We start from the raw sequence: 57,671 nt of genomic DNA, 5'->3' as shown, positions 1-57,671 counted from the left end.
CGGGAAGGATTCGGACCTGACAGACTGTTCGTGGGGCTCAATCGACCCGGTACCAGGGTCCGGCGATCCCAAGAATTCACATACTGTCACGTCTTACTTGCGGAGCGGCGGTTGCAACGCGCTGCTCCATCGGGCAAATAAGTAGTTCTCTCCGACTTGAAGATTTTCAGCCACAACGGCATCCTCTGACCGGACTGAACGAAAGTGCGCATTCGGTGCAGAGGGGGGTGGAGACGATGAGCAGCGCAACGGCAGGTTCGGCGGTCGGTGCTCCTGGGGCTACCCCTCAGGGGCATGGGTTGGAGGAGGTCCAGGCGCCGAAGCTGGCACCGGGGTTCGCGGCGAAGCTGAACCTCACGGTGGACCTGGTGTTGATGTCGGCGGTCCTGGCGGTCGACGCGTGGCTGAGGGGCCAGCACACCCCGGAGTCCGGCTGGCTGGTACCGGGGCTGGTGGTGACGGCGCTGGTGACGTGGATCATCACCGGCACGGCGGTGTGCCTGTACGACTCGCGCTTCGTGGAGCGCAGCAAGCTGGACCACGTGGCGCTCGTGTCCGTGACGACACTGGCGGTGGTGACGGTGCTGGCGCTGGTGAGCTTCGTGCTGCCGGAGCGCGTGCACATGGGAAGCGTGGCGCCGCTGCTGGTCGTCTTCTGGCCGGTGGCGCTGCTGTTGCGCCTGTTCGTCTTCCGTCCGGTGGCCGCGCAGGAGCGCCCCATGGACTCGGTGCTCATCGTCGGCACGGGCGCCATGGGCCGCTACACGGGCGAGGACCTGGTGCGCCGCGGCCGCCACCAGGTGCTGGGCTACGTGCGCCTCCACGACGACAACAGCTCCTCCGAGCTGCCGGCGCGGGTGATGGGCTCGGTGGATGACCTGGAGCACATCCTCCGCAACACGGCGGTGGACGAAGTCTATATCGCGGGCAACACCCTGAAGCAGGGCGAGGGCATGCAGGCGGCCATCAAGCTGGCCGAGCGCTTCGGCGTGCCGTTCGCGCTGCCGGCGCACAGCTTCCGCCTGGACCGCGCCCGTCCCATCGAGCGCCGCGCGGTGGCCGACGGCTTCCTGCACTTCGCGGCGGTGAGCCCCAAGCCGCACCAGATGGCGATGAAGCGCCTGTTCGACATCTGCGTGTCCTCGGTGGCGCTGTGGATGCTGCTGCCCCTGCTGGCCGCCGTGGCGCTGGCGGTGAAGCTCACCTCCAAGGGCCCCATCTTCTTCAAGCAGCTTCGCGTGGGGCAGAACGGCAAGCCCTTCTACATGCTGAAGTTCCGCTCCATGGTGGTGAACGCCGAGGAGCTGAAGGCGAAGCTGGCCGCGCAGAACGAGATGTCCGGCCCCGTCTTCAAGATGAAGAACGACCCGCGCATCACCGGCATCGGCCGCTTCATCCGCAAGTTCTCCATCGACGAGCTGCCCCAGTTCATCAACGTGCTGCGCGGGGAGATGAGCATCGTGGGCCCTCGCCCGCCGGTGCCCAGCGAGGTGGCCAAGTACGAGACGTGGCAGCGCCGCCGCCTGTCCGTGCGGCCGGGCCTCACCTGCATCTGGCAGGTCTCCGGACGCAACCAGATTTCTTTTGAAGAGTGGATGTACCTGGACATGCAGTACATCGACCACTGGAGCCTGACGAGCGACCTGACGCTGCTGCTCCAGACGGTGCCGGTGGTGCTCACCGGGCGCGGGGCGAGCTGAGCGGCTGTCTGTCTTTCCCGGGCAGAGTCAGGCCGCGCGCTGGAGCCGGCGCGCGGCCATTGGCCTTCTCGATGCATGACTCACGCCGCTTCGTGAGTCATGCGCAATTCCTGCGCATGCAAGGTTGAACGGAGTGGGTTCCCACCGCCCCACCGGCGCCCGCCTGCCCTCCGGGCCCATGGACAATCACAGCCAGGTCCCGAGGGGCTCGTAGAGACTTGGCCTTTGAGGGGCTGTATGTCAGCCTGTTCACCATGAGTGGTTCTGAAAATACCGCGAAGCTGAATTTCCTGGGGCACGCCGGCTACGTCATCGAGCGGGGTCCGCTGTACCTTGCCGTGGACCCGTGGCTGGACGGAGCCGCGTTCGACAACGGCTGGGACCAGCTGGTGCCGGCGGCGCGCTTCGACCCGCAGCGGGTGACGCACCTGTGGTTCAGCCACGAGCACCCGGACCACTTCAGCATCCCCGCCGTGAAGTCGATTCCGGCGGAGCGCCGCTCCCAGGTCACGGTCATCTTCCAGGAGACGGCGGACAAGCGCGTCGTCAGCTTCCTGCGAAACAACGGGTACACCCGCGTCATCGAGGTCACCCCGGGCCAGCGGTATGACCTGGGTGGCGGCGCGGTGCTCACGACGGTGCCGGCGCGGGACGGAGACTCGTGCCACCTGCTGGAGCTGGGGGGCCTGCGCGTCCTCAACTTCAATGACTGCTACTACACCTCCGTGGCGGAGGTGGAGGACGTCATGCGCGCCGTCGGCGTGAAGCCCGGCGAGGTGGACCTGATGGCCACCCAGTTCTCCTACGCCAACTGGGTGGGCAACCCGGGCGACACGGAGCGGCGGCGGCACGCGGCGCGGCGCAAGCTGGACCACCTGGTCATGCAGATGCGCACCGTGCGCCCGCGCTACGTCATGCCCTTCGCGTCCTTCGTGTACTTCTCTCACGAGGAGAACGCGTACCTGAACGACGGAGTGAACCTGCCATCTACCGCGGTGGCCCGCGTGCGCGAGGAGGGCTACACCGCCGTCATGATGCGCCCCGGCGACACGATGGAGCTGTCCAACGAGGGGTTCCGGGCGGCGGCGGAGGCCACCAACGAGCGCGCGAAGGAGCTGGACGGCGCCGTGGAGGCGGTCCGCCGCGCCGAGAAGCCCCTGCGCAAGAGCGCCGCGGTGCCGCTGGATGACGTGCTGACCACCGTCCGCGCCGGCCTCGGCCGCCTGCGCAACGGGGTGTCCCGGCTGGACCGGACGCTCATGCGCCTGCGCCTGCCGCGCGCCGTGTTCGAGCTGAGCGACCACCGCGTCCTCGTCGTCATCGAGCGCCTGGAGGACGTGCGGGTGGAGCCGCTGAACGGGGCGGTGAGCGCGGACGTCGTGCTGTCCAGCGAGGCGCTGCGCTTCGCCTTCGCCCAGGACTTCGGCTTCGACACGCTGCTCGTCAACGGCCGCTTCCACGAGGCCCGCGCCGGCGGCGCCGGGGTGGTGATGACGCTCTGTGGCCAGTTCGGCTACGTGCGCCGCAAGGTGTCCCTGGCCGCCTCCATCCTCCGCCGCCGCCTGGTGGAGGCTCCCCGCCTGGCCCTGGAGCGGCTGCGCAACCGCGCCCTCGCTCCGTAACCTGGAATTCACGGGCCCTCGGGCTCCTGTCCCTCCAGGCAACCAGACTCTCGCGGGGGCGGCATTGACGCGCCGCTCCCGCTCGTCTTCTATGCATCCGGGCATGACCGGCCAGGGCCGGGGAGCCCGCATCCACCGTGACCCGTCCCAGTCATTCCATTCCGCAGGAGCGAGAGCCCTCGCCCGAAGCGCTGGCCGCGGTCCCCACGCAGGACGCGCAGAAGCCCGACACCTCGCACGAGGCGGTGGGCGCGGTCCGCAACGGACTCCAGCTCGGCGGCTCGCTGCTGGTGACGTACGCCATCGCCATGGGCGTGCGCTTCCTGCTGCCCGCGCACCTGGGCCCGGAGCGGTTCGGCAGCTTCAACTGGGCCGACAGCTTCTCCGCCGTCTTCTTCATCGCCACGCACCTGGGCCTGGAGATGTACATCCGCAAGGAGGTCACCCGGCGGCCGGCCCACGCCAGCGACTTCTTCGGCACCACGCTGCTGCTGCGCCTGGGGCTCACGGTGGTGCTGATGGGCGTGCTCGCGCTCGTCATGGCGCACGACGCGCACACCCCCGAGGTGCGCAACCTCGTCTACGTGTTCGCGGTGGCGCAGTCGCTCATCGTGGTCAACGCCTCCGTGGCCGCGCTGCTGCACGCCAAGGGCAAGGTGGCGGGGCTGTCCGTCTCCAACATCGTCACCAAGCTGGTGTGGGGCGGCGGCCTCTTCGTGGTGGCGTGGGCGGGCCTGCCGCTGCCATGGCTGGCGGTGCCGCTGCTGGCGTCGGAGGCGGTGAAGCTGGCGGTGGGCTGGTACCTGGCGCGGGTGCACATGGGGCTCACCTTCAAGGTGGACCTGCCCGCCACCGGGAAGGTGCTCAAGGCGAGCCTGCCCTTCTTCCTCACCGGCGCGGCCCTGGCGACCAACGGGCGGCTGGACGTGATGATTCTGGGCATGAAGGCCAGCCATGAAGAGGTGGGCTTCTACGGCGCCGCGTGGAACATCGCGGGCCTCACCTTCTTCCTCAACCCCGTCTTCGGCTGGGTGCTGATGCCGCTGGCGTCCCGCGCGGCCGAGCGCTCCGAGGAGGAGCTCACCCGGCTCATCCGCCGCGCGATGGAGGGCACGCTGGCCGTCACGGTGCCGATGATGATGCTCATCGTCATGGGCGCGCCGCTCTGGGTGGGGCTGATGGGCGGCCAGTTCGGCCCGTCCACCCTGTCGCTGCGGCTGCTGTCGCCGCTGTTCGTGCTGGCCTTCGTGACGATGAACGCCGGCCTCTGGCTGACGATGACGAACCGCGAGTGGTGGGTGACCATCACCAACGTCACCGGCAGCCTCCTGCTGAGTCCCGTGCTCAACCTGGTGCTGGTGCCCTTCATGCACCGCACGCTGGGCGACGGCGGCGGCGCCGCGGCCACCGCGACGGCCCTGCTGCTGATGGAGGTGCTCGTCACCTTCAGCCTGATGGGCCGCATGGGCCGCGCGGCGTTCGACCCGCGCCTGCTGGCCATGGTGGGCAAGACGGCCGCGGTGTGCCTCGCCATCGTCGTGGTGGACCAGACGGTGCTCGCTCCGCTGAATCCCTGGGTGCGGCTGGCCATCGAGGCCGTGCTCTACGTGGTGGGGGTGCTGGCCATCGGCGCCGTGCGCCCGGCCGAGGTGCTCCAGGTGCTGCGGGTGGCCCGCCGCCGCGGCCGCCCCGAGCCAGAGGCCACCCCCACCGCCGCCCCCGCCTCCTGAGGAGACCTCCGTCGCCCATGCCGTCCCCGCTCCGCCATCAACAGTCCTCCTCGCGCCCGGCACCGGTCGTCCGCGCGCTCGCCTGCGCCGTGCTGCTGCTGGGCTCGGCCTGCGGCGGGCTGGGCAAGTACGTCTGGGTGGAGGAGTACCAGGAGAAGCCGCCCCCGCCGGACACGAGCTACCGCATCGCCGCGGGGGACTTGCTCAACATCCGCGTGTGGAACCAGGAGGCGCTCACCACGTCCGCCCGCGTGCGCGAGGATGGGCGCATCAGCCTGCTCTTCCTGGACGACGTGGAGGCCGCCGGCCACTCGCCGGCCCTGCTGTCGCAGCAGATCCAGACGCGGCTGAAGGACTACATCAACAACCCCGTCGTCACCGTGGCGCTGGAGCAGGCGCGCCCCATCAAGGTGACGATGGTGGGCGAGGTGGCCCGCATCGGCCCGCTGGAAATCGAGCCGAACTCCACCCTCCTCCAGGTGCTGGCGGGGGCGGGCGGCTTCACGGAGTACGCGCACAAGGACCGCATCTTCGTCATCCGCCAGGAGGACGGCGCGGCGCCGCTGCGCATCCGCTTCCGCTATGAGGACCTCGTCCACGCCGAGGGGCGCGCGTATGCCTTCCGCCTGCGCCCTGGTGACGTGGTGGTGGTGGAGTAACCGTGCTGGGGGCGGCCCTCACCGTCGCGCTGCTCGAGGTGTCCTCCGCCTCCGTCACCTATGCCGTGGCGGTGCGGGCCGACTCGCGCGTGCGCTCCAACGAGGCCGCCACCGAGGACGTCCCGTCCGTGGCCGGGGACACGGACATCGTGCCCACGCTGGGCCTGGAGGTACGCGACGGCAACACGTCCCTGCTGGTGGACTACGCCCCGCGCATCAGCGTGCGTGAAATCACCGTCCAGCCGCGCACCGAAATCCAGCACGTGGGCCGCCTGGCGGGGAGCTGGCGCCCGGAGCGCGGCCTGTCCCTGCGCCTGAGCGAGGAGCTGGTGCTGGGCAGTGTGAATCTGCTCACCACGGACGTGCTGCCGCTGCCCGACCCGGGAAGTGGGGACCCGGACGGCCCCCTCCGGCCTCCCGATGGCGGCGGCCCCCTACAGCCGCTGCCGGAGGCGGACACCGTCTACTTCCTCTCGTCCGCCACGACGCTGACGGCGGACACGACGTGGCTGGGGCGGCGCTGGCGGCTGTCCGGCTCCACGGGCTTCAACATCAGCGGCGGGCTGGACGGGCCGGCGCGCGAGGCGGTGCCCATGCAGTACGGCCCGCGCGTCGACGTGTCGCTGAGCCGCGTGCTGACGCGCCAGAGCGCCATCACCACCACCGTGTCCATGACGAACTCGCGCTTCTCCACCGGCGCCAACGCCACGGTGGTGACGCTGACGGAGGCCTGGGGCCAGCGGCTGAGCCGGCGCACCTCGCTGGAGGCGGGGGCGGGCGTGAGCGTCGTTCGCGCCGTCGAGGCCCCGGAGGAGACGGAGCCCGGAGCGGAGCCCGCGCCGGCGCCGGAGCCCACGCTGGGGCTGTTGCCCAACCTCACCTTCGGGGTGGGCCACCGCATTCCCTCGCGCACCGCGGACTTCTTCGGGCAGCTCGGCGTGCGCGTCACGCCCTTCGTGGACCGGTTGACAGGGCGGGTGTACCCGAGGGCGGACCTGACGGGGACGGGCACCTGGACGCTGGGGCCCCGGGTGCGGGTGTCCACCCACGCCGGCACCGCCTTCGCGGTGGGTGGGGCGTCAGGGGACCGCATCATCTCCGGTGGACTGTCGGCGTCCTGGGCGTTGGAGCGCTGGGTGACCCTGGACACGGACCTGCGGAGCACGTGGAGCCGCTCGCCCGACTTGCCGACGGCCCGGTTGAGCTGGGCCGCGTCGCTGGGGTTGTCCTTCCGCCAAACTGGTATCCTCTGAGGGCTGGAGACATGGCGAAGCTCATCCTGATGTCGGTCCTCATCTGCATCATCGCCCTGCCCGCCAAGGCGGCCAGGGACCCGCACCCCGTGCGAGGGTTGAAGAAGGCCATCCTCTGGTTCTTCCTCTTCAATGCGGCATACACCTACGGCGTGCTCGTCTGGGTGGTGAAGCTCGGATTCTCGAAAGGCTGACGGATGGAACCCCAACTGCAGACCGTCTTTCTGGTGGAGGACGCTCCCTTCTTCCGGAAGATGCTGGGCGACTACCTCCGGGACATGGGCTTCGAAGAGGTGGTGGAGCTGCCCAGCGGCCGCGCGGCGCTCAAGCACATGGAGAACGCCGCGTGTCCGGACCTGGTGTGCCTGGACCTGACGCTGCCGGACATCTCCGGCTATGACCTCTGCGAGCACATCCGCAAGTCGCCTTCCATGAAGGACGTGCCCGTGCTGGTGGTGAGCGCGCGGGATTTGCCCGAGGACAAGGCCCACGCCGAGGAGGCGGGCGCCAACGGCTACCTGGGCAAGCCCTTCACGCAGGAGGAGTTCGCCCGCCGCGTGCAGCAGGTCCTGAAGGACTACGGGCCTCCGAGGAGGAAGCCGTGACGCTTCCCGCGTCCGGGGCTCCCGGGCCGCGGCCGGTGCCGCCGCCCCAGCCCCTGTACGTCCCGGAGCGCCCGGAGACGAACGCGCCCGCGGACCTCATCGACTGGGGTCTGCTCATCGACGCCGTGCTCTTCGTGAAGAACGCGGTGCTGCGGCACTGGTTCCTCGCGCTGGTGGTGATGGGGGCCGTGTCCGCGCTGGCGGTGGGCGTCAGCAAAATCATGCCGCGCAAGTACCGCGTGGAGACGCGGATGCTGACGCAGCGCAACTACATCATCTCCTCGCTGGCGAACCCGGGCCGCTCCATTCCCGTGGAGGCGGACCAGCCCACGCGCGCCGCGTGGGAGATGATCATGAAGATTGAGAACCTCCGGTCCGTCGTCCAGCGGGCGAAGCTGGTCGAGTACTGGGATTTGAACCGCTCCCCGATGAGCAAGCTGAAGGAGAAGCTGACGGGGAAGCCACCGGCGCCCATGTCCGACGCGGACAAGGAAGAGGCGCTCGTCGGCATGCTGGAGCGGGCGATGATTGTCGGCGTGGAGGGAGGCTCGGGCACCGTCTCCATCGCCGTGGAGTGGGGCGACCCGCAGCTCGCGCTGAACATCGTGGAGGCGGCGCAGCAGAACTTCCTGGACATGCGCCAGATGGGTGAAATCGGCGCGGTGTCCGAGGCCATCACCATCCTCGAGAAGCAGGTGGTGGAGGAGAGCGAGGGCATCCAGAAGGCCATCGCCGACCTGAACGCCACGGTGAAGCGCGTCGAGGCGAGGATTCGCAAGGAAGAGGAGAAGGCCGGCCGCAAGAAGCCCGCGGCCAAGCCCGGCAGCCTCATCAACACCGACCACATGCTGGCGCAGATGCGCTTCATGATTCAGACGAAGCGCCGGGCCATCACGGACGTGGAGGAGTTCCGCGCGCGGCGGCTGACGGAGCTGCGCAACCAGCTCTCCGAGCAGCGCGTCATCTACTCGCCGCAGCACCCCATCATCACGGACCTGGAGCAGCGCATCGTGGCGCTCCAGGAGGACTCGCCGCAGCTCGTGGCGCTGCGCTCGGAGCTGAACGAGCTCATCAACGAGTACATGCGCAACGGCGGCAATCCGGCGGAGCTGGAGTCCGGGCTGGGGGCGACGGGGATGACGGGCGGCGCGCTGGGAGGCCCGACGGCGGCGGACAGCCCGGAGGTGTCGGTGGCGGCGGACCGGGTGCGCATGCTGGTGATGCGGCACCAGGAGAAGATGCGGCGGCTGGACCAGGCGCGCACGGAGCTGGAGATTTCGAAGGCGTCCATGAAGCACCGCTTCAGCGTGCTGGCGCCGCCCACCTTCCCGGAGAAGCCGTCCAAGCCCAAGGTGCAGCTCATCCTCGCCGGAGGCGTGGTGGGCGGCGTCTTCCTGGGCATCTTCGCGGCGCTGGCGCTGGACATCATCCGGCGGCGGATTCTGGAGAAGTGGCAGGTCGAGCGGTTGCTGAGGCTGCCGGTGCTCGCGGAGCTGGAGCGGCGCTAGAGGCGCGCTCGGGGGAGACTGTCGTGACGGTGTGGACCTGGGTCGATGTGGCGCTGTGCGTGGGCCTGCTGCCGATGGTGGTGGCGTGCGGCTATCTGCTGCTGCTGACGCTGCTGTCGTGGCGGCGGGCGGCGCCGGTGCCTCCGGCGCCCGCGCGGAAGTTCGACGTGGTGATTCCGGCGCACAACGAGGAGCTGGGCATCGCCCGCACGGTGGCCAACCTCTCCGCGGTGGACTACCCGGGCCCCCTGCGGCGCATCATCGTCGTGGCGGACAACTGCTCGGACGCGACGGCGCAGAAGGCGCGCGAGGCGGGCGCCACGGTGCTGGAGCGGCACGACACGGAGAAGCGCGGCAAGGGCTACGCCCTGGCCTACGCCTTCGAGTTCAGCCAGAAGGACGGCTTCGCGGACGCGGTGGTGGTGGTGGACGCGGACACGGTGGTGTCGCCCAACCTGCTGCACGCGTACGCGGCGCGGCTGGAGCAGGGCGCGCACGCGGTGCAGGCGCACTACGGCGTGATGAACCCGACGGCGTCCTGGCGCACGCGGCTCATCACGATTGCGCTGGGCATGTTCCACAAGGTGCGCTCGCTGGGCCGCGAGGCGCTGGGCGTGTCCTGCGGCCTGCGCGGCAACGGCATGTGCTTCACCCACGCGGTGCTGCGCGAGGTGCCGCACGACGCCTTCAGCGTGGTGGAGGACCTGGAGTACGGCATCCGCCTGGGCAAGAAGGGCCACCGCGTGTTCTACGCGTGGGAGGCGGAGGTGCTCGGGGAGATGGTGTCCGGCGAGAAGCAGAGCCGCTCGCAGCGCCAGCGCTGGGAGGGCGGGCGCCGGCAGATGCGCAAGCTGCACGGGTGGCCGCTCTTGAGCGAGGCGCTGCGCCAGCGCAGCGGGCTGCTGTTCGACTTGTCCATGGACGTGCTGGTGCCGCCGCTGAGCCAGCTGGTGCTGGCCACGGTGGGCGGCGCGGTGGCCGCGGCGGTGGTGGCGTGGCTGTCCGGCGGCACGGCGATGCTGGCCACGGGCATGTCGGGCTTCGCCCTGGCGTCGCTGGGCGCGTACGTGCTGCGCGGCTGGTGGGTGTCCGGCGTGGGGCCTCGCGGCCTGTTGGACCTGGCCTGGGCGCCCGTCTACGTGGTGTGGAAGGTGGGGCTGATGCTGCGCGGCCCCGGCGCGGAGAAGCGCGGCGAGTGGGTGCGCACCACGCGCGAGGCGGAGCGGCGCTGAGGGCCGTGGTGTCCGGTGCCTGACTTCCTGGCGGCCGTGCCGGGCGTGATGGAACCGTGATGAAGCACTGAGCCTCCCGTGCGGATGGGGGGCGGCGCTCTTCCGGATGATGGCCACCTCCTGACTCACCGAGGTGGCCCTGATGAAACGCAGCGCTCGCAGTCTGCTGTGCGGTCTCTTGATGATGGCCGCGCCCGCCCTGGCGCAGCCCGACGCCGGCCCTGAGTCCGGCATCATCATCGGTACGGTCATCGACGCCCAGAGCCGGCAGCCGGTTCCCGGCGTCGTCGTGTCCGCGGCCTCGCCCAACCTCCAGGGCGAGCAGACGGTGGTGACCGATGCCCAGGGCAACTACCGCATCCCCCAGCTTCCGCCGGGTGTGTACACGCTGCGGTTCGAGAAGGAGGCCTACAGGCCGTACGCGCGCGGCGACATCCGGCTCCGCCCGAAGCGCACCATCCGCCTCAACGTGGAGCTGCTCCCGGAGTCGCTGGGTAAGGTGGTGGAAATCACCGGCGCGCCGCCCACCCTCGACGTGGGCTCCACGAGCACGGGGGTCGCCGTGGACCAGGAGTTCATCAAGCGCATCGCGGTGGCAAGTCCGGGCGGCAGGGGCGGCGCGGCCCGCGCCTACGAATCCCTGGCCGAGTCGAAGCCCGCCGCGCAGGTGGACACGTACGGCGTGTCCATCAACGGCGCGACCTCGCCGGAGAACGGCTACGTGGTGGACGGGCTGTCCGCGCGCGACCCGGCCTTCGGCATCAACGGCGCTCCGGAAGCCGGAGCGGCCGCCGTGCACATGCCGTCCGCACCTGCTCGTGCCTCCGGGCGCACCGCGCCTCCAAAGGGCGGCTCCTTCTTCGACATGTACTTCCAGGGCTACGGGGTCAACCCGACGGTGACCACGGAGGAGGAGCGCGTCTCCACCTTCTCCGTGGACACGGACACGGCCTCGTACACGGTGACACGCGCGTTCCTGGAGCGCGGGGTCCTGCCGGACGAGCAGGCTGTCCGCGTGGAGGAGTTCGTCAACAGCTTCGACTATGGCTACGCGGCCGAGCCGGACGCGCCCTTCAGCGTCCACGTGGAGGGCTTTCCGTCCCCGGTGCGCAAGGGCTACCAGGTGGTCCACCTCGGCGTGAAGGCGCGCGAGGTGAGCCGCGCACAGCGCAAGCCGAGCCACCTCGTCTTCGTCATCGACGTGTCCGGCTCCATGGATTTGGAGAACCGGCTGGGGCTGGTGAAGCGGGCGCTGCGGCTGCTCGTGGAGGAGCTGGATGAGAGAGACCGCGTGTCCATCGTCGTGTACGGCTCCGAAGCGCGGCAGGTGCTCGGGCCCACGAGCGCCACGCGGAAGCAGGTCCTGCTGGAGGCCATCGACGGGCTCAGGAGCGAGGGCTCCACCAACGCGCAGGCGGGGCTGGAGCTGGGCTACACGCTCGCGGCGAAGCATCTCCAGAAGGGCGGCATCAACCGCGTCATCCTCTGCTCGGACGGCGTGGCGAACAACGGCATCACCGACGCGGACGGCATCTGGGCGCGGGTGAAGGACTTCGCGGCCCGGGGCATCACCCTGTCCACGGTGGGCTTCGGCATGGGCAACTACAACGACGTGCTCATGGAGCGGCTGTCCCACGTGGGCGAGGGCCACTACGCGTACGTGGACCGGCTGGAGGAGGCGCGCCGCATCTTCGTGCAGAACCTCACGGGCACGCTGCAGGTGGTGGCCAAGGACGTGAAGCTCCAGGTGGAGTTCGACCCGAAGGCCGTCGCCCGCTACCGGCTGATTGGCTACGAGAACCGGCTGCTCACGAAGGAGCAGTTCTCGGATGACAAGGTGGATGCGGGCGAGGTGGGCGCGGGCCATGCCGTCACCGCGCTGTACGAGGTGAAGCTGCGCGAGCCGGCCGCGACGTTCGGAACGCTGCGCATCCGGTACAAGGCGCCGGAGGGCGGGGACTCGAAGCTGATGGAGAAGCCGCTGCCGTCCAGCCTGCTGCGTCCCGCATATGGCCGGGCCGCGCCGCCCACGCGCCTGTCCTACGTGGCGGCCGCGTTCGCGGAGAAGCTCCGCGGCTCGTACTGGGTGCGTCCGCTCTCCTACGAGGGGCTGCTGTCCCTGTGGGAAGAGATTGGCCAGCCGCTGAAGGGCCGGGCGGACGTGGTGGAGCTGGGAGACCTCATCCGCAAGGCCCACGCCCTGGACCGGCGCGAGGACCGGTTCGAGCCCTTCGCGCCCGTGAGCGCCATGGACTTCGACCGCGTGCCCACGCTGCCGTGACGCGCCTCAGTCCGCCAGCGGCATGCCCCAGTCTGGCTGCCCGCGCTCGCCGAGCAGCCAGCGGTACACCTCCAGCACCTGCTCCGCCTTCGCCTTCCAGGTGAAGTACTTGAAGACGCGCGCCCTGGCGCGCTCGCCCATGGGGCGGATGACGGACGGGTCCGCCGCCAGCTTCGCCAGCACCTCGCGCACGCGCACCACGATTTCCTCCGGCGTGCCCATGGGAATCGCGAAGCCCGTGGCCGGGCTCACGATTTCGCCCGGCCCGCCGTAGTCCATGACGATGGGCACCAGCCCCAGCGCCATCGCCTCGCACACCACCGCGCCGCCGAACTCGCGCACGCTGGGGAAGCCGAAGACGTGGTTCTTCGCCAGCCTCCCTTGCAGCTCCTGGTGCTTCACCCACCCGGCGAACGTCACCCCGGACTCGATGCCCTCCCGCGCCGCCTGGGCCTTCAGGTTGGGCATCTCCTGCCCGTCGCCGATGTACTCCAGCACCACCTTGCCCTCGCGGATGAGCGGCGCCGCCGCCTCCATCAGCATGGCCATGCCCTTGTACGGCACGAAGCGCCCCACGAAGGCCACCCGCAGCGGCAGCTCCACCGGGCCCTCCGACTTCGCCGAGCCGAAGCGCTTCGGGTCGATGGCGTTCTCCGGGATGTAGACCGTCTTCGACTGCCACGGCTCCGCAATCTGCCCGCGCGTGGCGCGAGAGCCGGTGAGGATGGCGGACGCGTTCTCCCGCGTGGACTTGTAGAAGGGCATCAGCTTGTACGCCTCGCGCACGTAGCTGAGCCACTCCTTCTCCCGGCGCCGCGCTCCGCCGAAGCCCTTGGGCCACGGCAGGCCGCCGTTCAGCGGTCCCATCAGGAAGGGCACCCCCGCCGCCTTGCAGCGCGCCGCCAGCGTGCTGGGCGTGGTGGGGCTGATGGGCGTGTAGCGGTGCACCAGGTCGAACTCACGCGCCTTGATGCGCGCCCCGAAGCGCTGCCAGAGCACCTCCTCGAAGTAGTAGTACGGCAGCGCGCTCAGCGCGGTGGCCGTCGTCCAGCCCACGCCGGCGCTGCCGCGCAGGAGCGCCCCCACCTTGTCCAGCGGCTTCTCCACCGGGGAGGAGTCCAGCGCGGTGAACTGGGAGCCCTCCTGCACCCCCTGCTTGAGGATGTTCTCCCGGTTGCGCACGTGGGTGACGAGGTGCACGTCCGCCACCTCGGTCAGCGCGCGGTAGAGCGACCAGCCTTCCAGCGGGACACTCACCCAGTCGGGGTTGCACAGCTCGGCAATCAGGAGGACACGGGGACGGGAGGCAGGCATGCGTGCCGCATCATCTATCGCAACCGGACCTCCGGATGTAGCCTCCCCCGCGTCACGATGTACGCCCCTTATCGTCCCTCCTACCTGCGCTTCGCCGCCCTGTTGGGCATCCTGGCGCTCGCCGTCGTGGGAGGGGCCATCCTGCACCCCGTGGTCGCCGTGGCCCCCGTCCTGGCCTTCGGCGTGGTGTGGGTCGTCCTCAAGGTGCCCGTCCGCTACCCCGTCATCATCCTGACGTGGCTGGTGCTGGCGGTGGACTACGGGCCCGACCGCCCCCAGTCCGGCTTCTGGCCCTCGCCCCTGGCTCCAATAGGTGAGTTGCTGTTCACCCAGCTCAACTCACTCACCAAGATTCCGGTACTGCGCTTCCCGCTCATCGACGCCCTCATCTTCGGGCTGCTGGGCCTGGCGCTGTACCGGCGGGTGGTGAAGTCCCCGCTGGAGCCGGACCTCCCGCCAATGCCCCGGCCGCTCGCGGTGATAACGGCGCTGACGCTCTTCTCCATCCTGGCCATGGAGTTCCGCGGCCTGGCCCGGGGCGGGGACTTCAAGAACTCGCTGTGGCAGTGGCACCAGGGCGCGGTGCTGCCGTTCATCGTGGCCATGTACCACTACGCGCTGAGGGGGCCGCAGGACTGGCCCATCATCGCGAAGACGGTCATCCTCGCCGGCATCACCAAGGCGCTGGTGGGCAGCTACTTCGCGCTGGTCGTCGTCCCGGCCATGGGCGTCGAGGTCGAGTACACCACGTCCCACTCGGACTCGATGACGTTCATCTTCTGCGTCCTGGTGGTGCTGACGCGCTTCATCGAGAAACCCAAGCCCGCCCACATCCTCCGCGGGCTCGGCGTCCTGGCCTTCATCGTCCCCGGGATGATTTTCAACGACCGGCGCCTGGCCTACGTCAGCCTCGGGGGCTGCCTGCTGGCCGCCTACCTCATCAACCCGTGGACGCCGCTCAAGCGCTTCCTGACGCGCGTGGTTCCGTTCTTCGCGCCGGTGATGGCGGTCTACATCGCCATTGGATGGAACCGCTCCGGGGGCGTCTGGGGGCCGGTGGAGACCATCCGCTCGCTGATTGATGGCCAGGGCGGCGAGGGCAACCTGGACTACCGGGACCTCGAGAACCTGAACATGATTGCCACCTGGGACCAGTTCCCCATCCTGGGCACGGGCTACGGGCACGAGTTCCTGGAACCGTACCCTCTGCCGGACATCTCCTTCGTCTTCCCGACGTACCGCTTCCACCCGCACAACTCACTGCTGGGGCTGCTCGCCTTCGGGGGAATGCTGGGCTTCACGGGCGTGTGGATGTACATCGTGGTCACCGTGTACCTCGCGGTGCGCGCGTACCACCGCTCCCCCGTCTCCGAGTACCGCTCCGCCGCCCTCGTCATCGTCGGCGTGCTGGCGTCGTACGTGAATCAGGTGTTCGGGGACATGGGCATCATCTCGTACATCTGCACGTTCCTGGTGGCCATCGCCGTGGCCATGACCGGCAAGCTGGCCACGGCCACCGGCGCGTGGCCCGTGCCCAACAGCGCGCTGCTACCGCCCGCGCCGAGCGCGCCGGTTCCACCTCCGGGCGCCATCATCTACACCAACCTGGAAGACGGTCCGCCGCCCTCGGTGGCGAAGGGAGGGGGAGGCGCCACCTCCGGAGATGCGGAGGCACCACCGCCCGCGGCGACACGGGGCGGAAGCGCCACGGGTTGAAGCCCCGCGCGGGGCGAGGACCCGCGCCCATCCCGAGCAACGGCGGTCCCCGCCTCGCCGCGCGGTGAGGAGGTCCGCCCGCGCGGCCGCGCGACGTGGGGCCGCGCCCGCCGGCCGCGCGCGGGGGCCCGCGGCCTCACATCGCGGCGCGCTGGAGCATCTGCGCGAGCATCTCCGCGCTGCGCTCGCTGCTGAACTGCGTCTCCACCTTGCGCCGGCCCGCCTCGCCCAGACGCGCGGCCTCCTTCGCGTCTCGCGCCACGGCCTCCAGCTTCTCCGCCAGCACCTGCGGCTGCTGCGGGGGCACGAGGATGCCGTCCACGCCGCACCCGCCGGAGTGCCATCACCCACCCGGCATATGAGTGACGCGGTGCTCGGACCGAGGAGGCGCAGGGGGCCGTTGAGGTGAGTTACCCAGCCGCCATACACTGCCGCAAGGCGATGCTCCGCTCTCCGGGAAAGCGCATGAGGTGCTGGCTGCTCTTGTCCGCCCTCGCAGGCTGTGCGCCCACCGTGGCCCCGCCCGGGGTCGAGCGTTTCGATCCGAATCACTTCCCGGAGCGTGTCAGGGGCCCGATGCCGGGGTTTGGCCCCTTCGACTCCTACCGGGACGCGCTCGTCGCGGCCTGCCCGCTCATCCTCTCCCAGCGGGGCGGGAACGCAGGACATCGAGACGACATGAGCTTCCGCACCCGGTGGCAGGTCTCCACCGAATATTGCGCCTGGCTGTACTACACGCCTGACGGGAAGTACGAGATGAGCAGGCTGGTGGAGAGCACACGTCCCATTGCGCCTGACGACCAGCACGAGCGCGGATGCACACTCCCCACGTTCGTGGAGGACTCGCGTTACCCACCCCACTCGCTCAAGCACCTCTACATCCTCCACAACCACCCGGGTGTTCCCACCAACATCTCGGGACGGGACATCCGTGCCGTCATCAATGCGGCTCGGGTCCACGGAGAGACCATCGAGACGCGGGACGGAAGGATTCCCATCAGCATCGTCGCGTTCTTCTCGAACCACTACGACCCGGCCCCCAGGACGTGTGATGGATTCTTCGAGTACAGCAAGGGCAGCACCGAAGTGGTGAAATGGACGCCCGACCCACGAGGACATTGGCGCAGGGAAAAGGCCGGCACCGTCCAATGGAAGAGCAGGACAGAATTTGAATTCGTCCCGACCCCATAGCCCCCAGGCAAGGGAGGTGCCTTCTTGAGAATGAAGGGCCTGTTGCTAGGACTGGCCGTCACACTCGTGGGATGCGCGCGCACCCACCGCGCCCCCGCGCGCGAAGACGACCCGTCAATCCGCTTCCCCAACTTCCATGAGCACGCCGCCGTCACCCTCGGCGCGCGGAATCAGCCTTATGAACTGGACGGAGTCACCCTTCAGGCCCTCCTGGTCGCCGTCAATGACTTCCTGCCCCCCAGCGGCAAGGAGCAACCGTGCCGGGACCGACTGGAAGCGCATCGGTATCGCGTCATCCGTCAGGGAGACATCGTCTTCGTCCAGATTGAAGACGACGACGAGTTCTGCGGTTTGAAGTACCTGTCACTGGATACGGGCGCCCGGTACGCCATCAGCACCGACGGCCGCATCCTGCGGCGCAGCGTCGGCGCCGACCCCGACGAACGCCCGGGACTTCAAGCACCCGACGCAGGAACTCCGGCGCCCCAGGAGACAGGCCTCACACCTCCTGACGTGCCGCCACCCGGGCCGGATGCGGAGTCGAGGGACGGGGGCATGGGCCCCGTGAGCCCGGCGGTGCCGCCCACTCCGCCAAGCCACGAGGAAGGCACTCCGAACGGGCCCCGTTGAAACCGAGGATGCCCTGGAGCGCCCCGGGTCAGCTACTCACGGCGTCGGCGCCGAGGCGGCGCGCTGGAGCATCTGCGCGAGCATCTCCGCGCTGCGCTCGCTGCTGAACTGCGTCTCCACCTTGCGCCGGCCCGCCTCGCCCAGACGCGCGGCCTCCTTCGCGTCTCGCGCCACGGCCTCCAGCTTCTCCGCCAGCACCTGGGGCTGCTGCGGGGGCACGAGGATGCCGTCCACGCCGTCGTCCACCAGCTCCGGCACACCGCCCGCGCCCGTCACCACCACGGGCACGCGCATGGCCATGGCCTCCATGATGGCCACGCCCAGCGGCTCCTGGAGGCTGGCCAGCGAGAAGATGTGCGCGCGCTCGATTTCGCCGCGCACCTTGTCCTCGCTCACCGCGCCCAGCAGCGTCACCGCGTCACCGAGCTTCGTCTCCGCCAGCTTCGCCTCCAGCACCTTGCGGTACGTGGTGCCACCCGCCTCGTCCTCGCCGGCGATGGCCAGCCGCGCGTCGATGCCCTTCGCGCGCAGCAGGCCCACCGCGTCGATGAGGTCCGCGTGCCCCTTGCAGGGGTTGAGGCGGCCGCACGAGAAGATGCGCAGCGGGCCCTCGCCCGTCCAGGCCGAGTACGGCACGGAGCGGTTGAACTTGTGGAGCTCCACGCCCATGGGCGCCAGGCCGATGTCCTTCGGCAGGGCGCCGGCCAGCTCCTGGTTCACCTCGCCGAGGAGCTTCTTCGTAATCACGAAGGCGAACTTCGCGTGGCGCCACTTCTCCTTCTGGTTGGGGCCGTAGTCATGCAGCGGCCCGTGCAGCGTCAGGCTGTAGGGCAGGCCCGACAGGAGGTTGGCGAAGAGCGCCACATGCGCCGCGTTGGCGCACGAGTGCACGTGCACGTGCGTCCAGCCGCGCTCCCGCGCCAGCGACGCCAGCCGCCCGCCCATGACGGCGAAGGCGAGGAGCTGCGCGCGGCCCTTCGCGTCCAGCCCCTCCGCGCGGGCGATGGACGCGAGGCAGCGGGCCCAGCCCGCGGGCATGGCGCGGGCCACCTCGGCCGCGCCCCTGGCGGCGCCGAGCGCGCCCTCGGCGCCCGGGGGCGCGAGGTACTCGGTGCGCGCCATGGCCTCCTTCGCCCAGCTATGGCTGATGATGCGCGCGGGCGGCGGGCGGGTGGACACCAGCTCCGGCGTGACACCCTTCCCCGGCAGCGCCTGCAGCTCGCGCCAGAAGAAGATGTGCGTCTGTCCGGGGAACTCGGGAATCAGGTAGCCAATCTTCTGCACGGACATCCCATAACACGGCTGGCCGTCAGCGCATGCCTGCCTGCCCGGAGTCGCCGGGGACCCTGATTCATCACGGTTTGAGAGCGGCCCGCTGTCGGGCCCGGGAGACCCGAGCAACTTCCTGGCATGCACCTTGCCCTCCATGCGGTGCGAGCCCGCGGGCCCCGGAGTTGACCTCCCGCGCGCCTGCCAGAAGGACAATCCGATGAACGCGCGCTGTCAGACTGTCAGCCATTCCGGCCTCTGCGCCCTCCTGCTGCTCACCCTGGCCCTCGCTGGCTGCGAAGGCAGGGAGGAGCGCCCGCAGAAGTCTCCCCTTCCCTCTCCTGACGGGGCCTACGTGGCCCGGGTGGACATCCTGGAGAAGCCCTGCGTTCCGGGCTTCCGTCACTGCTGGGTGGTGAGTTTCCAGGGGCGCTCGGGAGTGGAGGTCTTCCGGGACACGGAAGGCTTCCCCGCGCGCTTCAACGTCTACTGGGCCTGGGACGCGCACGGGCGCTTCTGGCTCTACAACAGCGACAACGGGGATGTGTTCATCTACGCGGCGCAGGGGGATGGGTGGACGCGCCTCCCCGCCCCGGAGCGTGGCCGCTCGGAGTGCGTGGACACGGCCACGCCGGACCGGGGCTGTCCGCCGCCAGCGCTCGCCTCCGTCATCTGGCGCCTCGGAAGGGCACGCTGAGCGGAGCGGCTCCGGCGGGGCACCACGCGTCCGGCCTCGATTCCGGGCCGCCGCGCCACACCCGGGTTCCTCGCTTTCTGAGCGCCGGAGGATGCGGGCTCTCCGCCAGAAGTCCGCGAAATCCCAGGGAGCAGGGCGACCGGCACCCGCTTCCCTGCCCGTCCGGGCAGGTCGTTGGGCGCCGCCACGCGTTGCGCTATATCGGGCATCTCCCCATATGGCCGCCGACTCCAGCGCACCTCCCAGTCCCGTGGATGCCGCTCCGCCCGACAGCCCCGTGCCGTCGCCGGAGCTGCAGCGGCTGTGGTTCGCGCTCGAGCGCCGCGCGTGGAACTTCCTCACCGTCGTGCCCGCCCATCCTGGCGCCCCCGCCCTGGAGGCCGCCGCCGCCGTCCTCGAGGCCGGCGCGCCCTACGCGTACTCGCAGAAGTTCCACCTCCAGGACGCCACCGGCATCTCTCCCACCGGCGCTTCGCGCCTCGTCCTGGAGCTGCGCGAGCGCGTCGCCCGCGGCGAGCGCGTCGTCGTCGTCCTCGACTCCCTCATCACCCGCCCCGCCAGCCTGCCCCTGGCGCTCGCCGCCGACGGCTGCCTGCTGTGCGTGACGCTCGGCGAGACGGACTTCGGCACCGCCCGCAAGACGATTGAGTTCGTGGGCCACGAGCGCTTCGTGGGCAGCGTCACCTTCCCCCGGCAGAAGAAGAAGGGCCGGGCCAGGCAGGACAAGAAGAAGAAGCCATGAGCACCGCCCCCACGCCCCGCCTCAGCGTCGTCATCGCCACCTACAACCGGCTGCCCCTCATCACCCGGCTGCTGTGGCAGCTCGCCGGGCAGACGCTGCCCGCCGACCAGTTCGAGGTCGTCGTGGTGGACGACGGCTCGAAGGAGCCCGTGCGCGAGCCGCTGCTCGCCCAGAAGCTGCCGTACACCCTGCGCGTGGAGGTGCAACAGAACGCCGGCGCCGCCGCCGCCCGCCACCGGGGCGTGCTCGCCGCCCGGGGTGAAGTCGTGCTCGTCACCGATGACGACATGCAGGTGGCCCCGGACTTCCTGGAGCGCCACCTGGCGCACCACCCGCCCGGCTCGCGCAACGTGGTGCTCGGCCGCATCCGCCCGGACCCGTCCATTGGCGACATGCCCCTGTTCGAGCGCTGGTACGCGTACCTCAACAACCGCATGGCCGAGGAGCTGTCCACCCCCGGCGCCCGCGCCCGCGGCAACCACCTCTACACCGGCAACGTGTCCTTCCCCCGCGCCGACTACGTGGGCGTGGGCGGCTTCGACAAGTCCCTGGGCCAGTCCGAGGACGTCGAGCTGGGCGTCCGCCTGGAGAAGGCCGGCTGCACCTTCCTCTTCGCCCGCGACGCGTACGTGCTGCACGGCAGCGACCACGTGTCCTTCGAGCGCTGGCTGAAGCGCGCCAACCGCTACGGCATGTTCGACACGCAGATGGCGCGCAAGCACCCGGACCGGCGCAGCCTCAACCCCTGGCGCCTCCTCTTCGAGACGAACCCGCTGGCGCGCCCGCTGCTGGCCGCCACCGTCGTCGCTCCGGACGCCACGAAGGTGCTCACCCGCACGGTGATGAACGTGGCGAAGACGGCCGACAAGCTGGGCCTGGAGAAGGCCGCCTTCGCGGGCACCTCCGTGGTGTACGGCATGGAGTACCTGCGCGGCGCCCGCGACGAGGCCGGCGGCTGGACGGGCATCGCCCGCGAGGTCGCCCGCTACCTGCAAGGGCGGGAGGAATAGTTGGACACCCTGAAGCGGAGGAACTCGATGATTGGCTCGCTCGTCACGGACGCGCTGGAATTGGCGAAGGCGGCCAATGGCACCTCGGACGCGAAGTCCATCGCCAAGGTGGTGCTGACCAGCGACTCGTACCGCATCACCGCCCTCAACCGCGCTCGCGAGGCGGCGCTCACGTACCGCATCCCCCTGCTCAACCACGTGCTGCGCGTGGCCCAGACGGCGGTGATGGGCATCGAGATTGGCAAGGACGTCACGCTCGGCAAGGGCGTGTACTTCGTCCACAGCCTGGGCATCGTCATCGGCGGCGACGCGAAGATTGGCGACCGCGTGCGCTTCTACGGCAACAACACCGTGGGCACCGCCAAGGACAACGGCTACCCCGTCATCGAGGATGACGTGTGGATTGGCGCCGGCGCGCGCATCCTCGGGCCGGTGCGCATCGGCGCGCGCTCGCGGATTGGAGCCAACGCGGTGGTGCTCCAGGACGTCCCTCCGGACAGCGTGGCCGTGGGCATCCCCGCCCGCATCTTCCCGCGCAAGGACAAGGACGACGTGGTGCTCTGAGGCCCACGCGCTGGCGTGAGGTCCCCGGGGGAGATGAGGCTCATGGAGGATGGCGTGAAGCGTGCTCGGAGGAAGGCTGGCGCGGCCGTGCTGTCATGCGCCCTGCTCGCGGGCGGGACGGTGGCGGTGGCACGGGCGGCCGGCGCGGGGCAGGACGCGGCGGCGGAGAAGGCTCCCTCGACGGCTGGCGCGGCGGCGGCTCCGGGCGCACAGGCCTCGACGGCGCCGATGATGATCTACGACGGGGGCCTGGCCTCCGGGTGGAATGACATCGGCTGGGCGCCTCGCGAGCTGCCGAAGGGCGCTCCGGCGCGCATGCGCCTGTTCAACTACGGCGGGTGGATTCTCTACCGGCCGAAGCTGGAGGGCTCCTTCGGCGCGCTCTCGTTCCGCTTCAGCGCGCCGGACTCCTTCGGCGAGTTCCTGGAAGCGCGCCTGGACGCGCACGGCGCCACCGCCTTCCCGCGCATCCCGATTACTCCCGAGCTGCAGGTCCGCAAGGACGGCGAGTGGACGGAGGTGCTCATCCCCATGGAGCAGCTCAACCCGAGCGGCCGGCCGTTCGACCGCGTGGTGCTGCGCGCCTCCAAGGACGTGGGCCGCGACCAGGTGCTCTTCGACAAGGTGGCGCTCGTCCCGCTGCCGCCCGAGGTCGCCGCCGCCATGGCCGCGGGCGGCGGACGCGCCGGCAAGGGCAGCGGCCGCGAGGCGCGCATGTCCATCGACTGCACGGCGCCCGGCCACCGCATCAGCCCGCTCATCTACGGCATCGCCCTGGACGGCAACCGCGAGAAGCAGGACACGCACCAGTACCGCCTGGGCGCCACCACGCGCCGCTGGGGCGGCAACCCCGCGTCCCGCTACAACTGGAAGCTGGGCGGCACGTGGAACACCGCCAACGACTGGTTCTACAAGAACGTCGACATCGGCTTCAGCTACGAGGACTTCCTCGAGGCCAACCGGAAGCACGGCATGCAGTCCGCGCTCACGCTGCCCATGCTGGGCTGGGTGGCCAGGGACAAGACGTCCGCCGGTTTCCCCGTGTCCCAGTTCGGCCCGCAGCAGGCGGATGACGGCGGGGCCGGCAACGGCAAGTCGCGCGACGGCACCCCGCTGAAGCCCGGCTCGCCCACGCTCACCAGCGTGGAGGCCCCGCCCGGGTTCATCGCCGAGTGGGTCACCGCCATCCGCGAGAAGGACAAGGCCCGCGGCTCGCGCAGCGTCCAGATGTACATCCTGGACAACGAGCCCATGCTCTGGAACTCCACGCACCGCGACGTGTTCCCGGAGCCGCTCACCTACGACGAGCTGCTCAAGCGCACGATTGCCTACGGCACCGCGGTGCGGAAGGCGGACCCGGAGGCCGTCATCGCCGGCCCGGCGGAGTGGGGCTGGACGAACTACCTCTGGTCCGCCGCGGACTTCGCGCCGGGCAAGCTGCCGCACTCGGACCGGCGCGCGCACGACAACCTGCCGCTCATGGCCTGGTACCTGCGGCAGCTGCGCGAGCACGAGAAGAAGACGGGCGTGCGCATCCTCGACGTGGTGGACCTGCACTTCTACCCGCAGAGCAACGTGGGCGTGGGCACGGACGGCGCCACGGACCCGGAGACCAACGCGCGCCGCATCCGCTCCGTGCGCGGGCTGTGGGACCCGGCCTACAAGGACGAGTCCTGGATTGGCGAGCCCGTGCGCCTGATTCCGCGCATGAAGGAGTGGATTGCCGAGAACTACCCCGGCCGGGGCATCTCCATCGGCGAGTACAACTTCGGCGCCTTCCGGCACATGAGCGGCGGACTGGCGCAGGCCGAGGCGCTGGGCCGCTTCGCGCAGGAGAACATCCTCTCCGCCTTCTTCTGGCAGTACCCCACCGAGGGCTCGCCGGTGTTCTGGGCGTTCCGCGCGTACCGGGACTTCGACGGCAGGGGGGGCCGCTTCCAGGACAACTGGGTGCCTGCGAAGGCGGCCGAGGGCACCAGCCTCTTCGCGTCCCGGGACGACTCGGGGAAGAAGCTGGTGGCCATCGTCCTCAACCTGGACCCGGACCAGGCCGCGCAGGCGCAGATTGAGCTGAAGGGCTGCGGGACGCTCGACAGCGTGCGCGTGCTGGGCTACTCGGGCGCGCCTGGGGGGTTCACCGAGCAGACTCCCGGCGCGAAGGCGGCTGGCTCGCTGAGTCAGCGCCTGCCGCCCTATTCCATGACAGTGCTCGACCTGACGGTGAAGAAGCCATGAGCGCCGCCTCTCCCTCGACGTCCACGTTCTCCACGGGCCGCCCGCGCCTGCGCATCGGGCAGCTCACCATCGACCAGCTCACCTTCGAGGACGCCATCCAGCAGATTGGCCGCCTCGTGGACCTGCGCCAGGGCGGCTACGTCTTCACCGCCAACGTGGACCACGTGGTGCTGGCCGAGGACAACGCGCAGTTCCGCGACGCGTACTCGCGCGCCACGATTTCGGTGGTGGATGGGATGCCGATTGTGTGGGCGTCGAAGGCGATGGACGTGCCGCTGCCGGAGCGCATCGCCGGCTCGGACCTCATCCTCCCGCTGATGAAGATGGGCGCCGAGCGCAAGTGGCGCGTGTTCCTCCTGGGTGCCGGCCCGGGCGTGGCGGAGAAGGTGGCGGGCATCGTCCGCGAGAAGTACGGCGTGGAGGTGGTGGGCTGGGACTCGCCCATGGTGCGCACGGACGCGGGGGACGCGCAGAACGACCCGATTGTGGCGACGATTCGCGAGAAGGACCCGCACCTGCTCTTCGTGGCGCTGGGCAGCCCGAAGCAGGAGGTGTGGATTTCGCAGGTGGCCCACAAGCTGGGGCCCACCGTGGCGATTGGCGTGGGCGCGGGGTTCGACTTCATCGCCGGTACGGCGAAGCGCGCGCCCCAGTGGATTGCCCGCGCGGGCTTCGAGTGGCTGTACCGGCTGGCGAACGAGCCGAAGCGGCTGTGGCGGCGGTACATCCTGAATGACTCGCGCTTCGCCACGATTCTGCTGCGCGAGTTCTGGCAGCGAACGGGCGGGAAGGCGGAGTAGGGCCGGTCAGACGCGTCACCACTCGCTCGTGAGCACTCCCACACATGCCTCGCGAGCCCCCCATCGTCCTGCCCGTCACCCTTCCGCTGCTCGGGCATGCCAACCCGTGGGCGCTGCTCCTCGCGAAGGAGGAAGGCTTTTCGCTCGCCACCGCCTCGCTGCTGTCCGAGCGCTATGCGCTGAAGAGCGATGAGAAGCCCTTCGTGCGGGAGCTGCTGAGCCGCACGCGGAACCTGTGGGTCTTCCGCTGCGACCAGCGCCGCTTCGCGGGCGACTTCGTGGTGGTGGACATGTCGGAGCCGCGCCCCGAGCGGCGCCGGGTGGTGGTGCTGGACCTCAAGATGGGTGCGCCGCTCGTGCTCGGCGGAGGTGGGGCCGGCGTCCAGCTCACCCACGCCCAGCTCGCCGTGGACGGCGTCGCGGCACGGCAGGGACTCATCTCGCCCGGAACTCCGTACGTGCTGGCCACGGGCGACAAGGCCGTCATGCTCGACTTCCTGCGCTCGGGACGGCGCCACGCGCGTCCCGAGTAGTCATCGCTGTTGCTCAGTGCGCCGGAGCAGACGCTGACTCCGCGGACAGCACCTGGCGGAGCTCTTCGATGGAAACCGAGAGCACCACGGTGTCACTCACCGACTGCACGATGCGCGTGGGCAGCTCTATCCGCCCGGCGTGGAAGAGATTCCAGAACGCACCGAGCTTGTCGGCGGTCTCCGAGTGCAGCTTCACCTGCAGCGCCTCGACCTTCCAGGTCTCGCCATCGATGAACACGGCATCCACGGTGCCGAGCTCCTCCCCTCCTGAGGCAACGACCGTGCGGCCGGGATGAATGCGTTCCGAGAATCGCATGTGCCAACTCCTCCCCCACTCGCAACGTTGGGGATGCCGAGCTGGGAATGCAGCCGTCCTCACGACAGTCGAACTGGCGATACCTCGAGCGCCCGCCCCATCGCACACGGACGCTGGCTCCTGCACCCGCCGGGCGGGCCTCGGCTCGATGCTCGCATCCCCACACGTAGGCGAGGGCGCCCGTCTGCCACCATGGACTCCCTGTTTCCTGGAGCGCCGTCGCCGCGGAGCCGAAGCGCCTTCGCTACTTCCGGGGCCGCCTGAAGAGGTCTCCGAGGCCCTTGCGCGCCTGGTTCACCGGGTTCTCGAGCGACTTCGGCCCCGGCACCGCTGGCGACAGGCCCTTGGCGATGTCCATCGGGCTGCCAGGCTTCACCTCGGGCGCGTTCAGCGTGCCCGTGATGGTGAGTGGGAGCGTCACAGGCGCCTTCACTGCAATCGCGCCGTGGGTGATGGCCGAGACGAACTGCTCGGAAGCCTTGAATGTGCCCTCGAGCTCCAGGCGCTGGTCCAGGCCTACCCGGCCATCCAGCGTCCCGGCACCGATGTCCGACTGGAACGCCATGGGCTGCGTGAACTCGACCCATCCGTCCTGGACCCGGAACCGCGCGTTCAGGTCCTTCAGCCTCGTGCCCTCCCCCGCCTTCTGGACCGTCCCCGCCGCGCCCCGGTAGCCCAGCATCGCCAGCCCCTGCCCCAGGACCGGAGCCACCTCCGCCCCGAGGTCCGCCGTCGTGAGGACACCGTCGCGAAGCCGCACGTGCCCGCCTCCGGTGACGCGGCTTCGCGCCTCGGCCCAATCCGAGCCGGCGCCGTTGAGCTGGAGCTCGCCACTGGCCAGGCCTCGCAGCGGCTGGTGTCCCGACAGGGCCTGGAAGGCCTGCGCGGTGTCCATTCCGGCGAGGACCGCCTTCAGTAACCACACCGGCCGCGCCTGCGTGAGGTCCACCCGCGTTCCACTGATGTCCACGTGCCCGCCGTAGACCCTCGCGCCACCGCGCTGGACGAGGAGCACGCCGTCATCCAGCTTCGCCTGTGCCTCCACGTCCGTCGCCACGAGCGCGCCGTGACGCAGCTTCGCGAGCTCGAGCGTGCCACCCACCTCGACCTTCCCGAGCTGCGCGCGCACCGAGGCGGGCAGCCCGGTGGACGAATCTTCACCCTCCGGTTGCGGTGGCAGCGCGCTGAGCAGGTGCTTCAGGTCGAGCTCCTGCCCTTGCAGCGCGAACCGCACGCGCGTGGGCGCCAGCTGGGCCGAGGCCGTACCACCGAGGTCGATGCCCGGTCCCTCGAGCGCGACCCGCGTGAAGTCCACCTTCGCCGCCTTCACGTTGGCCGGGTCGATGTTCGAGTTGAATTCGAACGAGCCGCTCGCCGAGTCTCCGCGAAGCTTCAGCTCCCTCGCCGAGCCGCGGCCCGCGAGCGCGTACCGGCCATGGCCGGTCTTCACGTCCGCGTCGAGGTCCACCAGTCCGCCGGTGAAGAACCCTGTCGCCTTCGGAGGAAGGAAGTTCCGGAACGCTCGCACGGAGAGGTCCTTGCCGCGCAGGTGCATGGTCACCTCGGGCCACGGCTGACCCGGCTGGGGCTTCCCGATGGGGAACGGGTCGACCTTGAAGTCCATCGTCACGTTCTGCGCCGGTGCGGCGAACGCTGCTTTCATTTCGCCCTCGAGCGCCATGCCCGGCCCCAGGTTCTTCAGGGTCGCGTCGATGTCCCGGAGCGCCACCGCGGCGGTACCACCGGCCGCCCGCAGGTCCGTCACGTTCACGACGCCATTTCGAATCCGAAGCTCCTCGACGAACGTATCCCGCTCGGACTCCGGACGGGTACTCTCGAACGACTCGTAATTCCACGTCCCGTCCTCGCGCCGTACCAGGTTCAGCTTCGTGTCATCGAGCTCCATCGCACCCACGCGCACGTCCCTGCCGAGGCTGCGAATCAGCGGCCAGAGCTGGACGGTCACGGTCGCACGTGGGGCCTCGAGGAATGGCGGCTCGTTGCCTTCGCCCTCGACCCGCAGATTCGTGAGCGTGGCGCCGGGCCTCGGCAGCCAGTGGGCCTCGAGCTCCTGGAGGGTCACAGGGCGGCCAAGGGACCGGGTGCCAATGGCCTCGACCTGTCCGCGCAGACGCTCGGCGATCCACGACGGCTTCAGGGCCAGCGCACCGACAAGCAGCACCAGCGCGACGGCCACGACACCGAGCGCGACCTTCCAGACGCGGCGAGCGGAGTGCCCTGTCCCCATGCGCTTGAAACATGCGCGGCCCGTGACACCGCGACGACCCCGGGAAGCCAGGCCCCCATCGGGCCGCACCTGCGGAATCCTGCCACTCCGCCGCCCGCGCGCATGGCCCCTGCCCCCACTTGAGACACCTCTCCGGAGACGGCCCAGGTGTCGTACCCGCGAAAATGATTCGTCCATTTCCACGGCCCCGAGCGTTGAGGGGCTGATGCGGTGGTGGATGAGACGATGGGTGAACCCGGAAGCCTCTCAGAGCGTGGGTGCATGAGCGACGACGCCTCGGCCGACGAGCGCTCGTGGCTGGCCCGCTTCCATGCGGGCGAGGCCCGTGTGCTCAACGCCTGCTACCGCGAGCACTTCGACACCGTGTACCGCGCCGCGTCCCGCGTCCTGTCCGGCGTGGACGCGGAGACCGTCGTCCACGACGTCTTCCTGCGCCTCGTCTCCGACGAGGCCGTGCGCCGCTCCTTCCAGGGAGGCTCCCTGGCCGCGTGGCTGCACACCCTCGCGCGCAACCTCGCGGTGGATACCGTGCGCCGCCGGCAGCGCGAGCAGACCGCCCTTGCCCACCTCGCCGAGGAGCCCCGGTGGAACGAGGAGCCCGCCCCTCCCGAGCCCTCGCTCGACGCCAGCCACCTGCTGGACCGCTTCCGCCGCGAACACCTGCCCCCCAAGTGGGCCCCCGTCTTCGAGGCCCGCTTCGTGCGCCAGCTCAGCCAGCGCGAGGCCGCCGCCGCCCTCGGCATGCGCCGCACCACCCTCGCCTACCAGGAGCTGCGCGTGCGCTCACTCCTCAAGAAGTTCCTCCTCCCCCCGGAGGCACGATGACCCCCGTCTGCTCCGTGCATCCCCTCGTCGACCGCCACTTCTCCGGCCGCATCCACCCGCGCGACGAGCAGCGCCTGCGCGCGCACCTCCCGGACTGCGCCGCCTGTCGCGAGCGCTACGAGCGGCACCTGCTGCTGGCCCGGCTCGACCCTCGCGCCCTCGATGCGCGCACCCGGCTCGCTCGCGGCCTGGGCCTGGATGCCCGTGAGCCGGCGTCGCCCTGGCGCCTCGCGCTCGTGCCCGTCGCCGTCGCCTGCCTGGCGCTGCTCATGGTCCGCATCCCGTGGAATGGAACCTCCATTCCGGAGGACGGTTTCACCGCCCGGGGCGTCACCAACGCCGTGGCCGAGGCGCGGCTGCTCGCCTATGCCGTGGAGCCCGGCGGGCACACCTCGCTGCTCGGTCCGACGATGCGCGCGGACCAGGAGCTCGCCTTCGCCTTCCGCAACCCCGACGCCCACCGCTTCCTCATGGTCTTCGCCCGCGACGCCGCCGGACAGGTCTACTGGTATCACCCGAGCTGGACCGACCCGGCGAGCAACCCCACGGCCATCTCCATCTCTCCAGGCGACACACCTCGCGAGCTGCCCGAGGCCATCTCCCATTCCCTGTCCCCCGGGCCGCTCACCCTTCACGCCGTGTTCCTGGATGCGCCGCTCACCGTGCGGCAGATGGAGGCCCTGCTGGCGGACGCGGGCACCCTCGACGACGTCCTCCCGCCCGGCGCGGACTCCACCTCGCTCCAGCTCCAGGTCGTTCCATGAGCGCTCCCCTCTTGCTGCTGGCCCTGCTCACCTCAGGCGCCGCGAGCACTTCCGCTCGGCCTCCAGGCCCCGCCATCGCGGACCTGTCCATTCCGGGCGCCGCGCACGCCTCGGGCAGCATGCGCGCGCCCGCGCCCGACGCGGTGCTCACCTCGGGCGCCGCGAGCACGGCCACCGCGCTCACGTCGACTGCCGCGGGCACCACGCCCCCCACGTCGCGCACCGCGTCCTTCGCGCTCATCATCGGCGTCAACCGCGGCCACGAGCCGGACCAGCCCGTGCTGCGCTACGCGGATGACGATGCCGCGCGCTACCTCGACCTGTTCCGCCTGCTCGGCGCGCGCACGTACCTGCTCGCGCGCCTGGACGACAACACCCGCCGCCTGCACCCGCAGGCCGCCGCCGAGGCCCTGGACCCGAAGCAGGCCGAGCTGGCCACCGCCGTGAAGCGCCTCTCCGAGGACATCGCCCTCGCGCGAAGCCGTGGCGTCGAGACCGTGGCCTACGTCGTCTACGCGGGCCACGGCAACGTGCGCAACGGCGAGGGCTACGTCAGCCTCGAGGACGGCCCCCTCACCGCGCCCATGCTCTCCGAGCAGGTGGTGGGCGCGCTCGCCGCGGACCGCGTCCACCTCATCGTCGACGCGTGCTACTCGTACTTCCTCGCCTACAGCCGGGGCCCCGGCGGACAGCGCCGCCCCCTGCCCGAGGGCTTCACCCGCGCGGTGGGCCTGGCCCAGGCGGACAACGTGGGCCTGCTGCTGTCCACGTCCTCCGCTCGCGAGAGCCACGAGTGGGAGGCCTTCCAGGCCGGCGTCTTCAACCACGAGGTCCGCTCGGGCCTGTTCGGCGCGGCGGACGCGGACGGCGACGGACAGGTGAGCTACCGCGAAATCGCCGCCTTCGTGGAGCGCGCCAACGCCGCCATTCCCAATGACCGCTTCCGCCCCCAGGTCCACGCGCGTCCTCCCAAGGACTCCGAGTTGCTCGTGGACCTGCGGCCCGGCCTGGAGCGCCGCCTCGAAGTCGAAGGCGCCAAGGGCGCGCACTACGTGCTGGAGGACGCCAACGGCGTGCGCCTGGCCGAGTTCCACAACGCCCCCGGCCAGTCGCTGCGGCTGCTGCGGCCTCCGCCTCGCGGCCCCGTGTACCTGTGGCGCGTGGGGGACTCGACGGAGTTCCCCGTGCCCACCACGCCGGACGTGGTGAGCCTGGAGTCCCTCTCCGCCGAGCCGGTGCGCGTGGCCTCACGAGGCGCGGCGCACGCGGCTTTCCAGCACATCTTCACGCTGCCCTTCAGCCAGGAGTCCGTCTCCGGCTTCCAGTTCCCTCCCCTCATGCCGCTCACGCCACCGGGGCTGAACTCGCGAGGACTCTGGGGCGCGCGCAGGCCGCTGGGTTGGGGCGCGCTGGCCCTGGGCGGAGCCGCCGGCGTCGCGGGCCTGTGGACCACGCTGGAGGCGAAGGACCTCCGGCGCGGCATCACCCCGGACATGTCCCAGGCGGAAGCCGCCTCGCGCAACCGCCGCATCCGGAGCCTCAACACCCGCGGCGGGCTCCTCTACGGGCTCGGTGGCGCGGCGGCGCTCGGCGGGGCGCTGCTGCTGCTGTGGCCGCAGGGGGAAACCGTGCCGCTGGCCACCGCGAGCCCGGACGGCGCCGCGCTCGGCGTGGCGGGAGCATTCTGATGCGCCGCGCTCGCAGCCGCATTCGTCCAGCAACCCCCGCCCCGGCGTTGAAGCAGCGGAGGCGGAAATCCATGACACCGACGAAGCTCTCTTCCCGCGCCCTGCTCCTGCTGCTGGGCGCCTGGCTGACCACCGGCTGCATCAACCCCGTGAGCGAGGGTGAGCGGCCCTGTCCCTGCGCCGAGGGCTGGACGTGCTGCCCCGACGAGCAGGTCTGCGTGGCGGACGCCACCCGGTGCCGGCTGCCGCGCCCGCCCGCCGCGAGCACGCCCTCCGCGCCGCGCTCGGTGGAAGTCACCCCGTCGGTCCGCGCCGTCTCGCTCGGCTGGTCCGCGCCGGAGAAGGACGGCGGCAGTCCCATCACCGGCTACCAGGTGGACGTCGAGCCCCTCGAGCTGGGCATGGTGGTGACGGTGGACGGGCTCACCGCCCAGGTGACGGGGCTTCGCGCGGGCGCCACGTATCGCTTCATCGTGGCCGCGCGCAACGAGGCGGGTGTCGGAGCGTCCGTGAGCACCGCGGACGTGCGGCTGCCCGATGTGCCCCAGCCTCCCGAGAGCCTCGCCGTGGAGCGCGGTGACGGTCAGGTGCGCGTCACCTGGGAGCGCCCTCCGTCCGACGGCGGCCTCGGCCTCCTCGGCTACGTGGTGACGGCGCACCCGCGCGGGCTGACGGTGGAGGCGGGCCCCTCGGAGAAGGCCGCGGTCGTCGGCGGACTCACCAACGGCGAGGCCGCCACCTTCACCGTGCGCGCCCTCAACCCCGTGGGCGCCAGCGCCGAGTCCGAGCCCTCCGCGCCCGTGGTGCCGGCCCGCGCCCCCGACGCGCCCGCGTCCGTGTCCGCCGTGCCCGGCGTGCGCTCGGCGTCCGTCTCGTGGAAAGCCCCCGCGGACACCGGTGGGCTTCCCGTCTCCGGCTACGTGGTGACGGCCATGCCGGGCGGCGCCAGCCAGCAGGTGGATGGCGCCGCCACCTCGGCGTCCTTCACCGGCCTCGAGGACGACACGGCCTACACCTTCACCGTGGCCGCGCGGAACGAGGTGGGCCCGGGCGGAAGCGCGGGCACCGAGCCCATCCTCACGCCCACGCGTCCGGGGGCTCCCGCCCTCGTGGAAGCGAAGCCCGGGGTGCGCTCCATCACCGTGAGCTGGGAGCCGCCAGCCTCCGACGGGCGCGCGCCGCTCACCGGCTTCACCGTGACGGCCTCGCCGTCGAACGTCCGCGTGGACGTGGGCCCGCAGGCGCGCGAAGTCACGCTCGAGGAGGTGCCCAGCACGAAGGAGCAGACCGTCACCGTCGTCGCGCGCAACGCGGTGGGCGAGGGCGCCGGTGGGAGCATCCGCCGGGTGAAGGCGCGGCCCGCGCCCGTGGAGGTGACACGGCTGGAGGTCCCCTCGGAGGATGGCGACTGCCGCTCCGTGTCCTATGACTTGCGCCAGGTGGATGGCGAGCGGGCCGACGTGGTGGTGGCGGTGGACGTGAAGGGAGACGGCACCTTCACCCGCGCCGTCCAGGCCGGAAGCACCACGCACTCCGGACTGGTGGCCCTGGCCACCTCCGCCGACGGAGCCGAGCACTCCTTCCGCTGGAACCGCGCGCGGGACGTGCCCGGCGCCACCGAGACGACCCGGGTGCGTGTCACCGCCACCGTGCCCGGCACCACGCCCTCGACGCGCATGGTGACGGTTGCCCTGCCGGCAGCGACGCGGCGCTGCGAGGTGGACCTCGACTCCGGTCCTTTGCAGTGGGTGCCCGAGGAGACGTCATGGACCGCATATGACATGACGCAAGGGGACTTCGACAGGGACGGCAAGCTGGACCTCGTCGTCATCCACTCCGGGGGCCAGGGGGCCAGCCTCCTGCGCGGCCTGGGCAACGGCGGTTTCGACCGCATGCGGTCCGCCGGCAGCTCGCTATCGGGCTACAGCGTATCCTCCGGGGACCTGGACCAGGACGGCCTGCTGGACCTCGTCATCCTCGCCCCCTTCGCCAGCACGGGCCTCAAGGTGGCCCGCGGCTCGGGCGGCGGGTTCTTCGATGCGCCGGTGACCACCCAACTCCTCGGTGGCACGGCCCAGAACGAGCCCACCGCGCCCCTGGTGCGTGACCTGGATGGAGATGGCGCACCGGAGGTCGTGGTGTCCCAGGACCGAATCCTGTTCGTGCTGCGCCATACGGGTGGTGGCGCGCTCGCCGTGGCCGAGAGGCATTCCTTCACCCCCAGCGGCCCCGTCGTCGGCGGTGACTTCGACCAGGACGGGCGGGAGGACCTGTTGGTCGTCGGCGAGTTCCTCGAGGCTTTCTACGGCAAGGGCCTGCTCTCCTTCACACCCGAGCACCTCGGGAACATGGCGAGCAAGGTCACCTCCGCCGTGTCCGCGGACTTCAACCGCGACGGCTATCCGGACCTCGCGGCCATCGTGATGGAGTCGGAAGAGATGGTCATCCAGCTTCGCCTCAACGACGGTGAAGGCCGCTTCGAGGCGCCAGTGGTGCTCCTCCGTCACGACCGGGTGAGCTGGGACAAGGAGAGCCGCCTCGCCGTGGGCGACCTGGATGGGAATGGGACACAGGACCTCGCCTATGCGCACATGGGGCGGGAGGTCGTGAGCCTCCTGCGCGGTCAGGGTGACGGCACTTTCGAGCTCCAGGACCTGCCCAGCGGGCGGTATCCCAAGCACATCGCGGCGGCGGACTTCGACGGCAGTGGTGGACTCGACCTGGTGCTGCTCTCCATGTCCCAGAACGTGCGCGTGCTCCGGGACCTCCAGGTACCCACCCAGGCGGAGCCGGGCAAGGGCTTCATCACCGCGGACTTCGATGGTGATGGCTGGGACGACGTGGCCTCGCTGGTGGGCAACACCGGCGTCCAGGTGCACCTCACCCGGGCCACGGGCGACATGGTGGCGCGGGGACCGTTCCCCACCCGCGAGGGCCCATGGAAGCTGCTGGCGGGGCGCTTCGACGCGGGCCCGACGATGGACCTGCTCGTGCTCACCTCCGATGGGAGCCGGCCGGTGGTCCGAACCCTCATGCTGATGCGGGGCAACGGAGATGGCACCTTCGCCACCGGCGAAGACCTGGCGCCCGGCATGAGCCCCACCCTCATGGCGGCGGGCGATATCGACGGCGACGGAGACCTGGACGTGGTCATCACCGACTGGCGGCAGGTGGACGGAGTCTCCTCTCTTGACGTGCGGCTGCTGCGCGGCACGGGAGATGGCACCTTCACGCCCGGCGGAGTGCTCGCCAATCACTCCTCGGTGAACGAGCTGGCCATGGGAGACCTGAACAAGGACGGCCGCGCGGATCTGGTGGTGAACCGGAACGTGTACCCGGCTTTCGAGTTGGGCATCTTCCAGGGCCGGGCGGACGGCACGCTGACCAAGGTGCGCGACTACTCTCCCGTCATTTCCAACTGTGCGGCTTCACGGATGCTGTTCCAGGACCTCGACGCGGACGGGCACATGGATGTGACTGTCTCCTGCGCGGGAGCCACGGCGGGCGTGCTCCCCCTCTGGGGGCAGAGCCAGTTCTGGTTCTACACGCGGGACTTCCACTCCACCACGGGCAATGCGTCCGGGCTCGCCGCGAGGGACATCGACGGGGATGGGTCGCTGGACCTGCTGGTGGCCTCCCCGGGCCATGAGGCCGTGTGCGTCATCCCGTCGCCGCGGGATGGTGCCTTCAGGGCACACTCCTGCTTCGGAGCGCTCCCCTACGCGCACGACGTGGTGCTGTTGGACATGGAGCACGACGGAGTTCCCGAGCTGCTCGTCGGCGGCGCGTTCGGCGTTTCCACGCTGCTGCACCTGAAGTGAGCCTCGGCGCTCCGCCGGGAGGAGGGCAGGGGGCCCTCTTCCCGGCGAGGTGCCCCCTCCCGGGGACATGAAGCCTGGGTGCTATCCTGGGCGCCACCGAGGCATGACCCAGGAGCCCCCCACCCCGCCGGTGAAGGCACGACGCGGCGAGCCGCCGGACGACGCCGCCGTGTCGTTCCCGACGCTCGTCGTCATCCGCGTGTACGCCGCGCTCCTCGAGCTGCTCACGCGGCTGGGAGACCTGGCGGTGGTGGTGTGGCGGCCCCGGCTGCTCGCGCCGTACCTGGGGCTGTGGCTGCGGGAGGTGCTCGTCTCTCCCTACCGGCTGCGGCGCTCCTTCGAGCTGACCCGCCTGCTCCATGCCAGCGGGCAATCCTTCAACGAGCTGATGTACGGAGAGACGCCGCTGCACACCGCCGTGTGGCTCTTCCGGAAGGCAGGGCTCGGCAGGGGTGGGCGGCTGGTGGACCTGGGCGCGGGGCGCGGGCGGACGCTGCTCGCCGCGCGGTGGCTGGGTGCCGAGGCCCGCGGGGTGGAGTTGCTGCAAGGCCATGTCGCGCTCGCGGCGGGTCCGCTGAAGCAGGCGGGCGCGGAGCTGGTCCAGGGCGACGCCGTCCACGCGGACCTCCAGGACGCCACCCACGTCTTCACCAACTGGCCCGCCCTCTCCCCGGAGACGCGAACCCGGCTCATCGAGCGCTTCCGCACCTGCCGCCCCGGCACCCGCATCCTCACCGTGACACGGCCCGTGGAGGCGGAGGGCTTCACCGTCCTCTCCCGCCACCGGATGCTGTTCACCTGGGGGTGCGAACACGTGTGGGTTCAGGAGTACCGGGGCTGAGCGCCCCCGGGGGTGTTGCGGAATACGGGAAGGGGTGCGTTCATCCGGGGTGGCTCGCCAAGGGGGGACACCACGTGGGTCAAGGCTTCATGGTGTGGGCGGTGGATGCGAACAAGCCGCGGCAGGTGGCCGGCTCGAAGGACGAGAGGCCGCGCCGCATGATTGGCGGGCGCTTCAAGCGCGACATCGACAGGCTGGACGAGCTGTTCGAGGGCAGTGAGCCGAACACCCACGAGGCGCCGTGGCGAATCACTTCGAGGGCGCGAAGTACACGGGCAGGGACGCGCGGATGCGCTCCGTCGTGGAGTGCGTCCGAGGCGGGTTCCGCGACGCCGCCGCGCAGGGCCGGGGGCTCGTCAGCTATTATCACTGAGTGACAAGAGTTTCCGGGCTCACGACTCCGCGGGCCCGTGATGAACAGGAGCAGCAACACATGAAGGCATGGCTGGCCGTGGTGGCGCTGACGGTGGTCCCGCTGGTGGGGTGTGGTTCCTCGCGCGAGCTGAACAAGGCGCGCATCGCGGCGAACACGGCGAAGAAGGACGCGGACACGCTGCGCGCGGAGAACAACGCGCTCAAGGCGAAGGTGTCCGAGCTGGAGCTCGAGCTCACGGCGGTGACCAAGGAGCGGGACGAGCTGAAGGCCGCCGCCGAGCAGCCGGCCCCCGCGGCAGTCCCTGCCTCCGGCAAGAAGCGCTCCGGGAAGCGCTAGGCACTCGGCAATCCCTTCAAGCCCGGCGGGGTGCGCACGCCGGGCGCCGTACCGCGCGCCTGCTTCGCCAAGAGCGCGGTGCAGGCGGCGCTGCGACGGCTCAAGCGGCGCACGCTGGGTGAAGGCCGAGCGCGCGAGCCTCACCGCCATCCCCATCTACGAGGTCCTCCGCCCCTGGGTCCGCGGGTAGCCGGCCTCCTGGCGGACCGCGCCGGGGCGCTCCGCGTGGGAGAGGCGCTCGCTGGACCGCCGGAGCTGTCTTCCCCCGGATTCATCTCCGGGCGGCGACGAGCCTGTCCCCCCACTGGAGTAGAGTGCGGCACCTGGCCACCCGGCTGCACCGCCAGAGGACCCCATGTCCCGCACGCTCGCCGATGTCTCCACCGCCGCCATCCCGCACCGGAGTGGCGATTCGAAGGGGCCTCGCTCCGTCCCGGCGCTGACCGTCATCTCCCATCCCCTGCCCCGGCGCGCGGGCGAGCGGCTGTTGCTCGACGCCGTCAGCGCCGGCAGGGAGGTGGCCCTGTCCCGCAACGGCCCGGACTTCACGCGCCCGGGTTCCGCGCTGGGGCAGCCCCTGTCGGACCCGTTCATCAGCCGCAAGCCGCTGCTCATCGCCCCGGGCACCCGGCCCGGCCACGTGCGGCTGATCAACAGCGACGGGGGCACGCAGGTGAGCATCGCCGGCACGCCCATGCAGGGCACCTGGGAGCTGTCCTCCGAGGAACTCTCCGACGGCGTCCCGCTGGAGCTGGGCGGACGCGTGGTGGTGCTGCTGCACCTCTCGGAGACCGGCGACGAGGCGCCCGCTTCCGACACGTTCGGCATGGTGGGAGAGAGCGCGGGCGTGCGGCGCCTGCGCCGGCACATCGAGCGCGTGGCGGACCTGGACGTGCCGGTGCTCATCCGCGGCGAGACGGGCACGGGCAAGGAGCGCGTGGCCCAGGCCATCCACCAGCGCAGCCGGCGCCGCGACGGGAAGTTCCTCAGCGTCAACCTGGGCGCCATCCCCAGGGAGCTGGCCGCCGCCGAGCTGTTCGGCTCGCACAAGGGCGCCTTCACCGGCGCCACCCAGAGCCGCGAGGGCTTCTTCCGCGCGGCCGACGGCGGAACCCTCTTCCTGGACGAGGTGGGCGAGGCCCCGCCCGAAGTGCAGGTGATGCTGCTGCGCGTGCTGGAGACGGGCGAGCTATACCCCGTGGGCGGCAGCACCCCCGTCACCGTGGACGTGCGCCTGCTGGCCGCCACCGACGCCAACCTGGAGGAGCAGATTCGCGACGGCCGCTTCAAGGCCCCGCTGATGCACCGGCTCGCCGGCTACGACATCCACGTGCCCCCGCTGCGCGAGCGGCGCGAGGACATCGGCCGCCTCTTCCTCCACTTCGCCCGCGAGGAGTTGGAGGCGATTGGCGAGGCGCACCGGCTGGACAACGACGACGCCTACGCGGAGCCGTGGCTGCCCGCGTCGCTCGCGGTGCGCCTGGTGCGCTTCTCGTGGCCGGGCAACATCCGCCAGCTCCGCAACCTCGCGCGGCAGCTCGTCATCGGCAGCCGGGGCCAGCCGCGTCTGCTCGCGGACCCGAGGCTGGAGCAGGAGCTGACCGCCGCGGCCGGGAAGGCTCCGGCCAACGTCGTGACGTCCCCCGAGCCGCCGCCCGAGGCGAAGGCGGCGCCACGGAGGAAGGCGTCACAGCTCACGGAGCAGGAGCTGCTCGCCGCGCTGCGGGAGAACGACTGGGACCTCAAGGCCACGGCGGAGGCGCTCGGCATCGCGCGGCCGTCGCTCTATGACCTCATCGACAAGAGCCCCAACATCCGCACCGCGGGCGACCTGAGCGCGGAGGAGATCACCCGCTGCTTCCACGAGTGCGACGGGGACCTGGACGCCATGGTGCGCAAGCTGGAGGTGTCCCGGCGCGCGCTGGGCCGGCGCTTGAAGGAGCTGGGCCTGGAGCCCCGGAACGGCCCGGCCTGAGCGGCACCGCGCCACCTCACGAGTTTCCCGCATGTCACGCCGTGCTCTGTAGGCTGGTCTCCCTGATGCGAAGGACCGGAGGTGCCTGCGTGAGGAAGCAATTCGTCGTGGTGGTACTGGTCGCGGCCGGCTGGGTGGCCTGCATGACGCGGACGAGCGGGCCCCAGGGCTCCGAGCCTCGGGCCGCCGAGCCCCTGGCGCTGGCCACGCCCGAAACAAGGCAGCAGACGGATGGAGGCTGTGCTGTCGACGCCTGTCCGGATGGCGGCACCGGGTGCCTGGACCTCGCCATCAAGCTGTCGGACACGGGGAGCAGGAAGTTCGACCCACCTCCCCAGGGCGGCTGGTCGATGTGCACGGGCCAGGGCCTCGCCTTGGACTCGACCTTGAGCGAGGAGCTCTGCGTCGACCTCCGCTACACTGACGGCACGCCCGTCCTCCAGACGAGCCTCGGCGGCATGAGCGGGCTCACGGACTCGCTGGATGGGGGCCAGTACTGCCTCTCCGTCTGCAAGCCCAAGAGCAATCGACCGTGCGATGCGGGCTGCGCCCAGAGCGCCTGCTCCGGGCCCGAGTTGCCGGACACCATCCGGGGCAACCTGGACGTCATCTCCAAGGACCCCGGCCCCATCGGGAAGTAGCGCGCCCCGGCGTGCCGCTATGGCGGGGTGGCACTCACTCGCCCGGGCACGAGCCACCGCGTCCAGGCGGAGCTGCCGCGCGGGAGCCTCGACCGCTCCTGCTCGGCGGCGCGCCGTCGCTCGGAGACGGCTTCGGCGGGGCCCGGCAGCTCCGCCAGCCGCATCAGCAACCCCACGCGCAGGGCCCGCGCCCGCGGCCACCCGGCCCGAGCGGCCAGCGCCGCGTCCACGAGGGCCAGGCCCCGCTCCAGCACCGGGGCACCGTCCCCTCTCGCCCGCACGAGCCAGAGGCCCCACTCCAGACAGAAGCGCCCGAAGGCGAAGTGATGCTCGGGCTGCCCGGGCTCCAGGTCCACGGCCCGCTGGAAGGAAGCCATCGCCTCCTCGAAGTCCGCGACGTGCGAGAGCCCTCGTCGCGCCGCCCACCGCGCCCTCACGGCCTGCGTCTCTCCCAGCGCGCGCCAGGCCGCGGCGAGCTTCGGGTTGAGCTCCAGCGCGCGGCGCAGGGCCTTCGTGGCCTCGTCCAGCGCCTCACGCGGCTCCCGCCCCTGCTCCAGCGCGGCGGCCGCCTCCACCTGGAGCGCTGTGCCCAGGTGCAGCCACGGCTGCGGAAGGTCCGGCACGCGGGCGAGGGCCTCCTGGAGGGCAGCCCGGGCCGCGCGCGTGGCGGGCTCCGTCGCCCCGTCTTCCAGCAGGAGCACGCTGGCATGCCACGCGTGCACCTCACCGACGTTGTTCTGCCCATAGCCCTGGGCGGGCGCCAGGGCGATGGCGGCCTCGAAGGACTTCAGCGCCTCGCCCAGCAGGGGCGCCGGGTCCTCTCCGCGCTCCCACGCCTCCTTCGCCTGCTCGAAGAGGACGGTGCCCACGCCGTTGTGGAGCGCCGGCAGCTTCGGGTTGATGGCCACGCCCCGCTGGTAGGACTCCAGCGCGCGGCTCAACGCGGGCAGGGCATCCCCGCCAGAATCCCGGAGCCGCCCCGCCCGGGCCAGGTGCACCTCGCCCGAGTAGAACCAGGGGACGACGTGGCCGGGGTTGAGGGCCCGCGCGCTGTCCAGCGCCGCCGCGGCCGCCTCCAGGTCCGCCTCCGGATTCTCCGCGCGCGGATGCGAGGACCGGGCGAGCAGGCCGGTCCCGAGGTTGATCCACGCCTCTGGACGACGCGCGTCCAGCGAAGCGGCCGTCCGGTGCGCCGCGATGGCCCGCTCACGGTGGGGGAGCGAATCGCCGCCCACCCCGTCCTCATGGTCCGCCCACACGCGGAACACCTGTCCCAGGTCGGCATGGAAGCCGTAGTCGCGGTCCTCGGCGGGGATGCGCTCGTAGGTGGCGGCGGCCTCGCGGAGCGACTCGCGCGGGTCCAGGCCCTTCTCCTGGCGGTAGCGCGCGAGCTGCCAGTGGCCGAGCGCCAGCTCGTGGAGGCTCCTGCTCCGCCGTGGCTCCAGCGCGAGGGCCCGGAGGGCCGCGGCCCGGGAGCGCTCCAGCAGGGGCTCCACCTCGCCCCCCTGGCGCGCGTGATGCTCGGCGAGGCGGCGGTGGAAGGCGGCCTCCTGCTCGTGCGCCTGGGCGGAGTCGGGTGCCACCGCGAGCGCCCGGGCCACCAGCTCCAGGCCCCGGGCGTAGTGGGGCCGCACGTCGCCTTTTCCATAGAGCTCCGTGAGGAGCACCCACCCTTCCAGGCGCGCCCACGCCTGGTAGACGGCGGGCACGCTCCGGCCGATGTCGGCGGCGCGCGCGTAGGCCTCGCGGCCGGCGTCGAAGTCAGCCCGCGCGCCCTGTGCGTCCCCGGTGTTCCAGCGCCGCGCGGCTCGCACCAGGTGGATGTCCCCGCGCAGCAGGGGCGCCTCGTGGAACCAGGGCAACCGGGCACCGAGCGCATCCAGCTTCACCAGCGCCTCATCGTGCCGGTCTTCATGGAAGGCGAGCAGTGCCGCCACGTACTCGGGAGCGGGGACCTCCGCGCCCTCGCTCCGGCGCAGGAAGTCCAGGGCCGGGTCCCGGTAGCGCGTGGCCACTTCGCGGAGCTTCGACTCGCGAGCCCCCGGGTCCTGGAGCCGCTCCGCCTCCAGGCGCCGCTCCTGGTAGAGGTGGCCCAGCACCAGGGCCAGCGCGTACGCCACGCGGGGCTCCTGGTAGCCCTGCTTCCACGCGGCTTCCAGGTGCTCGCGGGCGCGGGCCTCATCGCCCAGCGCGAGGAAGCCACGTCCCAGCGCGTAGTGTCCCGGGCCCTCGGCCACGGGGCCCGCGTCGCGCATGGTGGACTCGATGTCGCGCATCCTCGCGCGCAGGGCCTCGCGGTCGGCGCGAGTGTCGTGCAGGGGGGCGGTGCCGGAGTAGCGGGCCTGGGCCTCGATGCGCTCCACGCCCTCGGCGAAGCGGCGGGCCAGGGCTTCTCGCTGCGTGACTTCACGGCGGGCCAGTACGGCCTGCCCCAGCGCGAAGGTCACCGCGAGCAGCGCGACGGAGGCCACGGCCACGGCGCGCCGGTGCTTGCGCAGCCACTTGCGCGCGCGGTAGCCCGGGCCGGTGCGCGCGAGCACGGGCTCGCCGTCGAGGAAGCGGCCGAGGTCCTCGGCCAATTCGCGCGCGGAGCCGTACCGGGCGGAGCGGTCCTTCTCCAGGCACTTGAGGGTGATGGCCTCCAGGTCCGCGGGGATGTCCCGGTCCAGGGCGCGCGGCGGGCGCGGCTCCACGGTGGCGATGCGGCTGAGCACCTCCAATCCGTTGTCACCGGGGATGGGGGGTTGGCCGGTGAGCAGGGCGTAGAGGGTGGCGCCGAGGCTGTAGACGTCCGCGCGGCGGTCCAGGCGGGCCACCTCGCCCCGGGCCTGCTCGGGGGACATGTAGTGCGGCGTGCCGAGCACCGTGCCGGTGGCGGTGACGCCCTCCTTCCAGTCGCGCGCCAGGCCGAAGTCCATGACGTAGGGCCGGAGGCCGCCGTCAGGGGTGCGCTCCACGAGCACGTTGGAGGGCTTGATGTCGCGGTGGACGAGCCCCGCGCGGTGGGCGGCGTGGACGCCCTCGGCGGCCTCGCGGAGGAGCATGGCCTTCTGCTCGACGGTGAGTCCGTCCACGAGCGCGTTGAGTGGCTGTCCGTCCACGTACTGCATGGCGATGAAGACGCGGCCCTGGACCTCGCCGACTTCGTACACCCCGCACACGCGCTCGTGGTCGACGCGGGCCTGGGCGCGGGCCTCGGAGACGAAGCGGCGGGCGAGCTCGGCGTCGTCATCGCGGACGAACTTGAGGGCCACGTGGCGGCGAAGCCGGGGGTCCCACGCGAGGAACACGCGCCCCATGCCGCCCTGCCCGAGGAAGCGCACGGGCTGGTAGCGGTCCCAGCCGGGGACGGGGAACGCGGGGTCGTCGTTGCGCTGCGTGGCTTCGGGTGTCCGTCCAGCGTCAGGGTCTCCACCGGTCGGGTGTAGCGGGCGTGGCGCTGGAGGAGTAGCGGCGATGCCCGGCTGGAGCGTGTCGTCCGGGCGAGGCTTCGCGGAGCTCACGGTGTCATCCGAGGTTGGCCCCGCCGTGAGTGTCTCAGTGGAGCGTGGTCCGGCGAGTCCGGGCTCATGCGCATCGGCCCCGGGCATGAGCGAGCCATCCCCGACCTCGCGGCGAATCGAAGCGAGCGTGTCGTCCGAGAGCCGGCCCCGCTCGCGCAGCAACTCCAGCGGGGCACGTCCGAGGCGAGCAGCCTCCGCGCGCAGGGCCTCCGCCTCGTCGCGGGAGAGTAGCCCCTCGGCCAGCGCATGGCGCAGCTCGGCTTCGTATCGCTCGCTCATGGCAGGGTGCTCCTCGTCTCCACGCCAGCGGAGCCAGCCGCTGGCATGTCGGGTGGATGGCGCCTCCAGGCGCGAGCGTACCGGAGCGCCTAGGTTCCGTCGAAGGACGCGCACCAGCACCGCGCGTCATCCGGTTGCTAGTCTGCCGCCCATGACAACCGCGAAGCTTCCGCCTGTCGTTCTCGGGCTCGCCGTGCTGTGGGGGCTGCTCGCTTCGGGCTGTTCCACCGGAGCGCCCGCGCGAGCCGAGCGCCCCACGTACCTGGCCCAGTCGTTGGCGGTGGACTGCAAGCCCGGGCAGTCCTCCATGGTGTGCTGCATCAAGAAGTTCCCGACGACAGCCGCGGAGAGCTGCGGAGCCAGTGCCACGGAAGTGGCGGAGGTTCTCAATGGCGCGCGGGTGCTCAACGAAGCCGCGCAGGCAGCGGAGGATGCGGAGGAGAGCACGGACGACTTCGCCAACAATGCAAACCTTCCCGAGTGGAAGCAGAAGTGCATCCAGAACTACGTGGCCTGCCAGAACGAGGGCTGGACTGGCAATTGTTACGCCTGCATCCGCCGGTGTGAGGGACAGCGGGACTGGCCGCTCGACATGTGCCACGAGCGGAAACGCAGGAGACGCGATGAGTGACGAAGTGAATTGGGATGAAATCCGGGCACTCGCACAGCAGGTGCTCGAGAGGGGTGTCCCCCTGGAGCTATCAGAAGCCACCCGCGCGCTCCTGCTGCGCACGGCTTCGGAGGTCGCCATCCCTCGGGAAGATGCCGAGGACGCGCTGCGAAGCGTGGCCACCGCCACGACGCTCCTCCAGGAAATGCGTCGGCGCATTCGCGACGGCTCCAACCGGCTGACTGATGCCCTCCACGAGCTGTACCGCCTCCGGGACACGGGACGCCTGGAGGAAGCACGCCAGAAGATGCATGACATCCTCGCGGTGGAGGTGGTTCCCCTCTACCGCGAAATCGCGGAGACCGCGCTCGAGAACCTGGACCTGCGAGGCCCGGCTCCCCGCTCACGCAAGCACCGGCCCTGAGCCACTCCGAGTCCCGCGCCAGACGAACAGCGGTGACGTGTCTCGTTACGCCTGTCCCCGCCATCACGCGGTGCGACAAAACCGGCCACGTAGGGCACCGAGACCAGGCAGCAGCCCTCCGCCGGAACAGCCCTATAGTCAGCTCCTCTCCGCGTCACCCACCACTCGTCCAGGAGCACCGCATGTTCCACCCCGCTGGTTTCCCTCGTCGTGCCACCCGCTGGTCGGGCCTGGCCCTGCTGCTCGCTGGCGCACTGGCCGGCTGTGCTCCGCCGGAGCCGGAGTCGCCGCCCGTGGAGCCCGAGGCGGCCCTGGACTCACAACCCCAGGCCCTGTCCTATCCCAACGGGAGCAGCCGCACGGTGGTGTCACGGCGCGTCGTCTACAAGGACTCCGCCGGCAACTACCAGGCGGCACCGGGCTTCGAGCAGTTCCGCGCGGCTGGCGCCTCCGACAGCACGCTCCACGCCATCCGCATCGCGCAGGTGGAGGCCCCGAGCATGCGCGAGGCCATCGTCCTGATGTCGGCCGGGCAGAAAATCTCCAGCAGCGGCCACTCCAGCGGTGTGACGGGCCAGGCCTCCGACTGGGACGCGTCCTGTGACGGCGTCTCCTGCCCCAACGTGCTCCTGGATGGCCGCTCCCTGGCCATGAAGCTGAATGCGCTGGGCTGGTTTCCTCCCGGGAAGACCCACCTGTCCGTGGTCAACGACAACAACTTCGACCACCTGTTCGACAGCGACACGAAGCAGCGAATCGTCAACGGGTTCGTCCGCTGGCTCGAAGCCCAGGTCCGCCCCGAGACGCGGGCCATCTACCTCGCGGGAAGCTCACGCGGCGGCTGCCTCGTGATGCGCATCGCCCAGGCGCTGCGCGCCAACACGGCACTGGATGGCATCAACATCTACGTGTCGTCGTTCGATGGCGTGTGCAGGAACAGCCAGGGCGAGCTGGGCACGTTCGACACGAAGATCAACAACCCCGTGCGCCCCTGGGGCACGTTCTACGGCGGCTGGGCCACGAACCTGTCCGCCCAGTTCCCCCGCCGCCAGGGGCTCTACATGTATCAGGTGGTGGGGGGCCAGGAGGTGGCGCCGGCCACCGGCATCCGCGCCTTCTCGGGGTACGCGGGCACCACGCCTCCCTCGACGGGCACCCACCTGGACTGGGGCTGGTACAAGCAGACCTGGGTGCGGTGGGCGCACAAGGAGATTGGCAACCCCTACACCGAGCCGAGCACGTCGGACCAGCCGCGTGTCATCTCGGAGACCATCGACGCGCAGCTCACCTGGCTCGACGGCCTGCTGTGAACCGGCGCCAGCAGCGGCACATGCGCACGCACGCTATATAGCGCCGCCATGCCCACCCTCATTCTCAGCGCGAAGGACCTGCGCGCCCTCTACACCGTCGAGCTCGGCCTCAATGCCGTCGAGCGGGCCTTCCGCGCCCACGGCCTCGGCGAGGCCCTCATGCCCCCGAAGGTGTACCTCTCCCTCCCCAGGTACGACGGCGACTTCCGCGCCATGCCGGCCTTCCTCGACGGCTCCGCGGGCGTGAAGTGGGTCAACGCCCATCCCCGCAACCCGGAGAAGCACGGCCTGCCCACCGTCCGTGCCCTCTACATCCTCAGCGACCCGGACACCGCGTCCCCCCTGGCCATCCTCGACGGCACCCTGCTCACCGCGTGGCGCACCGGCTGCGCGGGCGGCGTCGCGTCCAAGTACCTCGCGAAGAAGCAGCCGCGCACCCTCGGCCTCGTGGGTTGCGGCGTGCAGGCGCGAGTCCTCATCGACGCGCACCGCGCCATCTACGGAGAGCTGGAGCTGCTGCTCGCGGACGTCTCTGACGCCGCGGCCAGGGCGCTCCAGGCGGAGAAGGGCGGCCGTGTCGTCAGCATGCAGGAGGCCTGCGGCGCCGACATCGTCTGCACCTCCACGCCCGTGCGCTCCCCGGTGGTGAAGCGCGAGTGGATTCGCCCGGGCACCCACATCAACGCCATGGGCGCGGACGCCCCCGGCAAGCAGGAGCTGGACGCGCGCATCCTCACCGACGGCCGCGTCTTCATCGACGACACCGAGCAGGCCACCCACTCCGGTGAGGTCAACGTGCCGCTGCACGACGGCCTCCTCAAGGAGGAGCAGCTCGCCGGAACCCTGGGCGAGGTCGTCGCCGGGAAGAAGTCCGGACGCTCCGGGGACGAAATCACCATCTTCGACTCCACCGGCCTCGCGCTGCAGGACGTCGCCCTGGCCCGCGCGCTCTACGACGTGGCCCTCGCCCGGGGCGTCGGGCAGTCGCTCGACATCGTCGGCGGCTGACGCCTCCCCCTCAGGCGGCACCCTCCAGGTCACGGAAACGTGTCGAAACCAGGGGTCATCTGTAACCCCGCGTATACAGGGAAGTGTCCGAAAGTCGGCTACTGGACATTTCTAGCATGACTACAGTATTCCAGTTTCACGCGCTGCCTGAGGGGGTATCCTTTCCGTTCGCATGACGCTCCCTCGGGGCTGGAGCCCTCTCCGTTCCAGCCTCGAGGGAGCGTCCTACGTCTCGAAGGCGCCCCGGAGGACGGCGCGCGGTGCCAATCCCGGCACCTGCCCCGCACTTCGGAGTGTCATGCATCCCCCATCTTCCCCGCATTCCACGCGGCGCCTTCCGGCCTGGTCCTGGCTGGTGGCGCTGGTGGTTTCCGTCTTCGCCCTGCCCGCGTCCGCCCAGACGCAGACCAACACCCAGGCCACACAGCGGGCCATCAACTTCCTCAGCGCGGACGTGGCCACGTGGACCACGACCAACAACTGCGTGGCCTGCCACCGCCAGGGCGCGGTGGTGTACGGCATGGCGAGCGCCAGGGCCAACGGCTACGACATGAACGTCGTCGCGGCGAACGGGGCCACCAACCAGCAGAACCTGGACTTCCTCGCCACGCGCATCCGCACGGACCAGCTCGCCAACGGCTCGTGGATTCACTCCGGCACGTCGTTCCGCAACGAGAAGACGTCCTTCTCCACGTTCGGCCTGGCCGGGTACGACCAGAACGTCTCCACGCAGTACAGCTCCGCGCTCGTCGCCGCGGCCAACTGGGCGCTGTCCACGCAGGAGGCCAGCGGCCGGTGGGCGTCCGACCACGCCAACTTCCCGGTGGACCACGGCAGCGTGCCCACCACCGCGCGCATCATGACGGGCATCGCCCAGGCGAAGCAGCGCGTGGACCCGGCGAGGGCCGCGTCGTACCAGGCCGCGCTGGACCGCGCCGCCGCCTACCTGCGCGCCAACCTCAACAACGGCGACACCTCCGCCGCCGGCAACGGCATGCCCTACACCTTCCAGGTGGCCTGGGCCATGGTGGGCCTGAAGGCCGCGGGCCCGGGCCCCAACGGGGAGAACACCGCCGCCCTCGACACGCTGGCCGAGCGCCTCATCAACCGCGCCTCCACCGCGGGCGTCCCGGGCTGGGGCAACCTGGCCAACGAGGCGGCCAACGACTTCGCCACCGGCAGCGCCATCTACGGCCTGTGCCTCGCGGGCCGCGAGCCCGCCACGGACCCGCGCCTGCGCAGCGCGATTGAGTGGATGAAGACGCGCCAGTCCGCGGACGGCAGCTGGCGCACCGGCTCGGCCACCTTCGACATCCCCACCACCTTCGCGGCCCTGGGCCTGTCCTGCTTCGGCGACTTCAGCGTGAAGGTCTCCGTGGTGGGCTCGGACCGGCAGGAGCTGCTCATCGACCACGCCGCCCCGCAGACGGCCACCTTCACCTTCCGCGTGAAGAACCACGGCTACCAGGCGGACACGTACACGCTGACCACCCAGGGCGGCCTGCCCGGGTGGACGGCGGTGGTGAGCCAGCCCACGCTGTTCCTGGCCGCGGGTGACGAGGGCACCGTCACCGTCACCGTCACCGCGCCGCCCTCGCTGTTCCCCGCGCTCACCTCGGAGTTCACGCTCATCGCCGCCTCGGGCGGCGCGCAGGGCGTGTCCGGCTCCGCGCGCGCCACCGCGTACACGCCGCCCCTGCCTCCCGTGACGGGCCGTCCCACCGTCACCGCCATCCAGACGCCCGCCGCCAACGCGCACATCGTCGTCGGCCAGGGCGGCACGCTGTCGGCTCGCGTGACGGACGGCGGCGCGCCGGTGGTGGGCCCGGGCCGCGGCGTCGTCACCTTCTTCGTCGCGGGCGTGCCCGTGGGCGCGGACGTGGACGCGGACGGCGACGGCCTCTTCACCACCCCGTGGGTGCCCGCCGTGGACAGCTGGACGGTGACGGGCGCGCAGGACTACCGCGCGGTGTACTCCGGCGTGGAGCTGGCGGCGCCGCTGGCCAACCTGCTGGGCAGCACCGACTCGCGCACCCTCATCATCGACCCGGTCCCGTACAACACGCCGAGCGTCACCATCGGCAACCCGCCGGCCTTCACCCGCGAGACGAACCTGGACATCTGGGGTTACGCCACGCCGCGCGCCAGCGGCGCCGTCATCACCTACGCGGCCTTCATCGTCAACGGCGGCGCGCCCATCGTCCTGACGCCGGGCAACGGCGGCCTCGTCTTCACCAACATCACCCTGGCGGAGGGCCCGAACATCATCCAGCTCACCGCGCGTGACAGCTTCGGCGGCGTCACCACGAAGCAGGTGAACCTCACGGTGGACCGCGTGCCCCCCATCCTCACCATCCAGTCGCCGGTGAATGGCGCGTCGCTCGGCACGCAGGTGGTGGCGGTGACGTCGTCGGTGCAGGACCAGACGCCGGTGCGCGTGGAGACGCAGTGGGCCAACGTGGCGCTGCTGCAGTTCGGCAACGGCACCGTCACCGCCAACGTCAACATGCCCAACTACGGCGAGCAGGGCATCCTGGTGCGCGCCACGGACAGCGCGGGCAACGTCACCGACCAGGTCGTCACCGTGTGGGTGGACTACGGCACGCCGACGGTGAGCACCAACTTCACGGACGGCCAGGTCTACGGCCCGATGCAGAACCACACGTTCAGCTACGCCATCAACGTGCAGACCGTCTCCGCCACCACCGTGCGCGTCAACGGCGGGCCGGCCATGCCCCTGCCCCGCGGCGGCGGCCAGGTGCAGACCACGGCCACGCTGGTGCCGGGCCTCAACACCTTCAACATCACCGTCACGAGCGAGACGGGCGCCGTCACCACCCTCACCCGCCGGGTGAACTACGACACGCAGGCGCCCGTCGCCACGCTGCTCAGCCCCACCGCGGGCAGCACCGTCAGCGGCATCATCACCCTGCGCGCGCGTGTCACCGACAACTACGGGCCGGTGAACAACGTGGGCGTCAGCCGCGACATGTCCAGCATCCGCGCCGCCACGCTGCAGGCGGACGGAACGTGGACCGCGGAGCTCGACACCCGCGAGCTCATCGACGGCTCGCACACCGTGGACTTCTGGATGAACGACGGCGTGGGCAACTTCACCATCCAGAGCTTCACCCTCAACGTCGACAACTGACGTCGAGGCCGAGGTAGCGCGCCCACGGCGCGCGTGACAGACGGGACGCCGCGGCCGGAAGCAGGGGCTCGCGGCGTCCCGTTCGCTTTTGGGGGCGGCCTGACGCAGCGCACCTGCACCAGCGGAAGCCGTGATGGCGGTGGGTCCGGATGCACCGCATCCTGTCGCTGAAAGCAGGGGCAGGCAGCGAAGCCTTGCAGGGTGGAAGGACATCACTTCCACGGATGCCCGCCCCGGACCTCTGGATGAACACAGACATCCGGGTCCACACATGGCGTGACGCGAGCGCTCACGCGCGGAGCATCGAGCAGTCACTCACGCCTGTTCCGCGGCTCGCGGCGCGGGGGCGTTCTCGCGTCTGTGTCCGGAGTGCCTCGGGTGGACATCGACCCGCGAGGCTCGCCTGGGTGGCAGGTGCTCAATCCAGCGGGCGTGAGTATTGGATTGGGAGCGCTTTCTTGCGCCTGCGACGACGGCGCTATCCTCTCATCCAGGCAATCCGTCTCATGAGCGCGGGGGCGCCGCGCGGGACGGCCCCGCCCCCTGAGCCGCCATGCCCATCCGCGCCGCGCCACCCGTGTCCCATCGCGCCTCCTCCCCGAGGGGCTGGCTCGTCGTCTCCACCCTGCTGGTGGCGCTCTTCGCGCCGGCGGCGCGCGCGGCCACCAACGCGGAGGCCGCGCAGCGCGCCATCAACTTCCTCAGCGCGGACGCCGCGAACTGGACGGTGCGCTTCGGCTGCACGTCGTGCCACCGCCATGGCGCGACGCTGTTCGGCCTCGCCACGGCGCGCGCCAACGGCTACGACCTGGATGCGCTGACGTACAACGGGCGCACCAACCGGCAGAACCTGGAGTTCATCGCCGAGCGCCTCCAGTCCGAGCAGCGCGCGGACGGCTCCTGGATTCACCAGGGCAACTGGTATCCCTTCTCGAAGTCGAGCTACTCCGCCTTCGGGCTCGCGGGCTACGACGCGAACGTGGGCACGCGGTACTCGGATGCGCTGGTGCGCGCCGCGGACTGGGCGGTGAGCACGCAGGACGCCGCCGGCCGCTGGCGGGAGGACTTCCCCTTCTACCCGGTGGGCTACGGCAACATCGGCGTCACCGCGCGGCTGATGACGGCCATCTCCCAGGCACGGCAGCGCGTGGACCCGGCGAAGGCGGCGCAGTACCAGGCCGCGCTGGACAGGGCCGCCGCGTACGTGCGCGCGAACATGAACAACTCCACCGACGGGGCCCTGTCGGACGGGCAGCGCTACACGCACCAGGTGGCGTGGGCCCTCGTCGGGTTGAAGGCCGCGGGCCCCGGCGCGGCGAGCGAGAACACCACCGCCATGAACACGCTGGCCGCGCGGCTGCTCTCCACGCCCACGCTCGCGGATGCGCCCGGCTGGGGGACGCTCGCCAACGAGGCGCCGGACGAGTACTCCACGAGCCTCACCCTCTACGCGCTGTGCGTCGCGGGACGGAAGCCCGGCGCGGACGGGCGCATGTCCGGGGCGCTCGACTGGCTCAAGTCGCGCCAGGCGCCGGACGGGAGCTGGGGCACGGGCACGCGCTATCCGGACATCCCCACCACCTTCGCCGCACTCGGGCTGGCGTGCTTCGGCGACTACAGCGTCGGCGTCTCCGTGGGAGGGCCGGTGCGCAGGCCGCTCGAGCACGACCTGCCGAGCCAGCAGACCGCCACGTACATGTTCACCGTGCGCAACCACGGGTACCAGCCGGACACCTATACGCTGAGCACCCAGGGCGGGCTGCCCGGGTGGACGGCGACGCTGGACCGGACGATGCTGGAGCTCGGGCCGGACGCGTCCGGCACCGTCACCCTCACCGTCACCGCGCCACCGGGGCTGGAGGCGTCGCTGTCCTCGGACGTCATGGTGGTGGCGGCGTCGCACAGCGCGGCCAGCGTGAAGGGCTCCGCGCGCGTCACCACGTACACCACTCCGCCGCCGCCCACCGAGGGAGTGCCCACCACCACCACGCTGCTGTCCCCCACGGATGGCCAGCTCACGGTGGCGCTGAACAACACGCTGTCCGCGCGCGTGGTGGACGACCGGGGCTGGGAGGCGCGAGGCCCGGGCATGGGCGTGGTGACCTTCATGGTGGCGGGCGTCACGGTGGGCGCGGACAACGACGCGGATGGGGACGGCGTGTACTCGTTCGCCTGGAGGCCGCGCACCGCGACGTGGGACTCGCTGGGGAGCCAGGATTTGCGCGCCGTGTACTCGGGCGTGACGCTCCAGCCCGAGCGGGAGAACCGGCTCGGCAGCACGGCATCACAAACGGTGGAGGTGCTCCCCTCGCCCTTCCCGAATCCCTCGGTGACGCTGTGCGGGCTGCCGGACTTCACCGACCTGGCCTCGCTGGAGGTGTGCGGCTACGTCACGCCCCTGGCCGAAGGAGCCACCATCGAGTCCGCGGCGTTCATCCTCCACGGCCAGAGCTACCCCGTCGTGCCGGATGAAAGCGGAGGGCTCGTGAGCGCGGAGCTGCCGCTGAGGGACGGGCCCAACGTCATCCGGCTGGTGGCCACGGACACGTTCGGCGGCATCGCCAGCGAGGAGGCGACGGTGATGGTGGACAACACCGCGCCGGAAATCATCATCCAGTCACCCGCGGAGGGTGCCGCGCTGAGCGTCTACAGCGTGGACGTGCGGATGATGGTGCGCGACTGGTCGCCCGTGCGCGTGGAGACGAACTGGGTGCACGTCACCGACGTGCCCGCCGGTGGCGGCACCGTCACGCACACGGTGGGGCTGAGCCCCGGAGAGAACGACCTGCTGATTCGGGCGACGGACTCGGTGGGCCACGTCACGGAGCGGGTGGTGCGGGTGTGGGTGGATGCCCAGCCGCCCTGGGTGGGGACGGGCCTGCCGGATGGGTGGCTCGTGGGGCCTCAGCCGGACAACGCGATGGCGTACGACATTGGCGTGTACTGCGAGTCCGCGACGCAGGTGGTGCTGTCCACGGGCGGGACGTACGCCCTGCCACGCGGGGGCGGAGGCGTGCAGGCGACGCTGAACCTGGTGCCGGGGGACAACACGTTCACGATTGACGTGACGAGCGAGACGGGGCTGCGGACCTCGCTGACGCGCACGGTGCGCTACGACAACACGGCGCCGGAAGCGGAGCTGCGGGTGCCGGTGCCGGGTGGGACGTACAGCGGGCCCATCGTGCTCACGGCGCGGGTGACGGACACGCTGAGCGGAGTGCGCGGTGTCGCGTTCACCCGGGATGGCTCGGGCATCCGGGGTGCCACGCTCCAGCCGGACGGCACCTGGACGGCCGAGCTCGACACGCGCGAGCTGGTGGACGGAGCGCACACGGTGGAGGTGTGGATGGAGGATTGGGCGGGGAACTTCGTCATCCGCACGTTCCCCTTCTCCACGCTGAACCGGCCGTAGTGGACGGAGTCAGGCCTCTTCGAACTTCGTGCCGGTGAGGCCTGCTTCCTCCATGGCGTCCTTGAGGTCCTCGGAGACGACGAGGGCCACGGTCCACCCCCACGGGCGGAAGATGCGGGCGTCGCCGACCTTCGCCGGGTCGATTCGCATGCCGGAGACGACCCGGTACTGGCCTGACTTATCGGGTCGTTCGTCCTCAGGTTTCCAGTACTGCACCTCCAAACAACGGGCGTCGTCGATGCAGCGGATGGTCCGGAGTGTGTTGAGGATGAAGTAGGGACCTTCGTGTCCCGCCACCTTCACGGGGATGAACTGCACCTCCTCGATGCCAAGTCGCTCGAAGAGCTGGACGACACGTTCGTGAACGACCGGAATCGCAGAGGAGGCCAGAGTGAACTCGAGTGTCGTTCCGTCGGGCTTCACTGGAAACAAGATGGTCCCTTGAGGCTCGACCCTCTGCCCCTTGCGGAACAGCCATGGATTGTTGAGGGGGTGCCCTTCTCCATCCACCGGGCTTCTCAAGTGCCAGCGGTGACGAATACGCATGTCGTCCATCAAATCGAAATAGCGGGGCATGACACGCGCTCTACATGGTTTTCAGGGGTGGGTTGCCCATTGATGGAGTCGTGTCCCTGGAGTGCAGACATCGCTCATGAGCTTCTGAAGTTCCTGCACAAGTCTGGGCCTGCATCTTGGAACCGCGTCACACTCTCCAAGCGCATCCTCGAGCCGCTTGAAGACCTCCGAGTGGTACGCCTCGGGATGCGGCCCCTGGTGGCCCAACAAGTAGACGAGATTCGCCGGGTCCTCCAGGCTCATCCCGGCCCTCGCGAAGAGGTCCTCGAAGCGGGGCGTCCACGGCCCGCCCCGTATTTCGGAAGCGTTGTTCTTGTTCGTGGCGAGGTGATGCCACTGGTAACCGTCCTTCTTCACCGAGCCATCGGTGCAGGCACTGCCCACCCCACCTGACGCGGAGCCGGCCGCCGTGCCCACCGCCACGCCGCTGACCACCAGCGTGCCGTCCGCCACCATCTGCACCGACGTCGCGCTCTGCCACGTCAGCCCTGATGCCCGGGCCCATGTAGCGCGTCGACCTCCGCAGCGCGTGGAAGAGGCGGCTGTGCTCCACGGAGTCGGGCAACGGCAGCCGTGACGGCCCGTACCTCGCGAGGAACTCCCGCCGGAGCTGAAGCTCCCACGCGGCCGGCGCGCCCGAGGCCCCCGCCATCACGAGTGCCCGCTGAAGGCGAGGCGCGGGAGCCTGCCGCAAGGCCTGGTGGAAACCGGCGAGCACCGCGCGGACCTCCTCCGGGCTCAGCGCCTCCAGCACCGGGGCAGGCGCCCGCGGACTGAAGTCGAGCCGCACGCGGTCTCCGGACAACCGCGTGGTCCGCACCACTTCGGGCCGGGCCGACGCTCCGTCTTCACCCGGGCCTCCGTCCGGTGACGTGGCACACGACGTGGGCAGAGCGAAGCAGCAGGCCAGGGCCATGCGCAGCAGCAGGGGCGCTGTCCTCATGCGTGGGCAGCTTGCATGACGCTCCGCTCACACGCACCTCAGCGGCAGTGCCTCACGGCACACCGGCACAGCACCTCCGGAAATTTCGAGCCCGGCCGCCAAGCTTCAGCCCTTCGCGAGCTGCCGCATCACCTCGGCATATTCCGGGTACATCGCCACGAGCGACTCCGCGGACGGCATCTCCCAGTCCGCGAAGTCGAAGCCCGGAGACACGGTGCAACCGACCAGCGTGAACTCCCCTCGAGGCACCGCCGCCTGCAACACCCCCGCACGCACCACCACCTGCGGCTGCTCGCCCTTCGTCACGTCCCGCCCCATCACCACCTTCTCCAGCCGGCCGTCCTCTCCCACCAGGAGCAGCTCCAGCGGGTGCCCGTCGTAGAAATGCCACACCTCATCCGAGGTCACCCGGTGCCACGCGGCGAACGCGCCGCGGGGCAGCAGGTAGTAGATGGCCGTGCCCGCCGAGCGCGTGCCACGCGGCGTCTCCACCGCCAGCGCCGCGCGGTACGTCTCCTTGTAGAAGCCACCCTCGGGATGGGGCACCAGGCCCAGCCTGCGCACGAGCTCGTCGACCATGGCCGCGCAGTGTACGCGCCCCGGCGCGCGGTGGCCGCGTCTCACTCCGGCAGCGGCGTGGCCATGGAGTCCCGTCCGTTGTCCTCATGACAGCCATGGCACGTCAGGCGCATGAACGGGTCCTCGAAGAAGGTCCGAACTCCGCCCTCGACACCGTCCCCGCGGCCCCAGCGGCCTGCCTACCCCTTGGGTCTTCACATGTCGTCCCTCCCTGCTAGGGTCAGAACCCAGGAGGTCGTCAGCGCTTGCTCCAACCACTTTCTCGGGTCATGCTCGTTCTTACCACCTTGGCAGGTATGGCGGCGGTTGCGGGAGACACGGGTGCGGAGCGGCAGATGCGGCAGCGGCACATCACCCTTTCGGCGGAGGCCCCGGCGACGCCTCACGTCGTGCATGTGGCCGTGGGGATGGCCACCGTGCTGCTGTTCGACTCACCCGTGCTGCCCGCCAGCCTGGAGCTGGGCGCGTCGCGCGAGCGGTTCGAGCGCATCGACCTCACCGAGCGCGCCCTCATCCTCCTGCCCCGCATGGAGCTCACGCCCCAGGAGCGCATCCCCCTCACGCTGCGCTTCGCCGACGGCCACATCCCCAACCGGGTGACGTTCGCCCTCATGGCGCACCCCGGGGAGGTGGACCTCCAGGTCCGCGTCTTCCGCACCGCGCTCGCACCCGAGGCGCTCGTGGAACACCTCGGTGCCGTGCAGGCCCGCTGCGAGGACTCGGGGCGCTTCTCCAACCTCCTCTTCTCCCGGGACCTGGGGGACGGCATCGTCGCGGAGGGGCTGCGCTACCGTATCCGGGGGGCCGCCGGCCCGCTGATGGTCCACCGGGCCGGGATGCGCGCGTTCATCGCGCCCGGCCTCCTGGCCTTCGAGCTCCCCCTCTTTCTCATGGAGGGGCATGCACCCTGGCGGCCCGGCCGGGTGGAGGTTCATGTCGAGCAGACAGGAGAAGCCGTTCCCGTCCGCTCGAAGGACCTGGATGTGCAGGCACTCCAGCCTGGGGCCATGGGACGGCTCGTCCTCGAGTTCCGGGCCCGCCCGTCCTTCACGTCCGAGTCGCTGCGAATCGACCTCCATGAACAGGGCGGGCCGCGAGTCCTGGAACTTCAGGGGGTACGCCTCATGCGGCCTTCCTCCGGGGAGGGGCCTTGACGATGACACACCCACTGGCGCTCCACCCCGGCATGTCGGTGGGCCCCTGGCGCATCCTGGCGCAGCTCGGCTCGGGCTCCTTCGGCATCGTGTTCCAGGTGGAACACGAGGGGCGGCTCCACGCCCTCAAGTTCGCCCTGCGAAGCCCGGGCAGTGACGACCTCAATCACACCGACGCGCGGGCCATGAAGGAGCTGGCCTGTCTGCTCCAGGCCATCCACCCGAACGTGGTCCGAGTCTGGTCCCACGGCCGGTGGCCCGATGCACGGACCGGCTACCACTACGTGGTCATGGACTTCGTGGAGGGCACCACCCTGTCCGGATGGGTGAGGCAGGTGCGCCCGTCGGCACGCGGGGTGGCACGTCTCTTCGCCCGGCTCGCGAGGACGCTGGGGGAGCTCCATGCGCGTGATGTCTTCCACCGCGACCTCAAGCCATCCAACATCCTCGTGCGCGCCGTGGACGAGGAGCCCATCCTGGTGGACTTCGGCAGCGCGGACCACGCAGAGGCGCCTCCACTCACCGAGAGCGTGCTTCCTCCTGGCACACCGCACTACCGCGCCCCGGAGGCCCTGCGCTTCCACCGCGAGCACTACACGCGGCCCGACGCACGCTATCCCTTCCGGGCGACGGATGACCTGTACGCCCTGGGGGTGACGTTCTACGAAGTGTTGGCGGGTGTGCCGGCCTTCTCGCCCACCCTCCCACGGGAGGTGCTCATCGAGCACATCGAGGAGCGCCTGCCGCCTCTTCCTTCGACGGTGAACCCGCGGGTGCCCACCCCGCTGGAAGCCATCGTGCTGCGGCTGCTCCAGAAGCGAGCCAGGGACCGGTTCCCGCATGGCGAGGCACTGCACGCCGCCATCGAGGAAGCGCTACGCGCCGCCGGTCCCGAGTGGGACAAGCCCTTGTTCCCCCCGCAGTCCACGGAAGAGCCCGCTCCATCATCCCCCACGCGGTTGGCTCCCGCGGGCGCCGCGCCGCACCTGCTTCCTACCCGCCGACGCCCCCCGGCCGCTCCGGCCCAGGCCCGCCACCCCGCGCGTTCTTCCACCCCATCTGCGTCCCCATTCACTCCCGTGCTCCGCTCCCGCCGTTTCGCCTCGTGGCACCTGATGGGCGCGGGGGTGCTCCTCGGTCTGCTGGCCGTGCTCGGGTGGAAGAGCGCGGGCCCGCCCTCGCTCCATGAAACCTTCCTGGCCCGGGCCCCTGCCTCGCACGCCGCTCCAGAGCCCACTGCCTCCATGGCGGCACCACCCCTCTCGGCTTCGGGTATGGATGCGGAACCTTCGGAGCCCTCCCCCACCACGAGAGAAGAGACCGTGACGAACCCGACGACTCCTGGAACCTCCAAGCTGACGCGCTCACTGCCGGTCTGCATCGCGGGCTTCGCGGCCGCCGCCAGCCTCCACTGCGCGAGCACGCCCTATGCGACTCCGGTGGGAGCGCAACCTCGCAGGGACCAGCCCTGTCCCCCCACTGCGCTGCGGCTCATGAAGGAGGAGTTGCGGAAGTACGGAGAGCCGTACGAGCTGCCCCTGGTAGGCGCCGTCCAGCTCGACTACCACCAGGACTACGTCGACGGTGACATCCTCGTTGG

At 70.7% G+C, this 57,671-nt stretch carries 46 protein-coding genes (1 of these 46 running past the window's edge); 37 read left to right on the top strand and 9 right to left on the bottom strand.

Features of this window, described 5'->3' with window-relative positions:
- Positions 1 to 227: 227 nt before the first annotated feature.
- The 10 genes from epsZ to K8638_RS22050 all read left to right on the top strand — a co-directional run bounded on the left by epsZ (position 228) and on the right by K8638_RS22050 (position 12,590).
- The gene (gene epsZ / locus K8638_RS22100; RefSeq protein ID WP_223756560.1) at positions 228 to 1,700 is read left to right on the top strand and encodes an exopolysaccharide biosynthesis polyisoprenyl-phosphate hexose-1-phosphate transferase EpsZ; all 1,473 of its coding nucleotides are present in this window, start codon (positions 228 to 230) and stop codon (positions 1,698 to 1,700) included.
- Between the two features lie 254 nt (positions 1,701 to 1,954).
- Positions 1,955 to 3,322: an MBL fold metallo-hydrolase gene (locus tag K8638_RS44925; RefSeq protein WP_305071181.1), complete on the top strand. Its 1,368-nt coding sequence runs from the start codon at positions 1,955 to 1,957 to the stop codon at positions 3,320 to 3,322.
- Between the two features lie 137 nt (positions 3,323 to 3,459).
- On the top strand, positions 3,460 to 5,052 hold the full coding sequence (wzx, locus tag K8638_RS22085; RefSeq protein WP_223756558.1) for an exopolysaccharide biosynthesis flippase: 1,593 nt from the start codon (positions 3,460 to 3,462) through the stop codon (positions 5,050 to 5,052).
- Between the two features lie 17 nt (positions 5,053 to 5,069).
- On the top strand, positions 5,070 to 5,711 hold the full coding sequence (gene epsY / locus K8638_RS22080; RefSeq protein WP_223756557.1) for an exopolysaccharide export protein EpsY: 642 nt from the start codon (positions 5,070 to 5,072) through the stop codon (positions 5,709 to 5,711).
- Between the two features lie 2 nt (positions 5,712 to 5,713).
- Positions 5,714 to 6,964, top strand: coding sequence for an exopolysaccharide export protein EpsX (epsX, locus tag K8638_RS22075; RefSeq protein WP_223756556.1), 1,251 nt, complete (start codon positions 5,714 to 5,716; stop codon positions 6,962 to 6,964).
- An 11-nt stretch (positions 6,965 to 6,975) separates the two neighbouring features.
- Positions 6,976 to 7,158, top strand: coding sequence for a hypothetical protein (locus tag K8638_RS22070; protein WP_223756555.1), 183 nt, complete (start codon positions 6,976 to 6,978; stop codon positions 7,156 to 7,158).
- Between the two features lie 3 nt (positions 7,159 to 7,161).
- The gene (epsW, locus tag K8638_RS22065; RefSeq protein ID WP_223756554.1) at positions 7,162 to 7,569 is read left to right on the top strand and encodes an exopolysaccharide biosynthesis response regulator EpsW; all 408 of its coding nucleotides are present in this window, start codon (positions 7,162 to 7,164) and stop codon (positions 7,567 to 7,569) included.
- Positions 7,566 to 9,077 carry a PCP family exopolysaccharide biosynthesis protein EpsV gene (epsV, locus tag K8638_RS22060; protein ID WP_223756553.1) on the top strand — a complete coding sequence of 504 codons (1,512 nt, stop codon included), beginning with the start codon at positions 7,566 to 7,568 and terminating at the stop codon, positions 9,075 to 9,077. Before epsW ends, epsV begins: the two co-directional genes overlap by 4 nt.
- 23 nt (positions 9,078 to 9,100) lie before the next feature.
- Positions 9,101 to 10,309 carry an exopolysaccharide biosynthesis GT2 family glycosyltransferase EpsU gene (gene epsU / locus K8638_RS22055; protein ID WP_370644076.1) on the top strand — a complete coding sequence of 403 codons (1,209 nt, stop codon included), beginning with the start codon at positions 9,101 to 9,103 and terminating at the stop codon, positions 10,307 to 10,309.
- A 142-nt stretch (positions 10,310 to 10,451) separates the two neighbouring features.
- Positions 10,452 to 12,590 carry a von Willebrand factor type A domain-containing protein gene (locus tag K8638_RS22050; protein ID WP_223756552.1) on the top strand — a complete coding sequence of 713 codons (2,139 nt, stop codon included), beginning with the start codon at positions 10,452 to 10,454 and terminating at the stop codon, positions 12,588 to 12,590.
- A gap of 6 nt (positions 12,591 to 12,596) precedes the next feature.
- Here the strand turns inward: K8638_RS22050 and epsH are convergent, their stop codons facing one another.
- Positions 12,597 to 13,904, bottom strand: coding sequence for an exopolysaccharide biosynthesis glycosyltransferase EpsH (epsH, locus tag K8638_RS22045; RefSeq protein ID WP_223756551.1), 1,308 nt, complete (start codon positions 13,902 to 13,904; stop codon positions 12,597 to 12,599).
- A 57-nt stretch (positions 13,905 to 13,961) separates the two neighbouring features.
- Here epsH and wzy point away from each other — a divergent pair, with 57 nt between their 5' ends.
- Positions 13,962 to 15,620, top strand: coding sequence for an exopolysaccharide repeat unit polymerase (wzy, locus tag K8638_RS22040; protein WP_223756550.1), 1,659 nt, complete (start codon positions 13,962 to 13,964; stop codon positions 15,618 to 15,620).
- A 136-nt stretch (positions 15,621 to 15,756) separates the two neighbouring features.
- On the opposite strand, the gene K8638_RS22035 is transcribed toward wzy, so the two are convergent.
- Complete coding sequence (locus K8638_RS22035) at positions 15,757 to 15,942, bottom strand: glycosyltransferase (RefSeq protein WP_223756549.1); 186 nt, start codon at positions 15,940 to 15,942, stop codon at positions 15,757 to 15,759.
- A 254-nt stretch (positions 15,943 to 16,196) separates the two neighbouring features.
- Between K8638_RS22035 and K8638_RS22030 the strand changes: the two genes are divergently transcribed.
- Positions 16,197 to 16,811, top strand: coding sequence for a hypothetical protein (locus tag K8638_RS22030; protein WP_223756548.1), 615 nt, complete (start codon positions 16,197 to 16,199; stop codon positions 16,809 to 16,811).
- A 24-nt stretch (positions 16,812 to 16,835) separates the two neighbouring features.
- Positions 16,836 to 17,441, top strand: a complete 606-nt coding sequence (locus K8638_RS22025) for a hypothetical protein (RefSeq protein ID WP_223756547.1) — start codon at positions 16,836 to 16,838, stop codon at positions 17,439 to 17,441.
- Positions 17,442 to 17,477: 36 nt separating this feature from the next.
- On the opposite strand, the gene epsE is transcribed toward K8638_RS22025, so the two are convergent.
- Entirely contained in the window at positions 17,478 to 18,731 is a 1,254-nt protein-coding gene (epsE, locus tag K8638_RS22020; protein WP_223756546.1) for an exopolysaccharide biosynthesis GT4 family glycosyltransferase EpsE, read from the bottom strand.
- A gap of 199 nt (positions 18,732 to 18,930) precedes the next feature.
- Between epsE and K8638_RS22015 the strand changes: the two genes are divergently transcribed.
- The 7 genes from K8638_RS22015 (at position 18,931) to K8638_RS21985 (ending at position 25,291) form a co-directional block, all read left to right on the top strand.
- On the top strand, positions 18,931 to 19,407 hold the full coding sequence (locus K8638_RS22015) for a hypothetical protein (RefSeq protein ID WP_223756545.1): 477 nt from the start codon (positions 18,931 to 18,933) through the stop codon (positions 19,405 to 19,407).
- A gap of 217 nt (positions 19,408 to 19,624) precedes the next feature.
- Positions 19,625 to 20,149, top strand: coding sequence for a hypothetical protein (locus K8638_RS22010; protein WP_223756544.1), 525 nt, complete (start codon positions 19,625 to 19,627; stop codon positions 20,147 to 20,149).
- Positions 20,146 to 21,159: an exopolysaccharide biosynthesis glycosyltransferase EpsD gene (gene epsD, locus K8638_RS22005; protein ID WP_223756543.1), complete on the top strand. Its 1,014-nt coding sequence runs from the start codon at positions 20,146 to 20,148 to the stop codon at positions 21,157 to 21,159. Before K8638_RS22010 ends, epsD begins: the two co-directional genes overlap by 4 nt.
- Positions 21,160 to 21,186: 27 nt before the next feature.
- The gene (gene epsC / locus K8638_RS22000) at positions 21,187 to 21,723 is read left to right on the top strand and encodes a serine O-acetyltransferase EpsC (RefSeq protein WP_223756674.1); all 537 of its coding nucleotides are present in this window, start codon (positions 21,187 to 21,189) and stop codon (positions 21,721 to 21,723) included.
- Between the two features lie 42 nt (positions 21,724 to 21,765).
- Positions 21,766 to 23,958: a GH44 family glycoside hydrolase EpsB gene (gene epsB / locus K8638_RS21995; RefSeq protein WP_223756542.1), complete on the top strand. Its 2,193-nt coding sequence runs from the start codon at positions 21,766 to 21,768 to the stop codon at positions 23,956 to 23,958.
- A complete protein-coding gene (gene epsA, locus K8638_RS21990; protein WP_223756541.1) occupies positions 23,955 to 24,758 on the top strand; it encodes an exopolysaccharide biosynthesis glycosyltransferase EpsA in 804 nt (267 codons plus the stop codon). Before epsB ends, epsA begins: the two co-directional genes overlap by 4 nt.
- Before the next feature lie 44 nt (positions 24,759 to 24,802).
- Entirely contained in the window at positions 24,803 to 25,291 is a 489-nt protein-coding gene (locus K8638_RS21985; protein ID WP_223756540.1) for a hypothetical protein, read from the top strand.
- A gap of 13 nt (positions 25,292 to 25,304) precedes the next feature.
- Here the strand turns inward: K8638_RS21985 and K8638_RS21980 are convergent, their stop codons facing one another.
- Both K8638_RS21980 and K8638_RS21975 read right to left on the bottom strand, forming a co-directional pair.
- Positions 25,305 to 25,607 carry a PRC-barrel domain-containing protein gene (locus K8638_RS21980; protein ID WP_223756539.1) on the bottom strand — a complete coding sequence of 101 codons (303 nt, stop codon included), beginning with the start codon at positions 25,605 to 25,607 and terminating at the stop codon, positions 25,305 to 25,307.
- A 244-nt stretch (positions 25,608 to 25,851) separates the two neighbouring features.
- Positions 25,852 to 27,855 (bottom strand): AsmA-like C-terminal region-containing protein, encoded by a 2,004-nt coding sequence (locus K8638_RS21975; protein WP_223756538.1) that lies wholly within the window; start codon positions 27,853 to 27,855, stop codon positions 25,852 to 25,854.
- A gap of 261 nt (positions 27,856 to 28,116) precedes the next feature.
- On the opposite strand from K8638_RS21975, the gene K8638_RS21970 reads away from it, so the two are divergent.
- The 9 genes from K8638_RS21970 to K8638_RS21935 all read left to right on the top strand — a co-directional run bounded on the left by K8638_RS21970 (position 28,117) and on the right by K8638_RS21935 (position 39,122).
- Positions 28,117 to 28,680 carry an RNA polymerase sigma factor gene (locus K8638_RS21970; protein WP_223756537.1) on the top strand — a complete coding sequence of 188 codons (564 nt, stop codon included), beginning with the start codon at positions 28,117 to 28,119 and terminating at the stop codon, positions 28,678 to 28,680.
- Positions 28,677 to 29,444, top strand: coding sequence for a hypothetical protein (locus K8638_RS21965; RefSeq protein WP_223756536.1), 768 nt, complete (start codon positions 28,677 to 28,679; stop codon positions 29,442 to 29,444). The genes K8638_RS21970 and K8638_RS21965 overlap by 4 nt, the downstream gene beginning before the upstream one ends.
- Entirely contained in the window at positions 29,441 to 31,132 is a 1,692-nt protein-coding gene (locus tag K8638_RS21960) for a caspase family protein (protein ID WP_223756535.1), read from the top strand. Before K8638_RS21965 ends, K8638_RS21960 begins: the two co-directional genes overlap by 4 nt.
- A 71-nt stretch (positions 31,133 to 31,203) precedes the next feature.
- The gene (locus K8638_RS21955) at positions 31,204 to 34,953 is read left to right on the top strand and encodes an FG-GAP-like repeat-containing protein (RefSeq protein ID WP_223756534.1); all 3,750 of its coding nucleotides are present in this window, start codon (positions 31,204 to 31,206) and stop codon (positions 34,951 to 34,953) included.
- A gap of 103 nt (positions 34,954 to 35,056) precedes the next feature.
- Positions 35,057 to 35,794 carry a class I SAM-dependent methyltransferase gene (locus tag K8638_RS21950; protein ID WP_225937484.1) on the top strand — a complete coding sequence of 246 codons (738 nt, stop codon included), beginning with the start codon at positions 35,057 to 35,059 and terminating at the stop codon, positions 35,792 to 35,794.
- A 241-nt stretch (positions 35,795 to 36,035) separates the two neighbouring features.
- The gene (locus K8638_RS44610) at positions 36,036 to 36,167 is read left to right on the top strand and encodes a hypothetical protein (protein ID WP_255662866.1); all 132 of its coding nucleotides are present in this window, start codon (positions 36,036 to 36,038) and stop codon (positions 36,165 to 36,167) included.
- A gap of 60 nt (positions 36,168 to 36,227) precedes the next feature.
- Positions 36,228 to 36,506 carry a hypothetical protein gene (locus K8638_RS21945; protein ID WP_223756533.1) on the top strand — a complete coding sequence of 93 codons (279 nt, stop codon included), beginning with the start codon at positions 36,228 to 36,230 and terminating at the stop codon, positions 36,504 to 36,506.
- Positions 36,507 to 36,861: 355 nt separating this feature from the next.
- Positions 36,862 to 38,481, top strand: coding sequence for a sigma 54-interacting transcriptional regulator (locus K8638_RS21940; protein WP_223756532.1), 1,620 nt, complete (start codon positions 36,862 to 36,864; stop codon positions 38,479 to 38,481).
- Between the two features lie 89 nt (positions 38,482 to 38,570).
- Positions 38,571 to 39,122: a hypothetical protein gene (locus K8638_RS21935; protein ID WP_223756531.1), complete on the top strand. Its 552-nt coding sequence runs from the start codon at positions 38,571 to 38,573 to the stop codon at positions 39,120 to 39,122.
- A 17-nt stretch (positions 39,123 to 39,139) separates the two neighbouring features.
- On the opposite strand, the gene K8638_RS44920 is transcribed toward K8638_RS21935, so the two are convergent.
- Positions 39,140 to 42,904 (bottom strand): protein kinase, encoded by a 3,765-nt coding sequence (locus tag K8638_RS44920; RefSeq protein WP_305071180.1) that lies wholly within the window; start codon positions 42,902 to 42,904, stop codon positions 39,140 to 39,142.
- Between the two features lie 151 nt (positions 42,905 to 43,055).
- Between K8638_RS44920 and K8638_RS21925 the strand changes: the two genes are divergently transcribed.
- The 6 genes from K8638_RS21925 to K8638_RS21900 all read left to right on the top strand — a co-directional run bounded on the left by K8638_RS21925 (position 43,056) and on the right by K8638_RS21900 (position 52,819).
- Complete coding sequence (locus K8638_RS21925; RefSeq protein WP_223756530.1) at positions 43,056 to 43,535, top strand: hypothetical protein; 480 nt, start codon at positions 43,056 to 43,058, stop codon at positions 43,533 to 43,535.
- Positions 43,528 to 43,938, top strand: coding sequence for a DUSAM domain-containing protein (locus K8638_RS21920; protein WP_223756529.1), 411 nt, complete (start codon positions 43,528 to 43,530; stop codon positions 43,936 to 43,938). The genes K8638_RS21925 and K8638_RS21920 overlap by 8 nt, the downstream gene beginning before the upstream one ends.
- A 182-nt stretch (positions 43,939 to 44,120) precedes the next feature.
- Positions 44,121 to 45,248 (top strand): hypothetical protein, encoded by a 1,128-nt coding sequence (locus K8638_RS21915; protein WP_223756528.1) that lies wholly within the window; start codon positions 44,121 to 44,123, stop codon positions 45,246 to 45,248.
- A 48-nt stretch (positions 45,249 to 45,296) separates the two neighbouring features.
- The gene (locus K8638_RS21910) at positions 45,297 to 46,256 is read left to right on the top strand and encodes an ornithine cyclodeaminase family protein (RefSeq protein WP_223756527.1); all 960 of its coding nucleotides are present in this window, start codon (positions 45,297 to 45,299) and stop codon (positions 46,254 to 46,256) included.
- Between the two features lie 298 nt (positions 46,257 to 46,554).
- A complete protein-coding gene (locus K8638_RS21905) occupies positions 46,555 to 49,407 on the top strand; it encodes an Ig-like domain-containing protein (RefSeq protein ID WP_223756526.1) in 2,853 nt (950 codons plus the stop codon).
- Between the two features lie 553 nt (positions 49,408 to 49,960).
- Positions 49,961 to 52,819: an Ig-like domain-containing protein gene (locus K8638_RS21900; protein ID WP_223756525.1), complete on the top strand. Its 2,859-nt coding sequence runs from the start codon at positions 49,961 to 49,963 to the stop codon at positions 52,817 to 52,819.
- A 9-nt stretch (positions 52,820 to 52,828) separates the two neighbouring features.
- Here the strand turns inward: K8638_RS21900 and K8638_RS21895 are convergent, their stop codons facing one another.
- The 3 genes from K8638_RS21895 to K8638_RS21885 form a co-directional block, all read right to left on the bottom strand.
- On the bottom strand, positions 52,829 to 53,395 hold the full coding sequence (locus K8638_RS21895) for an imm11 family protein (protein ID WP_223756524.1): 567 nt from the start codon (positions 53,393 to 53,395) through the stop codon (positions 52,829 to 52,831).
- 21 nt (positions 53,396 to 53,416) lie between these two features.
- Complete coding sequence (locus K8638_RS21890; RefSeq protein WP_223756672.1) at positions 53,417 to 53,851, bottom strand: AHH domain-containing protein; 435 nt, start codon at positions 53,849 to 53,851, stop codon at positions 53,417 to 53,419.
- Between the two features lie 592 nt (positions 53,852 to 54,443).
- Positions 54,444 to 54,917: a cupin domain-containing protein gene (locus K8638_RS21885; RefSeq protein ID WP_223756523.1), complete on the bottom strand. Its 474-nt coding sequence runs from the start codon at positions 54,915 to 54,917 to the stop codon at positions 54,444 to 54,446.
- 269 nt (positions 54,918 to 55,186) lie between these two features.
- On the opposite strand from K8638_RS21885, the gene K8638_RS21880 reads away from it, so the two are divergent.
- Both K8638_RS21880 and K8638_RS21875 read left to right on the top strand, forming a co-directional pair.
- On the top strand, positions 55,187 to 56,071 hold the full coding sequence (locus K8638_RS21880) for a DUF2381 family protein (protein ID WP_223756522.1): 885 nt from the start codon (positions 55,187 to 55,189) through the stop codon (positions 56,069 to 56,071).
- 2 nt (positions 56,072 to 56,073) lie between these two features.
- A protein-coding gene (locus K8638_RS21875; protein ID WP_223756521.1) for a serine/threonine-protein kinase crosses the window boundary here: on the top strand, positions 56,074 to 57,671 show its 5' portion. 283 nt of this gene lie beyond the right edge of the window; 1,598 of the gene's 1,881 nt are visible here — the first part of the coding sequence; its start codon is at positions 56,074 to 56,076; its stop codon lies beyond the right edge, outside the window.

The sequence above is a fragment of the Myxococcus sp. RHSTA-1-4 genome (assembly GCF_020037125.1).
In the GTDB taxonomy this organism is placed as follows: Bacteria; Myxococcota; Myxococcia; order Myxococcales; family Myxococcaceae; genus Myxococcus.
The sequence above is the reverse complement of the archived record's forward strand: the minus strand, read 5'-3'. Positions and strand labels throughout refer to the sequence as shown.

Bases quoted from the DNA above. Each gene is read 5' to 3' on its own strand.
- K8638_RS44920 (WP_305071180.1), bottom strand. From the start codon at position 42,904: ATGAGCGAGCGATACGAAGCCGAGCTGCGCCATGCGCTGGCCGAGGGG.
- K8638_RS21980 (WP_223756539.1), bottom strand. From the start codon at position 25,607: ATGCGATTCTCGGAACGCATTCATCCCGGCCGCACGGTCGTTGCCTCA.
- K8638_RS21960 (WP_223756535.1), top strand. From the start codon at position 29,441: ATGAGCGCTCCCCTCTTGCTGCTGGCCCTGCTCACCTCAGGCGCCGCG.
- epsH (WP_223756551.1), bottom strand. From the start codon at position 13,904: ATGCCTGCCTCCCGTCCCCGTGTCCTCCTGATTGCCGAGCTGTGCAAC.
- K8638_RS21890 (WP_223756672.1), bottom strand. From the start codon at position 53,851: ATGGTGGCGGACGGCACGCTGGTGGTCAGCGGCGTGGCGGTGGGCACG.
- K8638_RS21975 (WP_223756538.1), bottom strand. From the start codon at position 27,855: ATGGGGACAGGGCACTCCGCTCGCCGCGTCTGGAAGGTCGCGCTCGGT.
- K8638_RS21880 (WP_223756522.1), top strand. From the start codon at position 55,187: ATGCTCGTTCTTACCACCTTGGCAGGTATGGCGGCGGTTGCGGGAGAC.
- K8638_RS21940 (WP_223756532.1), top strand. From the start codon at position 36,862: ATGTCCCGCACGCTCGCCGATGTCTCCACCGCCGCCATCCCGCACCGG.
- K8638_RS44925 (WP_305071181.1), top strand. From the start codon at position 1,955: ATGAGTGGTTCTGAAAATACCGCGAAGCTGAATTTCCTGGGGCACGCC.
- K8638_RS22010 (WP_223756544.1), top strand. From the start codon at position 19,625: ATGGCCGCCGACTCCAGCGCACCTCCCAGTCCCGTGGATGCCGCTCCG.
- epsW (WP_223756554.1), top strand. From the start codon at position 7,162: ATGGAACCCCAACTGCAGACCGTCTTTCTGGTGGAGGACGCTCCCTTC.
- K8638_RS22015 (WP_223756545.1), top strand. From the start codon at position 18,931: ATGAACGCGCGCTGTCAGACTGTCAGCCATTCCGGCCTCTGCGCCCTC.
- epsE (WP_223756546.1), bottom strand. From the start codon at position 18,731: ATGTCCGTGCAGAAGATTGGCTACCTGATTCCCGAGTTCCCCGGACAG.
- epsY (WP_223756557.1), top strand. From the start codon at position 5,070: ATGCCGTCCCCGCTCCGCCATCAACAGTCCTCCTCGCGCCCGGCACCG.
- K8638_RS21910 (WP_223756527.1), top strand. From the start codon at position 45,297: ATGCCCACCCTCATTCTCAGCGCGAAGGACCTGCGCGCCCTCTACACC.
- K8638_RS21885 (WP_223756523.1), bottom strand. From the start codon at position 54,917: ATGGTCGACGAGCTCGTGCGCAGGCTGGGCCTGGTGCCCCATCCCGAG.
- K8638_RS21925 (WP_223756530.1), top strand. From the start codon at position 43,056: ATGACAACCGCGAAGCTTCCGCCTGTCGTTCTCGGGCTCGCCGTGCTG.
- K8638_RS21985 (WP_223756540.1), top strand. From the start codon at position 24,803: ATGCCTCGCGAGCCCCCCATCGTCCTGCCCGTCACCCTTCCGCTGCTC.
- epsA (WP_223756541.1), top strand. From the start codon at position 23,955: ATGAGCGCCGCCTCTCCCTCGACGTCCACGTTCTCCACGGGCCGCCCG.
- epsB (WP_223756542.1), top strand. From the start codon at position 21,766: ATGGAGGATGGCGTGAAGCGTGCTCGGAGGAAGGCTGGCGCGGCCGTG.
- K8638_RS22030 (WP_223756548.1), top strand. From the start codon at position 16,197: ATGCCGGGGTTTGGCCCCTTCGACTCCTACCGGGACGCGCTCGTCGCG.
- K8638_RS21915 (WP_223756528.1), top strand. From the start codon at position 44,121: ATGTTCCACCCCGCTGGTTTCCCTCGTCGTGCCACCCGCTGGTCGGGC.
- epsD (WP_223756543.1), top strand. From the start codon at position 20,146: ATGAGCACCGCCCCCACGCCCCGCCTCAGCGTCGTCATCGCCACCTAC.
- K8638_RS21970 (WP_223756537.1), top strand. From the start codon at position 28,117: ATGAGCGACGACGCCTCGGCCGACGAGCGCTCGTGGCTGGCCCGCTTC.
- K8638_RS21965 (WP_223756536.1), top strand. From the start codon at position 28,677: ATGACCCCCGTCTGCTCCGTGCATCCCCTCGTCGACCGCCACTTCTCC.
- K8638_RS22070 (WP_223756555.1), top strand. From the start codon at position 6,976: ATGGCGAAGCTCATCCTGATGTCGGTCCTCATCTGCATCATCGCCCTG.
- K8638_RS21920 (WP_223756529.1), top strand. From the start codon at position 43,528: ATGAGTGACGAAGTGAATTGGGATGAAATCCGGGCACTCGCACAGCAG.
- K8638_RS21955 (WP_223756534.1), top strand. From the start codon at position 31,204: ATGACACCGACGAAGCTCTCTTCCCGCGCCCTGCTCCTGCTGCTGGGC.
- K8638_RS21950 (WP_225937484.1), top strand. From the start codon at position 35,057: ATGACCCAGGAGCCCCCCACCCCGCCGGTGAAGGCACGACGCGGCGAG.
- K8638_RS21900 (WP_223756525.1), top strand. From the start codon at position 49,961: ATGCCCATCCGCGCCGCGCCACCCGTGTCCCATCGCGCCTCCTCCCCG.
- K8638_RS21895 (WP_223756524.1), bottom strand. From the start codon at position 53,395: ATGCCCCGCTATTTCGATTTGATGGACGACATGCGTATTCGTCACCGC.
- K8638_RS22050 (WP_223756552.1), top strand. From the start codon at position 10,452: ATGAAACGCAGCGCTCGCAGTCTGCTGTGCGGTCTCTTGATGATGGCC.
- K8638_RS21945 (WP_223756533.1), top strand. From the start codon at position 36,228: ATGAAGGCATGGCTGGCCGTGGTGGCGCTGACGGTGGTCCCGCTGGTG.
- wzy (WP_223756550.1), top strand. From the start codon at position 13,962: ATGTACGCCCCTTATCGTCCCTCCTACCTGCGCTTCGCCGCCCTGTTG.
- K8638_RS21905 (WP_223756526.1), top strand. From the start codon at position 46,555: ATGCATCCCCCATCTTCCCCGCATTCCACGCGGCGCCTTCCGGCCTGG.
- epsC (WP_223756674.1), top strand. From the start codon at position 21,187: ATGATTGGCTCGCTCGTCACGGACGCGCTGGAATTGGCGAAGGCGGCC.